The organism is Hymenobacter negativus, from assembly GCF_017571495.1.
Taxonomy (GTDB): Bacteria; Bacteroidota; Bacteroidia; order Cytophagales; family Hymenobacteraceae; genus Hymenobacter; species Hymenobacter negativus.
In genome coordinates this window covers 57,672-115,342 of record NZ_JAGETZ010000010.1, presented here as the reverse complement: position 1 = coordinate 115,342, position 57,671 = coordinate 57,672, and the positions used below count along the sequence as shown (strand labels likewise).

The 57,671-nt window shown below is 59.2% G+C and carries 42 protein-coding genes (2 of these 42 cut by a window edge); 14 read left to right on the top strand and 28 right to left on the bottom strand.

Features of this window, described 5'->3' with window-relative positions; genetic code table 11:
* The 17 genes from J4E00_RS19420 to uxuA form a co-directional block, all read right to left on the bottom strand.
* Positions 1 to 437 carry the 5' portion of a glycosyl hydrolase 115 family protein gene (locus tag J4E00_RS19420; RefSeq protein ID WP_208176927.1) on the bottom strand. The gene continues 2,446 nt to the left of window position 1, outside the view, so only the first 437 of its 2,883 coding nucleotides appear in the window; the start codon lies at positions 435 to 437; its stop codon lies off the left edge, out of view.
* Positions 438 to 481: 44 nt separating this feature from the next.
* Entirely contained in the window at positions 482 to 1,612 is a 1,131-nt protein-coding gene (locus tag J4E00_RS19415; protein WP_208176926.1) for a glycoside hydrolase family 43 protein, read from the bottom strand.
* Positions 1,613 to 1,709: 97 nt separating this feature from the next.
* Positions 1,710 to 2,687 carry a glycoside hydrolase family 43 protein gene (locus J4E00_RS19410; RefSeq protein WP_236049966.1) on the bottom strand — a complete coding sequence of 326 codons (978 nt, stop codon included), beginning with the start codon at positions 2,685 to 2,687 and terminating at the stop codon, positions 1,710 to 1,712.
* Between the two features lie 41 nt (positions 2,688 to 2,728).
* A complete protein-coding gene (locus J4E00_RS19405; protein WP_208176925.1) occupies positions 2,729 to 5,212 on the bottom strand; it encodes a glycosyl hydrolase family 95 catalytic domain-containing protein in 2,484 nt (827 codons plus the stop codon).
* 44 nt (positions 5,213 to 5,256) lie between these two features.
* Positions 5,257 to 7,185 carry a glycoside hydrolase family 97 protein gene (locus J4E00_RS19400; RefSeq protein WP_208176924.1) on the bottom strand — a complete coding sequence of 643 codons (1,929 nt, stop codon included), beginning with the start codon at positions 7,183 to 7,185 and terminating at the stop codon, positions 5,257 to 5,259.
* Between the two features lie 68 nt (positions 7,186 to 7,253).
* The gene (locus tag J4E00_RS19395; protein ID WP_208176923.1) at positions 7,254 to 8,939 is read right to left on the bottom strand and encodes a glycoside hydrolase family 43 protein; all 1,686 of its coding nucleotides are present in this window, start codon (positions 8,937 to 8,939) and stop codon (positions 7,254 to 7,256) included.
* Between the two features lie 109 nt (positions 8,940 to 9,048).
* A complete protein-coding gene (locus J4E00_RS19390) occupies positions 9,049 to 11,418 on the bottom strand; it encodes a glycoside hydrolase family 127 protein (RefSeq protein WP_208176922.1) in 2,370 nt (789 codons plus the stop codon).
* 33 nt (positions 11,419 to 11,451) lie between these two features.
* Positions 11,452 to 14,079: a glycosyl hydrolase 115 family protein gene (locus J4E00_RS19385; protein ID WP_208176921.1), complete on the bottom strand. Its 2,628-nt coding sequence runs from the start codon at positions 14,077 to 14,079 to the stop codon at positions 11,452 to 11,454.
* Positions 14,080 to 14,181: 102 nt separating this feature from the next.
* Positions 14,182 to 15,297, bottom strand: coding sequence for an endo-1,4-beta-xylanase (locus J4E00_RS19380; RefSeq protein WP_208176920.1), 1,116 nt, complete (start codon positions 15,295 to 15,297; stop codon positions 14,182 to 14,184).
* 450 nt (positions 15,298 to 15,747) lie between these two features.
* Positions 15,748 to 17,079, bottom strand: a complete 1,332-nt coding sequence (xylA, locus tag J4E00_RS19375; protein ID WP_208176919.1) for a xylose isomerase — start codon at positions 17,077 to 17,079, stop codon at positions 15,748 to 15,750.
* Positions 17,072 to 18,580: a xylulokinase gene (locus tag J4E00_RS19370; protein WP_208176918.1), complete on the bottom strand. Its 1,509-nt coding sequence runs from the start codon at positions 18,578 to 18,580 to the stop codon at positions 17,072 to 17,074. Before J4E00_RS19370 ends, xylA begins: the two co-directional genes overlap by 8 nt.
* Before the next feature lie 47 nt (positions 18,581 to 18,627).
* Complete coding sequence (locus J4E00_RS19365; RefSeq protein ID WP_208176917.1) at positions 18,628 to 20,577, bottom strand: sialate O-acetylesterase; 1,950 nt, start codon at positions 20,575 to 20,577, stop codon at positions 18,628 to 18,630.
* Positions 20,578 to 20,747: 170 nt separating this feature from the next.
* Positions 20,748 to 22,652: a RagB/SusD family nutrient uptake outer membrane protein gene (locus J4E00_RS19360; RefSeq protein WP_236049965.1), complete on the bottom strand. Its 1,905-nt coding sequence runs from the start codon at positions 22,650 to 22,652 to the stop codon at positions 20,748 to 20,750.
* A 60-nt stretch (positions 22,653 to 22,712) separates the two neighbouring features.
* The gene (locus J4E00_RS19355; protein ID WP_208176915.1) at positions 22,713 to 25,829 is read right to left on the bottom strand and encodes a SusC/RagA family TonB-linked outer membrane protein; all 3,117 of its coding nucleotides are present in this window, start codon (positions 25,827 to 25,829) and stop codon (positions 22,713 to 22,715) included.
* Positions 25,830 to 25,938: 109 nt separating this feature from the next.
* Positions 25,939 to 26,769, bottom strand: a complete 831-nt coding sequence (locus J4E00_RS19350; protein ID WP_208176914.1) for an SDR family NAD(P)-dependent oxidoreductase — start codon at positions 26,767 to 26,769, stop codon at positions 25,939 to 25,941.
* Between the two features lie 153 nt (positions 26,770 to 26,922).
* Entirely contained in the window at positions 26,923 to 29,043 is a 2,121-nt protein-coding gene (locus J4E00_RS19345) for an alpha-glucuronidase family glycosyl hydrolase (protein WP_208176913.1), read from the bottom strand.
* Positions 29,044 to 29,087: 44 nt separating this feature from the next.
* Entirely contained in the window at positions 29,088 to 30,314 is a 1,227-nt protein-coding gene (gene uxuA / locus J4E00_RS19340) for a mannonate dehydratase (protein ID WP_208176912.1), read from the bottom strand.
* Between the two features lie 377 nt (positions 30,315 to 30,691).
* On the opposite strand from uxuA, the gene J4E00_RS19335 reads away from it, so the two are divergent.
* Positions 30,692 to 31,831: a substrate-binding domain-containing protein gene (locus J4E00_RS19335; protein WP_236049963.1), complete on the top strand. Its 1,140-nt coding sequence runs from the start codon at positions 30,692 to 30,694 to the stop codon at positions 31,829 to 31,831.
* A 377-nt stretch (positions 31,832 to 32,208) separates the two neighbouring features.
* On the opposite strand, the gene hmpA is transcribed toward J4E00_RS19335, so the two are convergent.
* The gene (hmpA, locus tag J4E00_RS19330) at positions 32,209 to 33,441 is read right to left on the bottom strand and encodes an NO-inducible flavohemoprotein (RefSeq protein WP_208176910.1); all 1,233 of its coding nucleotides are present in this window, start codon (positions 33,439 to 33,441) and stop codon (positions 32,209 to 32,211) included.
* Positions 33,442 to 33,492: 51 nt separating this feature from the next.
* Positions 33,493 to 33,939, bottom strand: a complete 447-nt coding sequence (locus tag J4E00_RS19325) for an Rrf2 family transcriptional regulator (protein WP_317196646.1) — start codon at positions 33,937 to 33,939, stop codon at positions 33,493 to 33,495.
* Positions 33,940 to 34,131: 192 nt separating this feature from the next.
* Between J4E00_RS19325 and J4E00_RS19320 the strand changes: the two genes are divergently transcribed.
* The 6 genes from J4E00_RS19320 to J4E00_RS19295 all read left to right on the top strand — a co-directional run bounded on the left by J4E00_RS19320 (position 34,132) and on the right by J4E00_RS19295 (position 37,148).
* Positions 34,132 to 34,866, top strand: coding sequence for a hypothetical protein (locus J4E00_RS19320; protein WP_208176909.1), 735 nt, complete (start codon positions 34,132 to 34,134; stop codon positions 34,864 to 34,866).
* Positions 34,867 to 34,876: 10 nt separating this feature from the next.
* A complete protein-coding gene (locus tag J4E00_RS19315; RefSeq protein WP_208176908.1) occupies positions 34,877 to 35,131 on the top strand; it encodes a hexameric tyrosine-coordinated heme protein in 255 nt (84 codons plus the stop codon).
* 94 nt (positions 35,132 to 35,225) lie between these two features.
* Positions 35,226 to 35,807, top strand: coding sequence for a protoglobin domain-containing protein (locus J4E00_RS19310; protein WP_208176907.1), 582 nt, complete (start codon positions 35,226 to 35,228; stop codon positions 35,805 to 35,807).
* Positions 35,808 to 35,955: 148 nt separating this feature from the next.
* Entirely contained in the window at positions 35,956 to 36,219 is a 264-nt protein-coding gene (locus tag J4E00_RS19305) for a DUF2024 family protein (RefSeq protein ID WP_208176906.1), read from the top strand.
* A 25-nt stretch (positions 36,220 to 36,244) separates the two neighbouring features.
* Positions 36,245 to 36,532, top strand: coding sequence for a hypothetical protein (locus J4E00_RS19300; protein WP_208176905.1), 288 nt, complete (start codon positions 36,245 to 36,247; stop codon positions 36,530 to 36,532).
* Entirely contained in the window at positions 36,522 to 37,148 is a 627-nt protein-coding gene (locus J4E00_RS19295; RefSeq protein ID WP_208176904.1) for a MarR family winged helix-turn-helix transcriptional regulator, read from the top strand. Before J4E00_RS19300 ends, J4E00_RS19295 begins: the two co-directional genes overlap by 11 nt.
* A gap of 23 nt (positions 37,149 to 37,171) precedes the next feature.
* Here the strand turns inward: J4E00_RS19295 and J4E00_RS19290 are convergent, their stop codons facing one another.
* Positions 37,172 to 38,665, bottom strand: coding sequence for a PLP-dependent aminotransferase family protein (locus J4E00_RS19290; RefSeq protein WP_208176903.1), 1,494 nt, complete (start codon positions 38,663 to 38,665; stop codon positions 37,172 to 37,174).
* A gap of 159 nt (positions 38,666 to 38,824) precedes the next feature.
* On the opposite strand from J4E00_RS19290, the gene J4E00_RS19285 reads away from it, so the two are divergent.
* From J4E00_RS19285 to J4E00_RS19265, 5 genes are all read left to right on the top strand, one after another.
* Positions 38,825 to 39,316 (top strand): cupin domain-containing protein, encoded by a 492-nt coding sequence (locus J4E00_RS19285; RefSeq protein WP_208176902.1) that lies wholly within the window; start codon positions 38,825 to 38,827, stop codon positions 39,314 to 39,316.
* A gap of 23 nt (positions 39,317 to 39,339) precedes the next feature.
* Positions 39,340 to 40,242 (top strand): dihydrodipicolinate synthase family protein, encoded by a 903-nt coding sequence (locus J4E00_RS19280; protein ID WP_208176901.1) that lies wholly within the window; start codon positions 39,340 to 39,342, stop codon positions 40,240 to 40,242.
* 143 nt (positions 40,243 to 40,385) lie between these two features.
* Positions 40,386 to 40,541: a hypothetical protein gene (locus J4E00_RS30310; protein WP_208177028.1), complete on the top strand. Its 156-nt coding sequence runs from the start codon at positions 40,386 to 40,388 to the stop codon at positions 40,539 to 40,541.
* Entirely contained in the window at positions 40,522 to 41,013 is a 492-nt protein-coding gene (locus J4E00_RS19270) for a hypothetical protein (RefSeq protein WP_208176900.1), read from the top strand. Before J4E00_RS30310 ends, J4E00_RS19270 begins: the two co-directional genes overlap by 20 nt.
* A gap of 251 nt (positions 41,014 to 41,264) precedes the next feature.
* Positions 41,265 to 41,939, top strand: a complete 675-nt coding sequence (locus J4E00_RS19265; protein ID WP_208176899.1) for a DUF6882 domain-containing protein — start codon at positions 41,265 to 41,267, stop codon at positions 41,937 to 41,939.
* Between the two features lie 1,532 nt (positions 41,940 to 43,471).
* On the opposite strand, the gene J4E00_RS19260 is transcribed toward J4E00_RS19265, so the two are convergent.
* A complete protein-coding gene (locus J4E00_RS19260; RefSeq protein WP_208176898.1) occupies positions 43,472 to 43,924 on the bottom strand; it encodes a hypothetical protein in 453 nt (150 codons plus the stop codon).
* Positions 43,925 to 44,258: 334 nt separating this feature from the next.
* Here J4E00_RS19260 and J4E00_RS19255 point away from each other — a divergent pair, with 334 nt between their 5' ends.
* Positions 44,259 to 45,743, top strand: coding sequence for a 2OG-Fe(II) oxygenase (locus J4E00_RS19255; protein ID WP_208176897.1), 1,485 nt, complete (start codon positions 44,259 to 44,261; stop codon positions 45,741 to 45,743).
* A gap of 213 nt (positions 45,744 to 45,956) precedes the next feature.
* Here the strand turns inward: J4E00_RS19255 and J4E00_RS19250 are convergent, their stop codons facing one another.
* From J4E00_RS19250 to J4E00_RS19230, 5 genes are all read right to left on the bottom strand, one after another.
* Entirely contained in the window at positions 45,957 to 46,346 is a 390-nt protein-coding gene (locus tag J4E00_RS19250; protein ID WP_208176896.1) for a hypothetical protein, read from the bottom strand.
* Positions 46,347 to 46,384: 38 nt separating this feature from the next.
* Entirely contained in the window at positions 46,385 to 47,146 is a 762-nt protein-coding gene (locus J4E00_RS19245; RefSeq protein ID WP_208176895.1) for a ParA family protein, read from the bottom strand.
* A gap of 832 nt (positions 47,147 to 47,978) precedes the next feature.
* Positions 47,979 to 49,352, bottom strand: coding sequence for a RagB/SusD family nutrient uptake outer membrane protein (locus tag J4E00_RS19240; RefSeq protein WP_208176894.1), 1,374 nt, complete (start codon positions 49,350 to 49,352; stop codon positions 47,979 to 47,981).
* Positions 49,353 to 49,385: 33 nt separating this feature from the next.
* Positions 49,386 to 52,481 (bottom strand): SusC/RagA family TonB-linked outer membrane protein, encoded by a 3,096-nt coding sequence (locus tag J4E00_RS19235; RefSeq protein ID WP_208176893.1) that lies wholly within the window; start codon positions 52,479 to 52,481, stop codon positions 49,386 to 49,388.
* Positions 52,482 to 52,717: 236 nt separating this feature from the next.
* Positions 52,718 to 53,758 carry a T9SS type A sorting domain-containing protein gene (locus J4E00_RS19230; protein WP_208176892.1) on the bottom strand — a complete coding sequence of 347 codons (1,041 nt, stop codon included), beginning with the start codon at positions 53,756 to 53,758 and terminating at the stop codon, positions 52,718 to 52,720.
* 491 nt (positions 53,759 to 54,249) lie between these two features.
* On the opposite strand from J4E00_RS19230, the gene J4E00_RS19225 reads away from it, so the two are divergent.
* Positions 54,250 to 56,037, top strand: a complete 1,788-nt coding sequence (locus tag J4E00_RS19225; RefSeq protein WP_208176891.1) for a T9SS type A sorting domain-containing protein — start codon at positions 54,250 to 54,252, stop codon at positions 56,035 to 56,037.
* Between the two features lie 83 nt (positions 56,038 to 56,120).
* Here the strand turns inward: J4E00_RS19225 and J4E00_RS19220 are convergent, their stop codons facing one another.
* Both J4E00_RS19220 and J4E00_RS19215 read right to left on the bottom strand, forming a co-directional pair.
* Entirely contained in the window at positions 56,121 to 57,002 is an 882-nt protein-coding gene (locus tag J4E00_RS19220; protein ID WP_208176890.1) for an alpha/beta hydrolase, read from the bottom strand.
* 154 nt (positions 57,003 to 57,156) lie between these two features.
* Positions 57,157 to 57,671 carry the 3' end of a RagB/SusD family nutrient uptake outer membrane protein gene (locus tag J4E00_RS19215; RefSeq protein ID WP_208176889.1) on the bottom strand. 1,096 nt of this gene lie beyond the right edge of the window, so 515 of the gene's 1,611 nt are visible here — the last part of the coding sequence; the start codon falls outside the window, past its right edge — the gene reads right to left on this strand; its stop codon occupies positions 57,157 to 57,159.

Here is a 57,671-nt window from a genome sequence, read left to right as displayed (position 1 = left end):
TTGTCGCTGCCGGCAATGACTAGCGCCCTGGCAACACCCGGAAAAGGTTTGTCGATGGTTTGCGTCATCGAAGCCTCCCACTTGCCCCGCACCTGGCTCACGTCTAGCTTCTTGCTACGCACCAGCGCGTCGATGAGCGGGCTGTGGCCGATGGTACCGATGATGACTACCTCCTTCCCCTTGAGCTGCTTGCGCTGCTGCAACAGCTCCGGCTGAGTGCCCGTGACCAGTTGTATATCGTGCTGCAAATCGGTAGCCGCCCGAATCACGCCCTTGTGGTCTTCCGGGCTCACCAACAAAGGCAAGGTCTTGCCATTAGTGGCTAGCACTAGTCCCGCCGCTTTGTCCTCAAACGATAGATAAGACTGCGCCCAAGCGCTGCTGCTTCCAAGCAACAGCAGCAAAATGCTCAGTAAGATATTTCTAGAACGCGGCATATTAGAGTGAGAAGGGGATTGCCAGGCGGCGGGCGCAGCGTAGGTTAATAGCGCACGGTTTGCTCGGTCCAGGTAGGACCATCAATGGCAAAGATTCCGTTGCGGAAGTGCAGCGGCTCGATGCCCAGCTGCGGCACCTTTTGCCAGTCGGCCAGTGGGGTACTGCGCTGGTCGAAGAAGTAGTGGCAGGAGCTCCACAGCTGCCCATCTGGCCCCTCGAAAATGGCGTTGTGACCGGTTTCCTGGTACGGGTCGGGCGTGTCGGCAAACACCAAGTTGCTGTAGCCGCCATTGCGGGCCATTTCGGCGCGGTACTCCCGCTTGCGGGTGCCAAAAATGGGCTCGGGTGCAGCCAGTTCCCAGGGGCCCAGCGGGCTTTTCGAGCGCAGCAGCCCCACCTCGTAGCCCCGCGTCCAGGTCGAGAAAAACATGAAATAGGTACCGTCACGCTTCAGCACGAATGGGCCTTCAATGCCACCTACCATCCAGCCCGGATTGTTGGCATCCTTGGCGCCGCGAAACTGCTTAATCTCGCCCAACAGCTTACCCGTGGGCAGGTCGATTTTGGCTTGCCACAGCCCGTTGCCGCTGCAATACAGGTAGGTCTGCCCGTCCTCGTCTTCAAACAGGGTCGCGTCGTTGTTGTAGTGAGGCGTCAACGGGCCGTTCACCAGCTTGTAGGGCCCAGTCACTTTATCGGCCGAAAACAGCCAGATGCTGTGGGTTTTCATGCCCTTGGGGTCTTGCGCCGTCACCTGGCCGCTGTTCACGGTGAGCCAGTATTTCTTCTGGATGTAGTGGATTTCCGGGGCCCAGAACCGGCCGTTGTAGGGGCAGTTGGCGGGCAGTGTTTTGGCGTCAATCAGCCAGGAGTGCTGCCGCCAGTGAATCAAATCATCCGACACTAGCAGGCGCACGCCGGGGTTGGGCCCCGACCACACCGGCATGGAAGTGCCTGTGCAAAACCACTGCCGCCCCACTTTGATAATGAAATGGTCGCGCATCGAAACAGCCGTGTCGCGCGTGATGGGGTTGGTGTAGCGGAACTCGTGCCGTCCTCTGGCCGCATCCACCGAAGCCGCCGGTTTCTTACTCTGCGTGCAGGCTCCCAGGCTCATCAAGAAGAAAGCCAGCGCCAGCTGTGGCCGGAGAAGCAGGAAACGAAGCAAAACCATAGAAATGACTACTTAAAACCGATTGCCAACTGGACTTGAGAAAGGGCGGGCAGCACGAGCGTTGTGGACCGCGCTACTGCTCGCTGGCGGCAATGTCTTACTTCACTGGGGCCACGCCCTGGGTGGTTTGCACAATGGGCTTAATGGTACCGTCTGGGTTGTAGTACATATAGTCCACGCAGATGGAGCGCCGGAAATTGCCACCAGTGGGCAGCGAGCCGTTGTGGTAGAAGAAATAGCTCTTGCCCTTATAATCCACGATGCCGGGGTGCGTGGTGCCGCTGTTGGGCACGTTGCCTTGAATGATGCCCTGGTAGGTCCAGGGGCCGGTGGCGCTGGGGGCCGTGCAGTACTCAATCATCTCGGGCTTGGTGCCGGCACTGGCGTACACCAGGTAGTAGAGCTTTTTGCGCTTGTAAACCCAGGGGCCTTCGATGTAGTTTTTGGGCTTGAAAACGGTGATGGGACCGGCCAGCTCGGTCATGTTGTCCTTGAGCTTCACCCAACGGCAGCTGCCGTTGCCCCAGTACAGGTAGGCCTGCTTGTCGTCGTCGATGAAAACGGTGGGGTCGATGTCGTCCCAGCCGTGCTTCTGGTCGAGGGTCATGTCGTTCGTAATCAGCGCGTGGCCAATAGCGTCCTTGAACGGGCCGGTGGGCCGGTCCGACACAGCCACGCCAATAGCCGCACCCCGATTGCCGACCTTGTTATTCGGGTCGGCGTTCCGCTGAAACGTGGCCGCGAACCAGTAGAATTTGCCGTTGTGCTCGACGCACTGCGCGGCGTAGGCGTCGCCGGTGGCCCAGGCGAACGTCTTGACGGAGAGGCGCGTGCCGTAGTCCTTCCAGTGCTTCATGTCGGTGGTGGAGTACACGCGCCAGTCGGGCATCTTGTAATTGGTTTCCTTCACCGAAGCCGTGTCGTGGCCGGTGTAGAGAAACAGCGTGTCGTGGTAGACCAGCGGCGCCGGGTCGGCCGTGAATACGTCGCGGATGATGGGGTTTTGCGCCCGCAACTCGGTACCAGTCATTGACACGACAAGGGTGGCGAGCAGGGCGAAAAAGTTGTTTTTCATGGGTGGGAGTATGCTTGATGAAGGCGTTAGAAGCGGAAGGATTACCGGGCTTGCACGACGTAGGTCTTGCCGGCCTCAGTGGGGAAATCATACACCGACGAGGACGCCAGCGTGGGTTGCCTGGCCACGGTTTTGGCAGATACCAGCGGGGCTTTCACCGCCGGGGTCTGGTAGAACGGGTTGGCGTTTTCGCCCTTTGCGGCCAGCAGCTTGGTACCGCCGGTGGCCACCACAGGGCTGTGCACGCGCACGCGGCAGTTGCCCCCGAGCCGCGAGGTGATGCGGGCGCGCGTGATTTTACCCTGGCTCCAGGCCAGGTCTACCACGTAGCCGCCGCGAGCTACCAGGCCGGTTACCTCGCCGGTTGGCCAGGCGTCGGGCAGGGCCGGCAGTAGGTCGATGGCCCCGTCGTGGCTTTGCACCAACAGTTCGGCCAGGCCCGCCGTGCAGCCAAAGTTGCCGTCAATCTGAAACGGCGGGTGCGCATCCAGCAAGTTGGGGTAGGTGCCCCCGCCCTCACCCGAGTTGCCACCCGCCCCGGAGCGTAGGTGCAGCTGCTCGGTGAGCAGCTTATAGGCGTGGTTGCCGTCTTGCATGCGGGCCCAGAAGTTCACTTTCCAGCCCATCGACCAGCCCGTGGACACGTCGCCGCGCTCGGTGAGGGTGGTGCGGGCGGCTTCAAACAATGCGGGCGTGCGGTAAGGCGAAATCTGCCCGCTCGGGTACAGCCCGTACAGGTGCGAAATGTGTCGGTGCTGGTCTTTGGGGTCGTCAACATCTTGCAGCCACTCCTGCACCTGCCCATACTGCCCGATTTGCTTCGGGGCGAGCCGCTCGCGCAGGGTGCGCAGGGTATCAGCAAAGGGCTTGTCAAGCTGAAGAAGCTCGGCGGCGCGGATGGTTTTCGAGAACAGGTCGAACACCAACTGATTATCCATGGTGGTGCCCGCCACGACGGCAATGCGCTTACCGTTGAGCGCATAGGTGTTTTCGGGCGACACCGACGGGGCCACTACCAGCCACTGGTGAGTGGGCTCGGGCTGCAAGGCATCCACCAAATAAGTGGCGGCGCCCTTGAGCACAGGGTAGTACTCGCGCAAAAACTGCTCGTCGCCGGTAAACTGGTAATGGTCCCAGAGGTGCTGTGAAAGCCAGGCCCCGCCCATGGGCCAGAGACCGTACTGCGGCGGGTCTACCTGCCCGGTGATGCGCCAGATATCGGTGTTGTGGTGCAGCATCCAGCCACGGGCGCCGTACATCTGGCGAGCGCTCTGCTGGCCGGTCACGCTCAGGTCTTTGAGCATGCTGAACAGCGGCTGGTGCAGCTCGGTCAGGTTGGTCACCTCTGCTGGCCAGTAGTTCATTTCGGTGTTGATGTTCACCGTATACTTGCTATCCCAAGGGCCCTTGAGTTGGTCGTTCCAGATGCCTTGCAGGTTGGCTGGCTGCCCGCCCGGCTGTGAACTGGAAATCAACAGGTAGCGGCCGTACTGAAAGTACAGCGCCGCCAAGGCTGGGTCTTGGCCGTTGGCGAAGTTTTCGAGGCGCTTGTTGGTGGGCAGCTCGGCGGCGGGCGTCACACCTAGGTTCAGCGTCACGCGGTTGAAGTAGCGCTGATAAGCTGCCGTGTGCGCCGCCTTTGCTGGTTCGTACTTTTTGCCCACAGCTTGGGCTAAATAGGTTGTGGCCCGCGCCGCCGCGTTGCCGCTCACATCGTGGTAATTGACGAAGTTGGTACCAATCGAGAAGTAGAGGGTGGCACTGTTGGCGTTTTCAATGCGGATGCCGGCGTCGGTAGTTTGCGCGCTGCCGCCTTCGGCCACGGCCTGCGCCCGTAGCTGAAAACGAATCTGACCTTCCTGGCCTTCGTGCTCGCTGCCACGGCCATCGAGCAACAGCTGGTTGTTTTCGGCGTGCACGGTGTATTTCAGCAGACTTTCCGCACCCAGCTGGCAGCTAATATGGCCGGGCTTACTGGCCGTGAGGCGCACGATAATTACCTGGTCGGCCAAGGAGCTAAGCATCTCGCGGCGGTATGTGACGCCCCCCAGCTGGTAGCTGACCGATGCCACGGCACGGCCGATGTCTAGGTCGCGCTGGTAGTTGGTGGCTTTGTCATGGCTTGGAAAATCCAGGTACACGTTGGCGGCCATCTGGTAGGGCATGCCGCTGTTGCCGACGGGCTGCATTTGGGCCTGCGCCAGGGCCTGGGCCTCCACCAACTGCCCAGCCAGAAGCTGCGTCCGCAACTGCTTTACCACCGGTAGAGCGTCAGACTTCACGTTGTTGTTGGGGCCGCCGGCCCAGATGGTTTCCTCGTTTAGCTGGAGCCGCTCCCGCTCCGGCGCCCCGAATACCATGGCCCCCAGGCGGCCATTGCCGATGGGCAGGGCCTCGTTCCAGTTGGCCGCGGGCCGGTCGTACCACAGCCGCATGGGCGTCGGCGTGGGCTTGCCCACAACGTGGACCGCCGTGCCGGCCCAGCAAACCAGCAGGAAGAATGCCTTGACGAGAGTGTGACGCATGAGATAACGGGAGAGTGATTGGGTTGTATGGAAAGCGAAAACCGTTAAGGCTGCACCACGAAGCCGCCGCGGGCCGGCAGCGTCACGCTAAGGGCCTTGTCGCCCACCGCCCGGGTGCTGAAGCTGCGGTTGGTAGCGCCATCGGTGATGAGGGTGCCGCTGGCCAGGCCAAGCTTGCTGAGGTCGAGCTGCAGGGTTTTGGGCGCGTCGGTGGCGTTAATGCCGGACACGTACCACTTGCCGTCAGGCGCCTGGCGGGCCAGCACCGCGTAGTCGCCGGGGAAGCCGTCGAGCAGCTTCACGTCGGCCCAGCGGGGCGGCAACTTTTTCACGAAATCCTGCACGTAAGCGGGCTGCGCAGCCATGCCCTCGGGCACCTCGGCGTAATGCTGAATGCCCGACTGAAACAGCACTGATAAGGCCAGCTCGAAGGCATTGGAAGTGCGACGTTCCTTGCCTCTAATCTCCGAGAAGGCCATAGGCGTAAAGTCCATCGGCCCCACGGCGTTGCGGGTGAAGGGCAGCATGGCGCAGTGCGTAGCTTCCTGGTCGGTGTTGCGCTGGTCGAAAGTCAGGAACTCGAAGCCCTTCACGGCTTCCATCGTCATCAGGTTGGGGTAGGTACGGTTCCAGCCACGCGGAATGGTGGCACCGTGGAAATTAACGAGCAAGCCGGCCTGGGCCGCATCGGTCAGCAGGTCCTGGTAGTAGTTCATAAATGACTGCCCATCGCCGCCGAAAAAGTCGATTTTCACACCCGCCACGCCCATCTGTTTGATGCGGGCAAACTCCTTGCGCCGGCTTTCGGCGTCAAACAGCACCTTGGCGGGCGTTTGCGGGGCCTGGTTCCAGTTGCCGTTGGAGTTGTACCACACCAGCAGGCCCACGTTTTTGGAACGGGCATATTGGGCCAGCTCGGCCGTCTTATCGTAACCTATCTGCGTATCCCACAACGCATCGACCAGGCAGTAGCGCCAGCCCATGGCAGCCGAGTAGTCGATAAAGCGGCGTTGCACGTCGTAGGTCGTGTTTTTGTCACCCATCAGCACCCACGACCACGACGATTTGCCGGGCGCCTCGGTGAGCAGAGGCGTTTTAGCCGGTGCACTCAGGTCCGTCGTCAGCGTCGATTCTACGATGGGAGCCAGCGAATTGCCCACCACCACCACGCGCCAGGGCGAGCGCCAGGGCAGGCGGCTTTCGGGCAGCAGCGCCGCCTCGGGGGTCGTTTTCTCCGGGGCCTGCGGAAAGGCGATGCTGTAGTCAGCGTCTGGCGATTCGTGGGCCAGGTGGCTGCCGCAGTAGTTGCGACCCATGCCTGCCTCGGTGAGCAGCACCCAGTGGCCGCCCGTTTCAAACAGCGCCGGAAACGACCAGCCCTGCCCTATCGTGGACGGCGTGCCCGCCGCAATGCCGCGCTGGTAATTTTCCTCGTACGAGGGCTGCGTATTGGCAAAGCCGGTCTGGGCTTTGGCGTGCGGGTGCAGCCAGCCCTTGGCCCCAGCGGGCAGATGGAAACTGGTTTTTTCGACCGTAATGCGCTGCACATCGGCGCTTTTGCCTTCGATGAGGTACTGAAATGCCACCCCATCGTTCGACACCTGAAACACTACGCTCAACGTGGGCTCCCCTGCCCTGCCGACGAAATGCACCACCCGGCGGTTGGCCCGATAGTGGCAGTTGGCGCGCTTGTCGGTGGCCAGCTGGTAGTCGTCGGCCACGGCGGTTGCCTTGTCGGCACTGGTCAGTTTCAGGCCCTGCGTGAGGTCGGCGCTGGCCAGCTGCAGGCCCAGGCGCGAGGGGCGCAGCAGCTCGGCGGCGCGGTAGCGCACGGCGTAGGTGGGCTGGCCTTGGGCAGTTACGTCCACGGTCACCTGCACGGCCCCATCGGGGCTGCTGACGACAACGGGGCCGGCGGCTTGGGCAGTGGCGGCAGCAAGCATCAATACGCCAAAAAAGAGAGTCAAACGCATGGTAAGTAATTCAAAAGCGGGGCACTGGCTGCAGTGAACGGGGTGATCAATAGCCCGCACAGTGGGCATTATTTCTTGTACACTGGGTCGTTGCCCTCGTATTTCAGCCACTTGAAGGAAGCCGTGTTGGCAGTGGGCTGGCCCGACGAAGTGGCGTACATCCCGAACAGGCAGCCGATGAAGCCGCCCGCCACCTGCGTGCTCAGGAACTTGCCGTCCACCTTGTCTTTGAGGGTCGTCCAGGTTTTGCCGTTCTCCGAAAACTGGAAGTTGTAGGCATCAGCCTGGGCCTGGATGCGCAGCTGCACGCTGGCCGTAGCCGACTTGAGCGGCGCCTGGGCCAGCAGCTCCGGCTGCTTCACATCGGCGGTGCTTTTGAAGAGTTGCAGCATGGGCTTGCCCCCGTCCACCGACTTACAGAGGTAATAGAAATGCTTCTCATCCTGGAAGATGACCAAGCCTGCCTTTTCATTGGCGGCTTTCGGCGCGAACGTCAACTCGGTTTCGGCAGTACAGTACATGTGCTGCTGGCGCTTGCCAATGAAAGCTGGATTGCCGGTTTCGGCCACCGTTTCGGGCTTCAGCTTCAGGGTGAGCCCCTTGGCTTTGCTCAGCGAATAATTGGTGCTGTCCACCGTGCGCAGAAACAGCAGCGCCGGGTCAAGCTGCTTCTCGAATGTGAGGGTGTAGCCGAAATTGCCGCTCTGGGGCCGGGCGCCGGGCTGCTTCACCTCCGGGAAATTAGCTTTGTAGCTGTACTGAACCCCATTGGGGCCGGGCTCCATTACCGGCCACTCGTCTTTCCAGGTCACGGGCACGATGAAGGTTTCGCGGCCGGTGTTGTAGAAGTTGCCCTCATAAGGCCGTACAGCCAGGAAAATGGCGTAGGTCTTGCCATCCGGCCCCTCCACAAACTGCGCGTGGCCGGCCGACGTGATGGGGTCTTTGCGGTCCTTCGGCAGCTCGCGCTGCGAGAGAATGGGGTTTTTCTCGTAGGGCACAAACGGCCCTAGCGGCTCCTTGCTGCGGAACACGACCTCCGTATGGTTTACCGACGTGCCGCCCTCGGCCGCGTAGAGATAGTACCAGCTGTTGCGCTTCATCAGGTGCGGCCCCTCAATCCAGACGGGCTTTTTGCTGAGGTCCACGCCGCCATTCACCACAATTTTGGACTCGCCCACGGTTTGCAGCGTTTGCGGGTTTAGTTCGATAATCTTGATGGAGCGGTGACCGTCGTAGAGCGGCTTATTGTCGGGCGGGTCGCTGTTGTAGATGACGTAGGCCTTGTCGCCCTCGAAATACAGCGAGGGGTCGATGCCGCGCACCTGGGGCAGGAACGTGGGGTCGCTCCACGGGCCAGCCGGGTTTTTGGCCGTCACCACGAAGTTGCCCTTGTGGTCAATTAGCGTGCAGGTGACGTAGTACGTACCGTTGTGGTACTCAATGGCGGGCGCAAACAAGCCCCGGGTCATACGGTCGCCCAGGAAGTTCATCTGCGAAGGCCTGCTGATGACGTTACCCACCTGCTTCCAGTTCTTCAGGTCCTTGCTGTGCATCACCGGGATGCCCGGAAAGTAGGAAAACGTGGAGTTGACCAAGTAGTAATCTGGCCCAACCTTGACAATGCTAGGGTCTGGGTAAAAGCCAGTTAGAATCGGATTAATTAAGTCAATCGATTGTGCAAATAGGTCTGAAAAAGGCAGCAGTATGGTAGCTGTAGCAGCAACGAATGCCTTTAGGTGATTGATTTTCATGTTAATCGAGGGACGAAAGAGCTCGGAAGCAGGAGTGAAAGTTGAAAAATCTAGTACTCAACGTGGCTAGCGCCTGCCGGGGTGGGTCTGCGGGCCTATATACCCGGACCTACCGTAGCAGGCGCACATCGTACACGCCGCCCGCCGTGGATGCGGCTTCTGCTAGGAATTTTATGGTTAGCTCCGTGGGGGCATTTGGTTTGCGTAGTGTTTCCGGCAGCGCATATTCCATGTCATAGAAGTCGCCCTGTGAGTTGCCCTCTAGTCGGACTTTCGCCAGCGGCAGCCCATTCACCAAAATACTGAACTGCCGGTTCTTGTCGCCGCCCGCGTAGGTTACCCGTAGCGTGCGGGCACTACGCTGCGGGTTGCGCAGCTTGTAGCTGAACCAGCCAGTGGCGTGGCGCCAGTGGCGGTTGCGGAAGGTGCCGGTTTCGGTTTGCTCGCCCTGAAAGCCGTGGTCGGACTCCGGCTGCTGCTCGCCAGGAGTTATCTGGTCCACGGTGCGGGCTTCGAGCGCCCGCTTTTCCTCGTCTTTGCGCCGCAGCTCCTCCTTACGGGCCACCAGGCCAGCGGGCGTCGTCACGGGCCAGTACACCATGTAGCGGGCATCTTGAATCTGGTAAAACGGCACCAGCTGCACGTTGCGGTATTGCTCGGCATCAATCAGGCTGGCGGCCGTGAAGGTGAGCGGATGGCCTGCCACGGGCTTGATGCCCTCGGCCACATTTGGACCAGCCGAAACGAGCACGGGGGCTTCCTCAATTGGGTAGAGCTTGCCATTGGGCACGTGCGACATGCGCGCGCCATCGGCCCGCAGGCCCTTCAAATCGGTGGTATCCGTGACGGCCGCCAGCACTACCGGGCCGTGCACAAACGACACCCACGCGGAATGGTCTGGCAGGTACTCGGCCGTAGTGGTCATGGGCAGGGCCACGCTCACCACGTCGCCCGAGCGCCACTTGCGCGTCAGCGTGACGTAGCCCGGCAAGGCGGCGCTGGCCGTCACTGATTGGCCATTGACCTGCACCTGCAGTTGGCCCGCCGGCACCCAGCGCGGCTGCCGGATGCTGAGCGCAAAGGTGCGCGGCTTTTTCAGGTCCAGCTTCAGCTGTGTGCGTTCCTCCATGGGGAAAGTTGTCTGCTGGGTAAGGGTAAGCCCCTGCTCGGCCCAGGTGAGCGTGGAGGGAATGAACAGGTTCACCAGCAACTCGTTGGTGCCTTTATGCGCGTACACCAGCTCGCCGTATTTGCCGTGGTTTTCCAGGCCCGAGCCCACGCAGCACCAGAAGCCTTCTTGCGGCTGCGAGTACACGCGGTAGTGCCGGGGCCGCATGGGCGTGAAGTACACAAAGCCCCCCTGCCCCGGGTGCTGCGACGACAGAATATGATTGTAAGTCGCCCGCTCGTAATAATCCAGGTACTTGGTCGAGCCGCTGGTCAGGTACAGCTCCTTGCTCAGCTTGAGCATGTTGTAGGTATTGCACGTCTCCGGCCCTTCCGTGCTTTCCAGCATGGACGCAAAGCTGCTGGCCGGGTTGAAGTGCTCGCTCACGCTGTTGCCCCCAATGGAAACCGTCCGGTTTTCCACCACCGTTTTCCAGAAAAAGGCCGCCGCTCCCGCCCAAGCCGGGTCGCCCCCCACCTCTGCCACCCGCTCAAAGCCGATGACTTTCGGAATCTGAGTGTTGGCGTGCATGCCATTCAGCACGTCCTTACCAGCCAGCAGCGGCTCCAGCACCACCCGGTGCGAGAAGCGCTGGGCCAGCGTGAGGTACTTGCGGTCGTGGGTGAGGTCGGCTACGTCGGCGAATATCTCGTTCAGGCCGCCGTGCTCACTGCGCATCATTTCCTGCAACTGCGCATCCGTCAGGTTGGCAGTCAGGTCCAGAAACCAGTCGGTCAACTTGATTAGCATGCCGCGGGCTTTCTCGTTGCCGCCCACCATGTAGGCGTCGCGCAGGCCGGCGCAGGTTTTGTGCAGGTTGTAGAGCGGCACCCACTTATCGTTCAGCCCAAAGCTGTTGGCCTTGATGTTGCCGGCCTTCACCTGCGCCCACATGGCGGGGCCACCCGGCACGCCGCCCAGGTAGCCATTGCCGCTTTTCTGCTGGCAAACCTCCAGCTGGTCAATCATGTACGCGAGGCGCTGCTTCACTTGCTCATTGCCGGTAGCGGCGTACATGTAGGCCAGCGCCGAGAGGTAATGCCCACCCATGTGGCCATCCAGGCCCGTGTTTTCCCAGTTGCCGTAGCGCTCGGCTTTGGGCGGCAAGCCCGCCGAGGCCAGGTAGGGCGCCAGCAGCCGGTCGGGGTTGAGCAACAGCATATAAGCCTGGTCCGTCTGCTGGGCCTCCAAGAAGGGACTGTCCAGCAAGCGCACCGCCGATACGGAAAAGCTTTGAAGTTTCACCGTTTGCCCCGAGCCGAGTACAGGCGCCAGCCAAATAGCCAGAAGCAGGAATTTTCCTTTATTCATCACGCTTTTCTGAATGAAATACTCACCAGCAGCTTAGCGTCGGCCAAGGCTTCCTTTTTCGCTCTTTGGTTCGGCAGCTACCCCCTTTGCATTCGCCGGCGGCCCGAGGTAAGTAGCTGGCAGTGGGCTGGGGCTTACCACCAGCTTTTCGAGCACCACACCAGGGTCTACACGCCAGAACTTGAGCGTGTGAGCGCCGGCCGCAGCTACGTTGTGCTGCGAAGTTTTCAGGATGATGCTTTCGGCCACGGCCTGCTGCCAGGGCCGGTTGCCATTTTCGGGGGCGAGGCCGGTGTGCAGGTTCACCAGCTGCGGCGCTTCATCGTCGATGGACACAGCGTAGCGCAAGCCAGTGGTGTTGGTGAAATCAAGGGTCGGGGCTAAGTAGGCACTCACCGTCACGGGGCCAGCCTGCGCCAAGTTGATGCGGTACTCCAGGTGCGGGCTGCTGCCGCCCGGCGCGGCCGTGGGGACAGCCGTAACCGGGAAGGTGGTGACGGCGCCTGCCGTGCGGCCCAGGTCGGGCAGGCGCTGCCAGGTGATGGGGCCGGCGTTCACGGCCTGAGTATAGTGCTCGGCTTCGAGCGACACGTAGGCAGCGGAGGCGACCGCCGCAGACTTGGGCGTAGCATCCGAGGCCGTAGCACCTGCGGGCAGGGTCACGACATCGGGCATTTTATCAGCATTTGGCTGCTGCCAGTAGGTGTAGCCGATGTGCGTCTGGTCCATCATGTGGTTCCATTTGCCGCCGGCCAGGGCGTGGTACCGGTCCTTTATTTCCGTGTCTTTGGCATACAGCGCTTTGGCTTTTTCGGCCAGCGCATTGGTGGTAGGCTGATTGGTTTTAGCGGCCTCCCGGTTCTGGGCCACGGTGTAGTACAGCTCGTTGAGGTTGGCGCAGGCCAGCACGGGGTGCAATACCAGCTCGAAGTAGGCGTCGCGGTCGGCAGTGGGCAGCTTTTGGTTGATAGCCTCAGCCCGGGCCAGCAGCGCGTTGTAGTCGGCCACTACCGTGGCCCATTCGCCGGTGGCGAGGCTGTAGGTGTTGGCGTCCAGCAGTTCGGGCTTGCGGCGGGCGTTGTACTTGGCGTACTTGGCCAAGATGTCGGCGATGTCGGCCGCGTACTTCGGCCCAAACTGCTGGGCGGCCCAGCGCTGGGTATAGTCGCCCACTTGCCCGGCCGAGATGCGGTCGGGGTTCCAGGCGTACTCCAGGAAGAAGCTGATGGGCAATTCCATGGGCTTGAGGTCACCCACGTTCACAATCCAAATCTGGTTGGCGCCATACTCGTGCGCCAGGTGCATCTGCTCCCAAATGCGCGGCAGCGGATTGGTGTTAAGCCACTTGTAGTTGCGCGGCCCGCCCACGTAGTCGAAGTGGTAGTAGATGCCGTAGCCACCTTTGCGGGGCTTTTCGGAGAGCTTGGGCAGCTTGCGCAGGTTGCCCCAGTTGTCGTCGCAGAGCAACAGGGTGATGTCGTCGGGCACGCGCATGCCCTTGTCGTAGTAGTCCTGCACCTCCTTGTAGAGCGCCCACAGCTGGGGCGTCTGGTCGGCGGGCTTGTGGGTTTCTTCAGCAAGGATTTTACGCTGGTCAGCCACTATTTTTTCGAGCAGGGCAATGTTGCTGCCCTCGCTCATGGGCTCGTCGCCGTCGCCGCGCATGGCCATGGTCACGATGCTTTCGTGGGTGCCCATGTTGCGGATGCCTTGGCGCCAGAAGCGGCGCAGGGTGGTGTCGTTGGTCTGGTAGTTCCAGGGGCCGTGGCCGTAGCGCTTCCACTCCTGCTGGGCGCGTTGCATGGGCTCGTGGTGCGAGGTGCCCATCACCACGCCGTACTCATCGGCCATCACCGGGCTCAGCTTGTCGTCGTCGTTGAAGGCATTGCCCCACATGGCGGGCCACAGGTAATTGCCTTTCAGCCGCAGAATCAGCTCAAACACATGCGCGTACATCTTCGAGTTGATGCCCCCGAATTTCTCCTTCGCCCAGCCCGACAGCGCCGGCGCTTCGTCGTTGAGAAAAATGCCCCGGTACTTCACCTTCGGCTCGCCCAGCGTGTGGCGAACGGCAGGGATGTGTAGGGCCGTTTGTGGCTTTACCGGCACATCGGCCCACCAGTACCAGGGCGACACCCCAATCTGCTGCGAGAGGTCATAAATGCCGTAGATAGTGCCGCGCTTGTCGCTGCCCGCAATAACCAGCGCTTGCTTTACTCCTGGCATGGGGTTCAGCACCACCTGCCGCACAAACACTTCCCACTTACCGGTTATGGCCGAAGCGTCGAGCTTCTTCTGCTTCACCAGCGCATCAATCAGGGGGCTTTTGCCAATGGTGCCGATGAGCACCACTGCCTGCTCCGCCGGCTGGCTGGTGCTGAAGCTGGGCTCAATTTTGGTCACGCGCTGCACATCGGCCTGCAGGTCTTTGGCGGCGCGCAGCACGCCCGGCCAGTCAGTCGCACTGGCGTAGATGGCGGCGGCTTTGCCATTGGCGGCCAAGGTGAAATCGGTGGCCGCTTTGGTCGCGGACTTGGCAGCGGCCGACTTGGCTTGGGCCTGAGCGGCGGGGCTGCTGAACAGTAACAGCAGCACCAGCCACAGCGAATGGCGCGTGGCAGCCGGTCGGATTAGCGAGCGAATGATGGGTGGGACAATCATCGAAGTTTGCTTTATAGATAGAGTAGCGTGCTGCTGCCAAAGAGTCTGGGAAAGGCCACCATACCGAGCGCAGCCGAGCATGATGGCCTTTCCCAGAATCTCCTACTTAGCGGCTTGCACCACCGCCTGGAAAGCGGGTTTGGGCTGGTACTTGCGGTCGAACAGCAAGGGGTAGCTGGTGCGGCCCCGGATGGGCCAGTTGTTTAGCCAGGAGTCGGCATCTGTCACGCCCCAGAGGGTGATGCGGTCAATCACGTCGCGGTGCTTGTGAAACAGGGCAAACAGGTCGGCGTAGCGCTTGGTCAGTTGCTGCTGCACCGAATCGGGCAGGCCGGTGGTGTACACGTTGTATTTGGCATCGGCCCCAAAGGTTTCGGCGATGTCGGCGCCTTGGCGGCGGCTTGGGTTTGGCAGCACGTCAATGTCAAGTTCCGTGAAATTGACGTGTACGCCCAACTGCGAAAAAGCCACAATGCTGGCCTCTACCTGCTCAATGCTGGGCTTCGTGAGGCCGTAGTGGCCCTGCATCCCGATGGCGGCCACCTTGATGCCTTTGGCCTGCAGGCTTTTCACCAGCTTGATGACGCCCGCACGTTTCTCAGGACGGTAGAGGCTGTAGTCGTTGTAATAGAGTTCAGCTTTCGGGTCGGCTTTGTGGGCGTATTCAAAAGCTTTGGCGGCGAAATCCTCACCGAGGATTTCCAGCCACTTGGTCTTGCGCAAATCGCCTAGCTGGTCGTCGATGGCTTCGTTCAGCACATCCCAGCCCGCGATTTTGCCTTTGTAGCGACCCACTACAGTGTTGATGTGCTCTTCTAGTCGCTTCAGCAGCATTTCGCGGCTGGCAGGCTTGCCGTCGGCGTCCTCAAATACCCACTTGGGCGTTTGCTGGTGCCACATCAGCGTGTGGCCGATGGTGAACATCTTATTTGCTTGCCCAAAGGCCACGTAGTCGTCGGCGGGCTTGAAGTTGTACTTGTCGGGCTGCGGGTGCACGGCCTCCCACTTTAGCAGGTTCTCGGGGCTGATGGTGTTGAACTGCTGCTTAACCAAGGCGATGGAGTTGGCATCTTGGCCGCTTATCTGGCGGTTGTTGAGGGCAGCGCCTACATAAAAATCCTTTTTGAATGCTTCTTTCAGGCTCAGGTCTGCTTTTGGCCCGAACCCCAGGCCAATGCCAGCCAGCGCAAAGCACTTAATCAAATATTTAATTTTCATTATCCTATATAATTTAAAAGGCCGACGTATACCGCCGCCTCTGGAATTTCAGCGTTGAAGTTGAGCACCACGATGTCGTTGCGCTGGCATGGCCACTAGCGGGCAGCATGCGGGGAGATGGGAGTAGGAGCCGAAACCTTTTTAAGGTCACGCATTGCGCTTTAAGCAAGTGGAGAGGCATTCCGGGGTGTGGGTAACTACCCACACAGTGCCAGCGCCCGCTCACCTTCGGGCACTAGCACCAACCGAAACGCCTCTCAAGCCTAGCTACTTTTTGCAGAAAGCACCAGGCCCTTCCACCTACTTTGTAAACCAAAAACTTCCCCGGCCAGCCGCGTCACTGTTCCCACCATTCCACAGCCGGCCGGTTCCGTTTTTTCAGTCACTTATTTTCGATTATTCAGAGAAGTCCGTCAGGCTTTGCAGCGCGTTGCCTGACGGGCTAGGTTCTTAGATGTACTGGTTGATAATGGCTTCCAGCCACTCTTGCTTGCCGCTTTTCGGCAGGGGCTCGCCCGATTTGTGGGCGATGGTACGCAAATCCTCCAGGGTCAGCTGGCCTTTCTCAAAAGCCGCGCCTTCACCCGAATCGAACGAAGCGTAGCGCTCCGTGCGGAACTTCTTGTAAGCCGATTTTTCCAGAATAGCATCGGCCGTGACGAGGGCGCGGGCGAAGGTGTCCATGCCCGCGATGTGGGCGATGAAAATATCTTCCAAATCCGTCGAGTTGCGGCGGGTTTTGGCGTCGAAGTTGATGCCTCCCTGGGTGATGCCACCGGCCTCGAGGATAATGAGCATCGACTCGGTCAGCTCGTTCAGGTTGTTGGGGAACTGGTCAGTATCCCAGCCGTTCTGGTAGTCGCCGCGGTTGGCGTCCATGCTGCCCAGCATGCCGGCATCGGCCGCCACCTGTAGCTCGTGCTGGAAGGTGTGACCCGCCAGCGTGGCGTGGTTCACTTCCAGGTTCAATTGGAAATCATCCTGCAGGCCGTGCTCCTTCAGGAAGCCAATGACGGTAGCGGCGTCGAAGTCGTACTGGTGCTTGGTGGGCTCGGCCGGCTTGGGCTCGATGAAGAACTTACCGGTAAAGCCTTGCTTACGAGCATAGTCGCGGGCCATAGTCAGGAATTTGGCCATGTGTTCCTGCTCGCGCTTCATGTCGGTATTCAGCAGGGTCATGTAGCCCTCGCGGCCACCCCAGAACACGTAGTTCTCGCCGCCCAGCGCGATGGTCGCGTCAATAGCGTTGAGGACCTGCGTGCCGGCGTGCGCCACCACCTGGAAGTCGGGGTTGGTGCTGGCGCCGTTCATGTAGCGCGGGTTCGAAAACACGTTGGCCGTGCCCCAGAGCAGCTTCACGCCACTTTCCTGCTGGTGCTGCTTCACATAATCCACAATGGTGGACAGGTTGCGCTCGTACTCAGCCAGGGAGTTGCCTTCGTCCACCAAATCGATGTCGTGGAAGCAGTAGTAGGGCGTACCGAGCTTGGTGAAGAATTCAAACGCCGCATCGGCTTTGTCCTTGGCGCGGCCCACGATTTCATGGTGCGAGTCCCAGGCAAAGTTCTTGGTACCAGGGCCAAACGGGTCGCCGCCGGTGCCCACAAACGTGTGCCAGTAGGCCGTAGCAAAGCGCAGGTACTCTTTCATGGTCTTGCCAGCGACCACGCGGTTCTCATCGTACCACTTAAAGGCCAGCGGATTATCCGACTCGCGCCCTTCGTACTTAATGGTGTCGATACCGGTAAAAAATTCAGTCTTCGAAAGCGTGTTGCTAGACATGAGATAAGGAAATTGGTTGGGGAACTAGTTGGTTTAATGCTTCTTGCCAGCGGCTGTAGGCGGCTTGGTATTGGTCGTGGAGCGCCGCGGTAGGCTCCACGGTTAGGATGCGTTCGAGACCACCGAAGGCTTCGGCCGCACTCGCGTATACGCCGGTGCCGATGCCGGCGCCGCGGGCAGCGCCCTGCGCCGCGTCGGTATTGTAGAGCTCCAGTGTCACGTTGCCGGCGTTCACAAATGCCTCGCGGAACACCGGGCTGAGGAACATATTGGCATTACCGGCACGCACGGTGCGGACTTGCACGCCCATCTGGCGCATGATGTTCATGCCATAAATCAGGGCAAACACAATGCCCTCCTGGGCGGCGCGCAGCAGGTGTGCCTGGCTGTGGATGTTGAAGTTGAGGCCGTGCAGCTCAGCGTCAGTGGGCTGGTTTTCGAGGATGCGCTCGGCTCCATTACCAAAGGGTAGGAAAACCAAGCCCTCCGCTCCTACCGGCGCCTGTGCGGCGCGGCGGTTCATCTCGTCATAGGGCATTTCGCCCACGATTTTGCGCAGCCAGCTATTAAGAATGCCGGTACCGTTCATGCACATCAGTACTCCATTGCGCGGTGCGGCAGCCGTATGGTTGACATGCACAAAGGCGTTCACCCGCGAAGCGGGGTCGGAAGCGGGTGCGTCGGTGATGCCGTACACAACTCCCGACGTACCGGCCGTGGCCGCGATTTCGCCGGGGTTCAGCACGTTGAGGGAGAAGGCGTTGTTGGGCTGGTCGCCGGCCCGGTAGCTGATGGGCGTGCCAGCCGTGAGGCCCAGCTCGTGCGCAGCCTCGTCGCTCAGCTGGCCCTGCACCGAGAAAGTGTCCACCACTTCGGGCAGCAGGTCGGCGCTGATGCCGTAGTAATCCAGTAGCTCCTGGGCAATGGCCTGGTTTTTGAAATTCCAGAATACACCTTCCGACAAGCCCGACACGGTGGTCTGCAGCTGGCCGCTCATCTTAAAGGCGATGTAGTCGCCGGGCAGCTGAATCTTGTGAATCTGCGCGTAAATCTCCGGCTCGTTTTCGCGCACCCACTTCAGCTTGGAGGCGGTGAAGTTGCCGGGCGAGTTCAGGAAATTTTCGAGGCAATACTCCTCTCCTAGCTCAGCAAAAGCCTGATTGCCGAGGTCCACGGCGCGGCTGTCGCACCAGATAATGGCTGGACGCAGCACCTTGCCATCCTTATTGACCAGCACGAGGCCGTGCATCTGGTACGTGATGCCGATGCCAGCTACTAGGTCGGTATCGAAGCCATAGGCGGCTTTGAGCTCAGCGGTGGCGTTCACGCACTCCTGCCACCAGCGCTCGGGGCGCTGCTCGGCCCAGTCGGCCTGGGGCACGCTGATTTCCATCTCCTGCTTGGGAGACGTAACAGCCGCAACGGCCTTGCCGGTGGCAATGTCGAGCAGCGAAACTTTGATAGAAGAGCTACCGATGTCGTAGCCGAGGAGGTATTTCATAGTCAGTTCATAAGTAGGAAGGTGCCCCGGCCGAACGATGTAACAGCCTAAAGCACATCAGCTGCCGTAGTAAATGGCGAAGCCGGCAGCCCCTCCTTGTTGTAAAGATTTGCACCTTCGGGATTGTCGGCCCAGGCGTAGCACACCACCGTAGGGTTCAGCACTTGGTCATTCCAAACTACCACCTTATTGCCTTCTATTCGTGCCTGCGCCCACACAAATTTCTTATCCGGCCCGGCGACGGCAAAGCCTTTTAGTGGGCCTCCACCCTTCGCTACCAAGCCGCCGCCGATGCTGGTGAAGCTGAGTGTGACTTTGTTGCCAGCAGTTTGCATGCCTTGATAGAGCGGGCCGGAAGCCACCACTTTTTTATCGCCATACGCCACTTTTTGGGCGGCTAAGGCCAGACGGTGGCCCACTGTCTGCTTGTCGAGGGGATGAATGTCGTTCCACTCACCCACATCCGAAATCACGGCCATGCCGGTGTTGGGCACGGCCAGCGTACGGCGCTGGGCATCGCGCACGCCCGCCCAGCCGCTTTCGCCGGGCTCGGGTTTCACGGCCATAAAATTGGCCAACTGCACATACAGGAAGGGTAGGTCGGGACGCTGCAGGTGGGCGCGCCAGTCGGCAATCAGGCTGGTCATCAGGGCTTGGTAGTCCTGAGGGTGGCCAGTGTTGCTCTCGCCCTGGTACCACAGCACGCCTTTGATGGCGTAAGGCAGCACCGGCGCAATCATGCCGTTGTAGAGGCCGCCGGGCTGGTACTGAAACGTGGTGGTACCTGGCGTAGGAGTCGAAGTAGCGCCCAGCTTGTACTGCCAAGGACCGCGCAGGTCAATGGTCTGGCCGCCGGCACTGAGCTGGTAGTTCTTCTCCGGTGTGAAGCCGCCCCGCCCACCGTTGCTGATGAGGCGCACCGTTACCACGTTTTTACCGGGCTTCAGGACGCCTGCCTTCACCTCGTACTTGCGGGGCGGATACTGGTAGCCGGTGCTGCCCACCAGCTGGCCGTTGATGTAGGTAGAGTCGGCATCGACCAGCGTGCCCAGCTCCAGCCGTGCGGGTTGGCCCACCATAGCGGCAGGCACCTCCACTTCTTTGCGGAACCACACCACGCCATTTACCATGCCCAACGGCGTCTGGTTGGCCCAGTAGCCGGGCACGTTCATGCTGGCCCAGCTGCTGGCATCGTAGCCGGGGGCCGACCATTTCTGCTGGCCTCGCGCTTCGCCCTGGTCTGCTTGATATAGCTGCTTGTACCAGTCCGACACGGCCGCGCCTTCGCGCTGCCGGATGCCCGCTACCATCGCGCTGTCCTTGTATTTAGCACCTTGCTCCTCGTATTTCGGGAATTGCTTCAGCGCCTCAGCACTCAGCCAGGCTTCGGCCGGCGAACCGCCCACGGCGTCTTTGATGATGCCAACCGGTACCTGGTATTTGGCGTTAATTTCCTTAGCGAAGAAGTAAGCCACGCCCGAGAATTGCAGTACAGTTTGCGGGTCGGCGGCAATCCACTTGCCGCCGGTGATGTCGGGGCGCGGGCCTTTGAAGGCATAGGTCAGGGGCACTTCGTATTGCCGGATGCGCGGGTTAGCAGCTTGGGCGATGACATCGGGGAATTTGTCGCGCAGGCGAAGCATGGGCGTTTCCATGTTCGACTGGCCCGAGCACAGCCATACGTCGCCCACCATAATGTCTTTTACGCTCAACTCATTGCTGGCTTTGATATTCAACTCATACGGCCCACCAGCCTTCATTGCCGGCAGGGCCACGCGCCACTGGCCGTCCGAGCCAGTGGTAGCGGCGTAGGTTTTGCCCTGGAACGCCACCGTCAGCTTCTCGCCTGGCTTGGCCCAGCCCCAGATGGTCACCGGCCGGTCGCGCTGCAGCACCATGCCGTTGCTCACCAGGCGCGGCAGGCGCACCTGGGCGGTAGCATCGTGGGCAAAGGGGACACTCAGCAGCAGTGCAAGGGCAAACGTATTAACTTTCATACACATAGCAACGAAACGGTAGCTGAAAGGACCAAAACCAGTACCCTCTCATAAATAAGCCCCGGTTTCGAGGAGAAACCGGGGCTTGTTTTCTTAAGCTGACAAGGCAAAAAAAGAGTAAAAAGATTGGCGAATCGCATGACGCCCGCCAACCTTCTCTCCCTTCCTGGCTAGTTATAGCCAGGGTTCTGGTAAGTAGCCTTCACGTCTGCCGATACGTCCAGACGGTCGAGCTGAGTCTGCGGAATAGGCCGCAGGTAGTTGAAGGGCTGGATGGTACGGGTAACGGTGGCAGGTGTATGGTCGCCGTAGTTGGTTCCGCTGATGCGGTAGGTAGAGGCCAGCTCATTCCACTTCTGCGTGCGCACTAGGTCGAACCAACGGTAGCCTTCGGCGTAGTACTCGCGCGAACGTTCTGCCAGGATGTAATTGATGGTGATAGTGGTCGGGGTGGCCGCCACCATTGCCGCGCTGTTGTCCTGCACTCTGCTCGTGTTGTTGTTGTTGTCGAAACGCCACTTGCCGGCCCGAGCCCGAATCACGTTAATCAACTCCCGGGCGCTTTGGCCCGATTTAGTAGTTGCTCCCTTCACAGCGGCCTCAGCCGCTACGAAGTATAGTTCCGAGAATTTGGCAATGTTGAACGGACGGGTGCTGCCCGCGTTGGGCTGGCCCAGTCCCGAGCCGCCGTCGGTGCGGTAGGGGCCGAGCTTCCACAGGCCGGGATACACAATCCGGCTGATGCCACGCGGTGAAATCACGTAATCGGCCCGACCAGGCAGCACGCCAGCGCCCACGTTGTTTGCGCCTGTGCCGCTGGGGTACGTAATGGGCGTAGCAGGCTCGGTATCCAGGAACGTCAGGATGGCACCGCCCGGGCTCACGGGCTGGTTGTTGGCGTTGTACAGCACCGAGTTTGTCACGCCGGCTTTGGGCCAGTTGCCCCTGTACACCGTAGTAAAGGTGCCATCGTAGCGCGAATCGTTCGTTTTGTCAGCAAAGGTGTTCTCGACGACGTCTACGGTGGGCGCCATGCGGTTCCAGGGGCGACCCAGATGCTGTTCAGCTTCCCGCTGCACAGAAGATACTGCACCTGAGCCGTCGGGATTCGTCGCACTGCGCAGGTTGGTGTAGTTCCAGGTCATCATCCAGCCGGCAAAGTTGTCGGGGGCCCCGCCGCTGCCGAAGGTCAGGCTACCGGCATTGTAGATTTCGCTGCTTTCGGTGTGGTCCGCGTACAGCATCATCTCCGTGTTGCGGTCGTTGGTGCCCACGTGCACGTCATAATACGTAGGCTGCAAGCGGAACAGCCCCGGGTTATCGATGCCGGCCGTAGCAATGTCATACGCCTGCTGGTAGTAATACTGGGCGGTGCGGCCGGCCGGGTCGGTACGCTGCGCTGCGGGGTAGGTGGGAATGTTGTTGGGGTTTTCAAGCCACCAAGCGTAGGTCAAGTACGCCTTGGCCAAGTAGAGACGGGCCAGCGTTTTGGTGACGCCGCCAACAACCCGCGGCGTCGCCGGCAAGTCATTGACGGCTTGCAGCAAATCCGGGAAAACGGCTTTGGTATACACCTCGGGCACCGTGTTGCGCACCGAGGTTCTAACGGGGTTGGTATTGAACGCCAGCTCTCCCGAGCCCAAGTCTAGGGGCACCCCGCCAAACGTTTGCACCAGCATAAAGTAATCGAAAGCCCGGAAGAACCGTGCCTCAGCCACTAACGCGGGCGAAATGGTACCCACGGCGGTGGCATTTTTGATGATGCCACTGGCTGTGTTGATGTTGGGAAAAGCCGTCGTCCATAAGGCATCGGCCCGGCTGTTGTTGGCGTTCAGCGTCGCGCGGCCCGAGAAGTCCATGGCCAGGAAGTTCTCGTCGGCGTCCCGGCCGTAGGTGGCTTCGTCGGTTCCGGTCAGGGTGGCGTTGTAGTAGTAGGCATTGCCGTAGATGTAGCGCAAGTGCGCGTACATAGAGGTTAGGCCGCCGCTCACGCCTCGTTCGGTTTGGAAGAAGCCCGGCTCGTAAATGCTGCGGGGCTCTTCGTCCAGCAGTTTTGAGCAGCTGGTTGAAGCCATAGAGAGAACGGCAGCACCTGTCAACAGTTTTATATTCAGAGATTTCATCGGTTGAGTTGCTTAAAAAGTGAGGTTGAGGCCCACGATGTAGGAGCGGGTGGCCGGGGCGTTGGTACCTATTGTCAGGATGCGGCGCAGGTTCTGGGCCAGGGGTACGGCCGCGTTTTCATCGCCAAAGGAGTTGGTTTCCGGGTCCATGCCCGATTCTTTTTTGTAAGGCGAGAAAAACACGAAGGGATTCTGGGCCGTTGCGTAGAGGCGCAGGCGGCTAACGCCGGCATTCTTCAGCCACGCCATGTTATCGAAGTTATAGCCCAGCGAGATGGTGCGAACCTTCAGGTAAGAAGCGTCGAAGTAGCCCAGCGTCGAGCCGTATTTGGGGTTGTCGCCGCTCGTGACGCCGCCCGGCTTGGGGTATTTGGCGCCGGTGTTGGTGGGCGTCCAGTAATCCACTTCCACGTTGCCGCGCCGGCCGTTTAGCAGGTTCAGGTAGCCCGACGAGCCGTAGATGGTGCTGTTGAGCAGGCCGCCGTTCTGGAAGGCGCCCACCACCGACAAGTCGAAGCCTTTGTAGGCCAAGCGGGTGTTGAAGCCGCCCTGGAAGTTGGGGTTCACGTCCAGCACCTGACGGTCCAGCACGCCAATGGGGCGGCTTGGGGTTCCGTCGGGGTTGTAGCCACCGGTGTATTTCACCTTAATCATGCCCACGTTGCCGCCGGGCTCCAGCACATTTAGGTAGGGGTCGTCTTGCTGCCACAGGCCCACTTTTTCGTAGTCGTAGATGACGTTGATGGGCTTGCCCACGAACCACCAGTTGCCTTCATCGCTCTGCTGCGCCCCAGCCAGCGAGGTAATCCGGTTGCGGTTGACATACACGTTGACGCCTGCTTCCCAGGTCAAGCCGTTGGGGTTTTGCAGAATCAACCCGTTCAGCGCCAACTCGACGCCTTTGTTCTGGGTAGAGCCAATGTTAGCTGTGTAGCTGCTCACGCCTGAGGTAGGCGGCAGCCCCAATCCGAGCAGCAGGTTTTCGGTGTTGGTGATATAGTATTCCACTGTACCCGAAAGCCGGTTTTTCAGGAGCGAGAAATCCACGGCGTAGTTCCACGTCTTCGAGTATTCCCAACCCAGGGTAGGGTTGGGCAGGTCGGTCACGAACAGGCCCGTCTGGTAGTTGGTGGGACCAAAGTTGTAGGGGCGGGTGGTCAGACGGCCCAGGGTAGCGTAGGGCGCAATGGACTGGTTCGACGTAACACCGTAGCCGGCCCGCAGTTTCAGCATGTTGATGGCCGTCACGTTCTGCATGAAGCCTTCTTTGGCCATGTTCCAGCCCAGCGATACGGCCGGATAGGTGTTCCACTTGTGGCCGGCGGCTAAGCGCGAGGAGCCATCCGAACGCACCGTGGCCGACAGCAAATACCGGTCGTCGTAGGAATACATCACCCGGCCCATGTACGACAGCAGCCCGTATTTTTGATACTGCTGTTCATTATTAGCAGTGGGTACGGTGATTTCGCCGGCGGCCAGCCCCAGGTTGTAGAACTGGAAGGCGTCGGAAGGAATATCCCGGGCGTTAACCTGCGCCCGGTTGTAAATATTGCTGGAGGCAGAATACAAGGCTAACGCATTGATATTATGCTTCCCGCCAAAGGTGCGGTCGTAAGATAAAATGTTTTCAACGGTGTAGTCTGTGGTAACCGCGTTGCTGACGGATGCAGTCGAAACAGTAGTCGGGTTGACCGCGTTGACGCCCTGGCCGGTGTAGCTCCCGCCCTGGCTCTGCCGGTAGTTCACGCCCAGGTTGACGCGGTATTTCAACCCTTCCACACCTGGCATCCTGAATTCGCCGAAGAGGGCGTTGTAGGTGGCAAAGTTTCTCGTTTGGTTCAGCCACTTGTCTTTGTTGGCTTCAATTACGTCCTTGGTGGTCGTCCACTGGTCGTCCAACGGCATTTTAAACACTCTTTTCAGCGACCCATCCGCGTTGTACGGATTGGCGATGGGCGACGAAGTCAAGGAACTGTACACTCCCACGTTGGCGCCTTCCGTTAAGTTGTAGCTGTTGTTGGTAGTGAAACCCAACCGAACGTATTTGCCCACGCTCTGGTCCAGCGTGCCGCGTACGGAATAACGCGTGTACTGCTGGGTCGGAACGACGCCTTGTTCCTGGTAGTAGCCCGCGTTGAAATTGTAGCGCCCGTTTTCCGTGCCGCCATTCAGGCCCACGTTTTGGTTGGTTTGAAGGCCGGTTCGGTACAACAGCTTCTGCCAATCGGTATTGACGTCATCGGATTCGTCCAGGGTATTTTTGTAGATGCCGGCGTCCTTGCGCAGCTGCGCAAATTCTTGTCCGTTCATCATAGGGTATCTGGAGAACAAGGTTTTCACGCCTACGAACCCGTCGTACACTACTTGAGCCTTCTGTCCTTTCTTGCCCCCCTTGGTGGTGACGAGCACCACGCCGTTGGCCCCACGTGACCCGTAGATGGCTGTGGCCGAGGCATCCTTCAGAATATCAACCGAGGCAATATCGTTGGGGTTGATGTCGCCGATGGAGCCAGGGAAAGGAATACCGTCCAGTACAATCAGGGGGTCGTTGGTAGCCGTCAGGGAACGGGTGCCGCGGATGCGGATTTGCGTGCTGGCCCCGGGCTGGGAGGAGGTTTGGGAAATTTGCACGCCCGGCAGGCGGCCTTGCAGGGCCTGCGAGATGTTGGCTGCGGGGACCTCACGCAGGGCTTCGCCGTTGATGGAAGCAACAGAACCCGTTACCGCTTCTGCTCGCTGCGTACCGTAACCCACTACTACTACCTCTTCCAAGGCCTTGGTGTCGGTGGTTAGTATCACCGGGCTGATGGTGGCTTCACGGCCCACGGGCACTTCTTGTGCCAAGAAGCCGACGAACGAAAACACCAACGTGGTGCCCGGCGCGGCGGCCAGCGAGTAGTTACCGGCGGCATCGGTTACGGTGCCCGTAGAGGTACCTTTCACTACTACGTTCACGCCGGGAATTCCAGTCCTGTCGGCGCCGAGTACGCTGCCCGATACGGTTTGGGTTGTTTGGGCCTGCGCCGTGAGTGGCGTTAGCAGTCCGCTGGCTACGGGAAGTCCCGAGGCCATCAGGAAAGGCCAGCTTAGTTGCAGGGCCTTCTTCTGAAAGAGTAAGGATTTATGCATGTTGGTGGGAATTTTATTTGGGGGTTTAGTTGAAAATATTTGGGAGACAGGCTTTTAGTTGCTGGTTTTTATTCGTTGTGCATTAGGCAGTTAGTTTGAAAACCGACAATCAAAATCCGATGGAATTGCCGCCGTCTACTGGCAGCGAGGCGCCGGTGATGTAACGAGCCGCGTCGGAAGCCAGGAAAACGGCCGCGTTGCCGATGTCTTCGGGCTGGCCAAACTTGCCCATGGGCGTGCGGCGCATAGCGCGGTCGCGGCGGTCGGGGTCAGAGTTCATAGCCGTGCGGCTCATAGCTGTTTCGATAAAGCCCGGCGCAATGGCATTCACCCGCACGCCGCGGCCCGAAAACTCAGAGGCCAGCACCTTCACCATGCCTTCCACCGCCGATTTGGAGGCGGCATAGGCTACCACCCGGTCGATGCCGTAGTAGGCTGCCATCGAAGAAATCATCAGAATGACGCCTTTTTGGCGGGCCACCATGCGGCTGGCGCAAGCCCGTGTGAGGGCAAAAACGGAGTGCAGATTGGTGTGCAGAATGCGGTCAAAATCCTCGTCGGTTACTTCCAGTGCTGGCTTTTTGAGGTTAATGCCAGCATTGTTCACCAGAATGTCGAGTGGACCATAAGTAGCTTCCACCTCGGCCACCATACCGTCGATGGCCGACAAATCGGTCACGTCGTTCACCATGTACTGCACCGACTCGCCGATGGACTCCGCGGCCTCGCGCAGTACCGCCTCACGCCGCCCCGTGATGATTACCGTGGCCCCAGCCGCGGCCATGCACTGCGCAATGGCTAGTCCGATGCCTGTGCCGCCGCCCGTAATCAGCGCCAGCTTGCCATCCAGCGAAAACGCGTCGGCGTGTTGCTGCTGCGCCTCGGTACCGGTGGCATCGGCGGGGCGATGATGGACATTGGAAGAGGATGTATTATTCATATAAAGGGCGTATTTTCAGAATTTATTTATTTGATAATTTGATAGATGCAACAAATCGGCCAGTGTGCTGACCTCAAAAAAGCTGTGTAACACAATCGTTTGACTTTTTAAGCTTTACAATCCTCACAGGCTGTGCATTTATCACATCATCAATTATTTGAGCTGGTACAAATCAACCAGGTTTTTAACTTCGGCCAGGGTGCGCGTAGGTGGCGTGAAAGGTGCTGGAATCGGCTGCTTGGCGTAGGTCTGGAAATAGAGCACGCAGGCATCCCGCCACCACAGCGCCTCACGTCGCTGAATAGCAAGCCGCGCCGTTATGTCGGCGTGCAGGGTAGGGTCTACAGCGGCCTTGGCACTGGCCCATTGCTGTTGCATCCAGGTCACGGAGTCGGCCCCGGTGTAGTAGCGCGTTACCAGCTCGCTCCAGAGGGTGCGGCCGGTGGGTAGCGGCTGCTTCCAGCCCACGTGGTGGAACCAGAGCAGGTAATCGAGTGGGCACGTTTTGGTATCGCCCCACTGCTTTTGCACGCCCGGCGAGTACAGTGCCAGGGCGTTGGAGCCAGTCGCGGTGCGGTTGAAGCCCAGGCCTGCAGAGTCGGCCTTGTGGTAATACACAGCAGTCCAGTCGGGCCGGCCGGCTTCGGCCAGCCAGGGCTCGGGGCCGTAGTGAATGTTCTGGCCCATGATGTGGTGCAGTCCCATTGGTGTGGTGTAGCGCACGTAGATGTCGCGCGACTTGTCCATCATGCTCACGATGGTGGCCACGGCTTTGGGCTCGCGAGTCAACGTCATTTTAGTCCATTCGGTGGCAATGGCGGCGGCGGTCAGGTTGTAATCCCAGGCCAAGCGGCCGAAAGCGTACCAGTTGGCCTGGCCCATGGGGTGGCCGGTCCAGTTGCGGTCGGAACCGATGTTGGCCACGCCTGCAATGCCGCTGATGCGGTGTTGGTCGAGGCTGCCGTCCACCACTTTCGCCACTGTCGAGCCGGGGCCCTTGGTCTGCGTGTCAGCATCCAGGCATTCCTTAAAGAGCGGTGCCAGATACACTAAGTGCGAGGCAAAGCCGAGGTACTCCTGCGTAATCTGCACTTCCAGCACCAGCGGCGTTTTGGGCATGGCGCCAAACAGCGGGTGGAAGGGCTCACGGGCCTGAAAATCAATCGGGCCGTTTTTCACCTGCACCAAAACTTTGGGCGAAAACTGGCCATCGAGCGGCTTAAATTCTTCATAGGCCTGCTTGAATCGGTCGCTGCTGCCGGCCTTGTACACAAAGGCGCGCCACATCACGATGCCATCATGCGTGCCCAGGGCCGTGGCCAGCATATTGGCACCATCGGCGTGGTTACGGCCGTAATCCTGCGGGCCGGGCTCGCCCTCCGAATTGGCCTTCACCAGGAAGCCGCCGAAATTGGGAATTTCCTTGTAAATCTCATCGGCTTTGGCAGCCCACCACTGCTTCACTTGCGCGTCGAGCGGGTCAGATGTTTTCAGCCCACCAATCACCTTGGGCGCGGCCCAAAACACCGACAAATACACCCGAATGCCATAGGGCCGCATCACGCCCGCCAGCGCCTTCACCTTCTGAATATATTCGGCCGTGAGGTAACGCGCACTAGCATTCACATTGTTGATAGCCACGCCATTGACGCCAATGGAGGCATTGGCGCGGGCATAGTCGGTGTAGCGCGGGTCGAGCTGTTGGGGCAGCTCGTACCATTTCCAGATGCTGGAGCCCGCGTAGCCGCGCTCCACAGTACCGTTTGGGTTGTCCCAATGATTAAGCAACCGGTACTGAATGCGCGGGCTGCTGCTCAGGCTCAGGGCCGAGATGGACTGCCCGGTTTGCAGCTGCCGCAGCAATGCAAACACACCATAAAGCACGCCGGACCCGCTCTTGCCCGTCACCACTAGGTTCTTGCCCTCGGCAGCAATCCGGTAGCCGTCCTTGCTGGTAGAACTACCGGAAACGTTTGCAGATGGGTCTACGGAAAGTAGGATGCCGCGCTTGGTACCTGCAGGTGCCTTGGCCACTACTGGTATAGGCTGGCCCAGTAGACCCTGCAAGCCGCGCTGTAGTTCGGCAACGGCTGTTTTCACGACCACATCATTGGTGGTACTCGCGATAAACTGCGTAGCGGCGCGGTACTGGGTACGCTGGCCAGCATCACCTATCAGGTCGTACTTCAGCCACAGCCGATAGCCATCATCGGCCCGGCAGAGGGGCGCGGCGCCAACAAGGACTAATAAAAGCAGCAGGGACCGGAGCAACATTTAGGTGGGATTTTGGAGCGGAGTAGTGAGGTGTGCAGGTAGCTTTAGGCGTAGAATGGAGCTTCGCGGCGGGCCGGGCCTGCATCAGCCTTCAGGCCTCTTCGGATACCGTATTCCAGCCCGCGCAACTCAGCTAAGCCGCGCAAGCGACCAATGGCTGAGTAGCCGGGATAAGTCTTTTTCTTGAGGTCATCCAGCATCTGGTGGCCGTGGTCGGGGCGCATGGGAATGGCTGCTGCGCCTTCGCCGCTGGCGGCGCGGCGCTGTTCTTCCAGCACCAACTCACGCACCACAGCGTACATGTCTACATCGCCTTCCAGGTGGTCGGCTTCGTGGAAGTTGCGTGGGTTTTCCTCGCGCTTCGTGGCCCGGAGGTGAATGAAGTGAATGCGGGAAGCAAACTGGCGGGCAATCGTCGGCAAGTCATTATCGGCCCGCACGCCCAACGAGCCCGTGCAAAACGTGAGGCCATTGGCCGGCACATCGCAGGCAGCAAACAGCGCGGCCAGGTCCTCGGCGGTGCTTACCACACGGGGCAGGCCCAGCAGCGGGTAAGGCGGGTCGTCGGGGTGAATGCAGAGGTCGATGCCCAGCTCCTGCGCCACTGGTGCCACTTGCTGAATGAAGTAGTGCAGGTTACCCCGCAGCGTGGCCGCATCAATTGCTGCGTACTCGTTTAGCAACTGCTGAAAGCCAGCCAGCTCAAACGCCTCTTCCGAGCCGGGCAAGCCCAGCAATACGGTATTGGTGAGGGTGGCAATTTCCTCGGCGCTCATTTGCACAAACTGCGCCTCTGCGGCCTGCACCACAGCCGCTTCATAGTCGGCCACCGCGCCGGGACGCTTTAGAATGAAAAGGTCGAAAACGGCGAAGTCCTGCCACACAAAGCGTAATGCCCGCGAGCCGTCTGGCATTTCGTAGTTGATGTTGGTGCGCGACCAGTCCAGCACTGGCATAAAGTTGTAGCACACCGTGCGGATGCCGCACGCTGCCAAGTTGCGCAACGACGTTATGTAATTCGCTATATACAGTTCGCGCGTGGGCAGGCCTTTTTTAATAGCCTCGTGCACTGGTAGGCTTTCTACCACGGCCCAATGCATCGGCGCGTGGGTAGCGTTGTCGGCCGCAATCAACTGCTGGCGGACCTCAATCTCGCTCGTGGACCACACGGCTCCGACCGGCAACTGGTGCAATGCGGTTACCACTCCCACGCACCCGGCCTGCCGAATATCGAAGAGGGAAACCGGGTCGTTTGGACCGAACCAGCGCATGGTGTGAAGCATAAAATGAGTCTTTCTAAAAGTACAATTTCTAGCAGTAGCTAATCTGCTATTTCTATAAACTACCGAAAAACCGGCATAGAGGTAGTTTATCTATATCGGTTTCGAAGGTAAATAAAAATCCATGAGTTGCATCGAGGAAAAAGTGCCTCATTTTGATTATTTCTCAATTTTTCTATCGGCATCGTTTCCGGAAACGATGCCGATAGAAAAATATCTATTTCGGCAAAGTTTTTTTTTAATTAAGTATTACATTTGAGTGAGCACTCACATGAGAATTTTTCAAGCAACGCCACTGTTGCCATGTTCTCAATTTAATTCAATTAGCCATGGTTACCTGTATAAAGTGTAATCTTTCTGAATCGGTATTGAAAGCCGGTTTTGTGCGCGGCCGTCAACGCTACCTATGCAAGAGTTGTGAGTACCACTTTACGCAGCCCAAAACCGGTGTAGTACAAGACCGGCGACGCACCCAAACCACCATTGGTGATGTTGCAAAAGCAGTAGGCGTGGCTTCCTCTACAGTATCGCGGGCGCTGAATGGCCATACCGATATTAGCTCAACGACCCGTCAGGCTATTCTTGAAGCGGCTCATTTAATGGACTACAGGCCCAATGTCATGGCTCAAAGCCTTAAAAGCCGCGAGACCCACACCTTGGGCGTGTTGATTCCGGACTTGGAACGGCCATTTTTCGCCACGGCCGTAAGCGGCATCCAGGCGGTGGCCACAGAAGCGGGTTACCGGGTTATGATTTGCCAGTCCAAAGAGTCGTATGAAACGGAGGTGAGCAACGTACGGGCCCTGGTGGCCAGCCAGGTAGATGGGCTTCTCATTTGTCATTCCCGCGAAACCGAGAATTTTGACCATGTCAAGCCCAAGGCTTGCCGGGGCATTCCGGTGGTGCATTTCGACCGCGTCAGCAACGAAGTAGAAAGCGCGAAAGTCATCCTTGACGACTGGAATGGGGCATACAACATCACCGAGCACCTCATCCAGCAGGGAGCAAAACGCATTGCCATTTTAGCGGGGCCGGAGTCACTACTTATCAGCCGCAACCGGCTAGCTGGCTATCAGCACGCCTTGAAGCGCTATGAATTACCCTTGCGACCTGAATACGAAGTACATATCGAATTCAAGACCGAAGAGGTAGAAAGGGCACTCAGTAAATGGCTGGCAATGGCTGAGCCGCCCGATGCCATTTTTGCTATTAATTATGTGAATGCTTTCGACCTGCTGGTCTCGCTAAAAAGGCGCGGGGTAAGGGTACCGCATGATGTAGCCGTGGTTGGCTTCGGCGATGATGTGATGGCCGGCATGATTGAGCCAGGACTCACCACCGTCGACCTGCACCCCTATCGCATTGGCCAGCAGGCCGCACGGCTCTTTTTGGAGCAGATGCAACAGCGGGAGTTGTTTCGGCCGCACACCTTCATTGTCTCGGGAGACTTAATCATTCGCCAATCATCACTAAAAGGTACTGGCGAACTGTTCCGCCTGGGCATTTGATTAGCATCCTGTAGGTCTCATAAGCAAGTTGAAAGGCCTGCGTTGTCTTCATAAAGCAAGCTATTTTGGCAAGGCTATCCAATGCATAAGAGTAGTGGTTGAATCTAAGATGATTTTGCTGTAATGCTGGTCAATAGCAATAGAATAGACTAATGCGGTTGCACTGGTTCGTTCAATAAATGTTGAACGAACCAGTGCAACCGCATTAGTCTATTGAAGCGGTAGCGCAGCTTATAACGCAAGGGCTTTTACGGAGCATTGTGACGACTCCCGTACACGTCGTATTTTCTATTGAGTTCCGCTACCCAGAAAGCCATAACAACGTCCTTTTCCAACATTCGGTGTAGCTGTAGGTACTACCACCTACTTATGCAAGACTATACAATGCTATAAAAGCAACTTGCTTGTACGCTTAATGTTGCGGGCCCAAATTCCTCGAAGTGAATGGCTTCGCGTGGTACACCTAGCGCCGCGAGGTCCTGGACTTGCTTACGGATAAAGGGTGCCGGGCCGCATACATAGTAGTCAGCTTCTGGCAGCAGCGACACGCCGTTGAGCTTTTGCAGGTCTACGATGCCTTCGTAATAGTCCTTTCTTTCCTGGTCAGGAGGAAGAATATTATAGAAAATGTGTTGCTGCACGTTTTTGTATCGAGCGGCCAATTGCGCCACCCGCTCCCCAAAGGCGTGCACCTCTGGGTTGCGGCTGCCGTGCACCCAGACCACCTGGCGGGGGCTACCGATTCGGGTGAGGTAGTCCAGCATACTTAACAACGGGGTTTGGCCTACCCCACCGCTCACCAGCACTACGGGGGTTTGCTTGGTTGTTTCCAGCATGAAATCGCCGGCTGGAGCCGCCAGTTCGATAATGGCACCTTCCTGCACAAAGTCGTGGAGGCGATTGCTAATCATGCCGTCAGGGTGCTGGCTGCCGGCTTCCTTCTTCACCGAAATGCGGTAGTGCTCGCCATTGGGGGCGCTGGAGAGGCTGTACTGGCGGGGCTGAAACAGGTTCAGCTCGGGCAGAAACAGGCGCACACTCACGTACTGCCCGGGCTGGAAGTCGGCTACCTTGCCTCCATCGGCGGGGTAAAGGTAGAAAGAGGTAATTTCGGCTGACTCGGCTACCTTTTGCTTCACGGTGAAGGGGCGCCAACCCGTCCAGCCACCCTCCTGGCTAACGGCCTTTTGGTACAGGCCGCTTTCCAAGCCACTCATCAGGGCGGCCAGTTGGCCGTACGCCACGGTCCAAGCTTCGAGCAGCGCGGGCGTAACGGCCTCCCCGAGCACTTCGCCGATGGAGGCAATCAGGTGCCGACCCACAATGGCGTAGTGCTCGGGCCGGATATCGAGGCTGACGTGCTTGTGGCTGATTTTGGTGACGGCTTGTACTAGCACTGAGGGGTCTTCGATATTCTCGGCGTAGGCTAGCACAGCCATGGCAAGCGCCATTTGCTGCTTGCCGGTCTGCTGGTTGCCCATGTTGAAAACGTTCTTCAACTCGGGGTTGTGCTCGAACATGCGGTGGTAGAAGTGCGTGGTGAGGGCTACGCCGTGCGCTCTGAGGGTGCTGACGGTGGCCGTGACGAGGGCTATCTGCTCGGGAGTCATAAGATGTGAAATTAAAGGACAAATTTGTCCGGTATGTAAGCAAAAAAAAGGTTAACTGAATTGCTTTAAGAAGCCCAGGCCTTCCTGCACCTTGCTAGCTAGCTCGCCGATGGTGTGGGCGCGCAGCAGCTCATTGAGTTGGTCGCGGATGGGTAGGAACTGATAGTGCATGGGGCAAGGCTGCTTGGCTGAGCACTGCGGCAGACCTAGGGCGCAGCCTTGTAGCATGGCGCCCCCGTCGATGGCCACCACTAACTGGCGGAGCGTGACGGTGCGCAACTGCTCAGGCGTAAGCTCAAAGCCGCCAGTAGGGCCTTTCACCGAGGTTACCAGCTGCTCGCGCACGAGCTGCTGCAGAATCTTGGCCGTGAAAGCTTCTGGCGAGTCAATTTCGGCCGCAATGTCTTTCAGACCGACGCGGCGGCCGCTGGCCGACTGCTGCCCGATATAAATCGCAGCCCGAATCCCATACTCACACGCCTTAGAGAACATTGCCATGATGGGACAAAGGTATAGCTGCGATTTATACCGGACAAATTTATCCTGTATTTATTTTTGCCGACTTCTTATTCACCTGTTGCGATGCTGGACCAGTATTTATATGCTGCCTGGTCCACTGCTCAAAGTATATAAACTGGTTAGGAGTGCCAACTACTTTTGTCGAGTAATCAACCAACAGTTATACACTCCATGAAAAAGCCATTGCTTACCTTAACGCTACTGGGCGCCTTGACAACCAGCAGCTTTGCGCAGTCGTCGGGCGCGGATTACAAGAACGCTGACTACACCCCAAAAAAGGCTGCCATCAAGTACTTGCCCGAGCTGGAAACGCTGGTCTTCGAGTTTCAGGTAGCGGGCAGTGCCGGCAAGACCCAGCCTAAGCCTGCGGGTAAAACGGACGGTGCGCCGGTACTCGGCTACGTCTTCCCGACCACCCTCAAATCGACTGACATCGGCATGGGTGCCACCGAAGGGATTGTGGCCATGGCCCTGACCTCCCACCCCGACTTCGAGGACACGCCGCTGTGGGATGAGAACGGCGACGGCAACTACACCAACGACGGGCTGGTGTGGCACGCTCACTGGGTGGTGCTCATCAAAGACAGCCGCGTAGCCGGGGGCTTTTCGGTGAAGGAATTTGACCACATGGGCGCCGCGCCCAAGTTGCCACCCACCAGCGCTCCCGGCATGCACATGTACATGGATTCGCCCGGTTTTACCGTCACGATGCAGGGCAACACCGGCCGTGTGGTGGTGCCGCTCGACCGCATCAACCGCCGGCGGGACTTCAAATTTGACCTTGTGACCTGCTATATGGAGGTCAACGCATCCGACAATAAGCGGCCCATGCTCGGCGTGTATCAGGTGTACGGGGTGCTGTCGGGTAATCTATCGCTGCCCTACACGGTGGCCGCCACCAACTAGCCTTCGCGCCATGTCCGACTTGCAACTCGTACCCGGTAACAGCCTGCTCGCGGCTACTCCGGAAGAAGGCCGCCAGCTTGCCGTCAAGCTTGCCCGCCTGGTCATCAAACTCACCCAGCCCGACGACGAAAAGCGCCGCCAGCAGCGCGCCATCTACGCGGATAACCCCATGATGCTCATCAGCATCGGCCAGACGGTCGCCGCTGAATTCGCGACCATTGCCGCCGCCAACAACTATTGGCGCGAGCGGCCGGAATCCCGCTAACCCTCTCTCTTTTGGAAACAAACGGTAGCCAGCTTTTCTGCCTGGTCAGCTACCGCTTTGCCTTCACTTAATCTCTTTTCACTGTTCTTACCCCATGGAAAATTCTCTTATCCCCGGCTACGCCTACGGGCAGGTCAGCCGCTCCCCCGTCACGCTTGAGGAGCTGGAATTGCTCAAGCAAACGGTCCTCTTTTCCGACGCTGATGTAGCGGCCCTGGCGCAGGCCGGGCAGGTGCTGGCTCCCCAAACCAATGCCATCCTCGACGTGTGGTACGGCTTCGTGGGGGCGCATCCACACCTGCTGCGCTACTTCTCGCTGCACGGACAACCCGATGGCGACTACCTAGCCCGCGTCCGGGCCCGCTTTGGGCAGTGGATTTTGGATGTGTGCATCAAGCCCTACGACCAGGCTTGGCTTGATTATCAGCACGAAATCGGCTTGCGGCACACCAGCGCCAAGAAGAACGTGACCGATGGGGCTATGGCCGAGCCGCTTATTCACCTGCGCTACCTCACCGCGTTTATCGTGCCGCTCACGGCCACCATCAAGCCGTTTTTGCAACGCGGCGGACATGCTGAGACCGAGGTAGAAGCCATGCACGCGGCTTGGTTTAAGGCCGTCACGCTCACGGCCACACTCTGGTCCTATCCCTACGTCAAGGAAGGACAATTTTAATTTCTATCAAGCTGAGTTGGTCGTAGCCTTTCTCCCACTTCGGGCGGTCAGTTCGATGAGGTAAGAGATGCCTCGACCAGTTCAGCCTGACCCGAAACCTAGGCTTTTCAATACCAATAAATTTTTCAACCCTCAACTTATTACACTCATGGAAGTCGCCGTTTATGATACCTACGTTCCGAAGAAGGACGGTTCGCTTATGCACTTCGATATTCTGGTGTCGGATGAAGCAGCCAGCAAAGAGCAGGTCTACCAATTTGGCCGCCAGTACCTAGCTACGAAAGGCCAGGAAGGCCAACCGCTGGCGGCTAAGGAGTGCCGGTTTTGCCATATCGAAGAGCCTACCCAGGAAGTGGTAGATGTTATCAACGCCCAGGGCTATTACATCATCGAAATGCAGGGGTGCCAGTAGGCGCTCCTATTTCCCTACCCCCATCATGGAGTCAATTACCTATAAACCCATCAATTGCGGCTTTCACGATGTGCTGGAAGCCACCATTACGCGGCGTACGTACTCGCACCTGCAATACTTCACCGACCTTTGGGAGTTCACCACCGTGACTACCCTGCTCAAAGACCTGGTTAGCGAGCGGGGGCCGGATGGCCTCGCCGAATACCTGGTTATCGATACCGGCGAACGTATTCGGCTCGACCGGGTGGTGAACGTGAACGGCACTTTTGCGCCGCCTTTTCGCCACTACCACGATTTCACCTGTGACTGCTGATTCCGCCGCCAGCCCGTTCGACCCCAACCGGCAAAACCATCCGCCGGACCTCGACCACAAGATTGTGGCCTCGCTCGAACGGCTGGCCGGCGTGTTTCGCCACTTACTCTGGCAGGAAGCCACCCACAGCGGCCTGAGCCCGCTGCAGCTGCAAGTGGTCGTGTTTCTGCGTTTCCATTCCGTGGGCCAGTGCACGGTGAGCGACCTAGCCCGCGAGTACCACGTGAGCCGCGCCACCATTAGCGATGCCGTTAAAACCCTTGCGCAGAAAGGCTTAGTGAGCCGACACACCGACCCGGCCGACCTACGGAGTCATTCGCTCCGGCTCACCCTCGCTGGTGAGCAGCTAGCCGACCAGAGCAGCCGCTTTGCCGCGCCACTCAGTCCGCCCGTAGCCGCCCTACCCCCTCGCCAAAAGCTGAGCTTGTATGTGAACTTGCTAACGCTGCTGCACCAGCTGCAGCAGGCGGGTACCATTCCGGTGCAGCGCATGTGCTTTTCCTGCCGCCACTATGGGCGGCGGCCCGGCCAGCACTTCTGCCACCTGCTCAACATTCCCCTCGAAGGCTCCCAGCTCCGCATCGATTGCCCGGAGCACGACGCCGCGCTCTGGTAGCGCGGCGTACGCGTTTACTGCTCCTAGGTAGTGCTTTTCGCGCCGCTTGTGTGCTGGCGCAACACGGCACCCAGCTGCTCTACGGCATGAGCTAGCTCGGCAGGCGTGAGTGCGGCGTAGCCCATCCGTACGGAATTGGCGGCTGGTCCTTCAAGGTAATAGCGGCTACCGGGCGTGATTACTACTTTGCGGCGCGCTAGCTCCTCGGTTACTAGCTCTAGGTCCACGTCTTCCCGGAAGGTCACCCACAGGGCCATGCCGCCGGCGGGTAGCACAAACTCCACGAAGTTGCCTGCTAGCTGGCGCAGGGCATCGGCTAGGGCATCGCGGCGGGTGTGGTACTCGGCGTGGGCCCGGCGCGTATGCCGCTTAATTTCGCCTTCGTCAATCAGGTCAGCTACGGCCTGTTCCAGCACGGTGTCGCCTTGGCGGTCAATGAGGGCGCGCAGGCGACCTAGGGCCGCTACGAAGGCCGCGGGACCGGTTACGTAACCCACCCGTAGCGCCGGCGCAATTAGCTTGGAAAGCGAGCTGATGTAGATGACCACGCCGTGCGGGTCGGCCGAGGCTAGCGGCAGCATGGGCTGGTAGTGAAAGTGAAACTCGTGGTCGTAGTCGTCTTCGATGATGGCTACGCCGTAGCGGGCGGCCAGCGCCAGGAGCTGCACGCGGCGCGCGGCGCGTAGCGTCACGGTGGTTGGGAACTGGTGGTGCGGCGTCAGGTACAGGGCGCGCACCGGGCGGCGCTGGCACAGCGCTTCCAACTCGTCTACGCACAGGCCTTCTTCGTCTACCCGCACTGGGGCAAGCTCGGCCCCTAGTAGACGGAAGGTTTGCCAGGCGGGGGGGTAGCCAGGGTTTTCCACGGCCACTACGTCGCCGGGCTGTAGCAGCAGGCGGGCCGTTAGGTACAAGGCCATTTGGGTGCCTCGCGTCAGGCAGATGCTAGCGGGTGTTGTGCTCAGGCCGCGGTCTTGGTTGAGCATGCGCGACAAGGCTTCGCGCAGCGGCAGGCTACCTAAGGGGTTATCGTAACCTAGTTGGTTGCGACGGCCGCGGCCCTGCATCACGCGCCGGTAAGCGCTGGCTAGGGTGGCCACGGGCGCGAGCCGGGCATCAGGGGTGCCATCGTTGAACACCAGCGCCCCAGGTATGGCAACGGGTGGTTGCTCTGGCTCGGAAGGGTCCTGCCACCGAAAACCAGGCGCTTCTACCGGCCTGCCTGCGGCGGGCGCAAAGGCCGTTGGGGTGCTCTCGGGCAGCTGGCTCGACACAAAGGTACCGCGGGTAGTTTGCGCCTCTAGCCAGCCCTGGGCCAACAACTCTTCATAGGCTAATACTGCCGTTTTCCGATTCACCCCTAGCTGCTTAGCTATCTCCCGCGTGCCAGGTAAGGCCGTACCGGGCTGCAATCGCCCGCGGCGGATTTCGGTGGCAATCAGCTCACTGATTTGCAAGTACACGGCACGGCCCGCCGCGAAGGTTGGATGAAAGTTGGTATCCCAGGCACGTAGCATACTGGACCCGCTCGTTTAGATAAACTGGATGAATTGACGGGGCCAAACTACGAACACTTTTGCAGAGTCAAACGCTGGCACCCGCCCTGACCCGGGACTCAAAACAGGAGGTCGCCAGCGCCGCCCAATGATTTCACCCTCTCCCACCCCTCCTTTTTTATGAATACTACTGCCATTGACAGCCCTGCCGAGACTACGGCCAAGGACAAATTCCAATCCGCAGATTTCCACCGCACCTACGCCCGGCCCGAAGTGCGGATGCCCGAAAAGCTGCACCATGCTAATGTAGAGCAAGCCGGCGCCCACGACCATTTCTCGACCGAGCGCAAGCACCCTGTCTTCTTCGTGGACCTGCCCACGGTGGCCCTGAGCATGACCATTGGCGGGCTCCTGCCGGGCCAAGTCACCAACCAGCACCGCCACACCTACGAAACCGTGATTTACGTCATCGAAGGCGAGGGCTACACCCAGATTGAAGACCGCCTGGTGGAGTGGAAGGCCGGCGATGCCATTTATATCCCCATCTGGGCCTGGCACAACCATGGCAACCGCAGCGAAACAGTAGGCGCCCGCTACATCGCCTGCGAGAATGCCCCCCTGCTGCAGAACCTAGGGGTAGCCCTACGCGAAGAGCGCGGCCGTGACCTGTAATCTAACTAATTATCCCTTCTATAATGAACTCGAACATCTCTTTTCACGGCATCATTGCCTACCCCATCACCCCGTTTACCGTCGACAATGCGGTGGACCTGCCCACTTACCGCCACCTCGTCGAGCGCCTCGTGGCTAATGGCTCGCACGGCATTGCCCCACTCGGCAGCACCGGCGTGCTACCCTACCTCACCGATGAGGAGCGCGACGCCGTAACCGAGGCCACGCTGCAGCAAGTGGATGGCCGCGTACCGGTGCTGGTCGGCGTATCGCACCTTACTACGGCCGGGGTAATACGCCACGCCCGCTTTGCCGAGCAGGCCGGCGCGGCCGCGGTGATGGTCATTCCGATGAGCTACTGGAAACTCACTGACGACGAAATTTTTCAGCATTTTGACCGGGTAGCTAGCGCTATATCTGTGCCCATCATGGCTTATAATAACCCGGCCACGGGCGGCCTCGATATGTCACCCGCGCTGCTCAAGCGTCTGCTGGAAATCCCCAATGTGACCATGATTAAGGAAAGCACCGGCGACGTGCAGCGCATGCAGGCCTTGCGCCAACTGCTAGGCGAAGACGTGGCTTTCTACAACGGCTCCAACCCGCTTGCTCTAGCTGCTTTCGCGGCCGGCGCTACGGGCTGGTGCACGGCGGCCCCCAATCTCATTTCAGAACTCAACCTAGGCTTGTACGAAGCCGTGCAGCGCCAGGACTTGGCCGAAGCGCGCCAGCTTTTCTACCAGCAATTTGAGCTACTACAGTTCATTGTAGTCAAAGGCCTGCCCCGCGCCATTAAGGCTGGGTTGGAAATATTAGGCCAGGAAGCGGGACAGCTACGTGCCCCACTACAGCCCTTATCGGCTATTGACCAACAAGAGCTACGTCGTATTCTCGACCGGGTACACCTACCATTTAGCGTTGGCTGACCACTTATCAGCACAACTTACCACGCCTGCTCCTCAGGTGGTGCATTGAGCCTATCTTAATAATATTGAGCCTGTTGCTGTGGGGGCTGGCAGGCCCGGCTGGGGCAGGCCGCTTGGCGGCTAGTCCCAGCCACTAGGTTAGCATTAACGCCTACGGCACGCTCTGGGCTTGGGGCAACAACCAATACAGCCAACTGGGTCAGTTTGCCGGCACGCCCCCGCCGCTGGCCGTCAACCCTGAATTAGCCCCGCTGCCGGTCAGCGCCTTGCTCCGCGCACATGACTTGGACAACGGCTAGTGAGGTGCGCAACGCGGGTTTCTGGGTGGAGCGGAGTCTGAATGGGATTGCTTTTGAGGCGCTGAGCTTTGTGGCCGGGGCCGGCAGCAGCGTATGGGCCCGTAGCTATGGCTACGACGATGTGGTTACATGCGGGGCCATTAGTGCTTACCACCGGCTGCGGCAGGTAGATACCAATGGCTCCGCTCAGCACTCGCCGGTACGCCTCGTAGCCTTCGAGGTAGAATGGCCAATACCCAGCCAATTGTTGGCTGCGCCAGTACCTCTGCAAGAAGGACTGCTGCTCCTGTACTTCTTGCTGGCCACGCCCCTCACTGCGGCCGACCTGACCCTGGCCGAAACTACGGGACGGCAGTTACGGCAGCGGCCCGTGAGCGCCCCCGCCAGCCCCGGCACCCTTGCCGTGCCCGAGCTGACTAGTCTACCCGCTGGGCTGCACTTGCTACGCCTGACGGCCAGCCTTGCCAGGTGAAGCTGCTCAAGCAGTAGCGACGGCGGGAGGGGCTCTCCAGCCCCCCCTTGGGTACAGGTAGCCACAAGGCATCTACTTAAGCAGGGCGGCCGGTCCGGAAGCGTCCCCGACCCAACCCCGGCACACTCTCTACCTCGCCTACGTTGGCGAGCCAGTAACCTTACCAAAAGTTACCTGGTAAAGCCTGAAAGAAATACTGGTCATTTCCCACAGAATTTCTGAAATCTTCATTCTTAGCTTTCCCCATCTATATGCCGCCCCAACCCCGCACCGAGCAAAAGCTACTGGAACGCTACGCTGCCTTGGCCTACGACCGGCAAACCAACCTGTACGAGGTTATCGGCGACAAGGACTGGAATGCCGACATGGACGCTGGCACTATCTCCTTCGGCCCCGGATTGGTGTTTCCGCTACAAGCGCTGGGCACGTTTTCGCACGTCTCCGAAACGTGGCGGTGGGCCTGGGTCAAGGCAGAATCTGACTGGCCTGTCCAGCTGCTAAGCCAAGCCGAGCAGCTTCGAGCTTACGGCGAGCAACACGGCATCGAGTTGCTCACGACCGATGAATTTGACGCAACCACACAAGACCTGCACGCTATTGGGGCCATTGCTTCGGGGATGTTTGGGGCCAGCGGCTATTACCTGGCCGATTATGGCCAGGGCACGCTGGTGCTTACCATCAAAAGCGAGCAAGTTGACCAAGTACCTAAAAATGACTTCGCCCGCATTCCATCCACTTTTTCTCAGGTCATCTCCGTGTTCGAGTTGCGCCACCGGCCGGCCTTTATCCACTACCTCACCCAGAAAGGATACGCGGTAACCAAAACCTCCGACTCGGTAAGCGCAGCCGTGGATTCCGGCATACTCACCGCTACCTTCGACCATTTGGACCGGTTAGCTTCCCTTAAAGGCAACAGCGGTAGCTAAGTGTACACAGACCCGGCTTTTAATAGAATCCGCAGCAGCACTTACTACAGCTCATTGGTCCCTTTTGGCCAGACCAGCCCACTGCGTTGAACCGCGCCCTTACCTCGGTCAATCGCTCCATTCCTCTCCCAGCCAGTCCGGAGGCCGCTTATTCCATTTCCACCTGGCCGCGCGCCGCAATACACGCAGCCGGTGCAGCAACTCGCGTACCCTAAACCCCAACACGCAGAGCACCAGTAAGGCAACGAACGGGCTAGTGAGCGCTACTACCCAAACGAGTCCATAGCCAAGCTGGGCCCCGCCGGGCAGCGGCAGCATTTGCGTGAGCAGCAAGGCCCCTAGCAGTAGCAGCCAGGCAAGTAACAATTTGTGAATTATCCGCTCCATCCTTGCTAAGTACGTGCGCCGAGAACTGTAAGGCCAGCCACCCGCACGTTATCCAGAGAGAATAATCGCAAGACAGCAAAATGCAACACGCTTGTTACCCACCAACTTCTTCGCGCCTCAGGCAATCCTATTCTTTTCGGGTCTGCAACAGATAAAAGTCTTCGGCCGGGGCACCGCCCTGTTGGCCCGCTAACCAATGGCTCATTAACCGGCCCATCTTGTTAAGCAACTTCCCTATTTCAGAACCACTGGCGGCGTTTATCAGCCGATTGAGCAGCCAAACCGTTGTGAAAGTTGGCCGGTAGTCCAGTGAGGCCACCAGTTGTTCTTCGTAGTGGCCACGGTAGCGCTCGACGGCGTACACAAGCTGCCCGGGCGTGCCAAAATCCACCTACGGATGACGCTCCAACACGTTGAGCAGCGCGCCGCAAGCCACGTTCGCGGATTGGAACCAGGCAGATAGCCGGGTTACTTTGCTCGCCATCCCGTATTTACCAGTAGCTGCTCGTGTTACAACATCCATTATTTAGTTGCCATATGATTTCCCCAGCCCAACCACGGCCCCTCCCCGGCCAAATTGACCCCAATCTGGTCCCTTGTGCCTTCTGCCGCCGCCGGCTATACATAGGTGGCAAACCGGTATTCACCAGCTGTTCGTGCAAAGCCTTCGGCCCTCCAGTAACCGTGGCAGCGCTGGTGGCCGGCGCACTATTAGCGTTGGGTGGCGGAATATGGTGGATGAGCCGGCGAAATAAGTAATCGGGATTAACGGTAAGGCCGTGAATCAGCAGATTATGCGCCACAATTGCACCCAGTTTTTTGGTAGCTTGCGTCGATGTTTCTGCTACCGATTCTCTTACTGTGGGTTTTGGCTTTGGGGTTGGCAGGAAGTGCCTTGCTAGCGCGCGGTACGTTCCTGCCCATTGGATTGTGGCGCCAGACCCTACGGCATGCTCTACTGACAGTAGCACTTGTACTGGTGAGCGTGGTGGTGTGGTCCGGCACCATAATCTGCTCAGTCGACAGCTTGTGGTAGTCCCTTATTCAAGCATGCCACGAGCTGAACTTGCTTGGCAATCCGGCCCTAGCGAGTGGGGCTGAACAGCAAAGGGAACATCTTCTAACAAGCCACGCCGGACGAGTGCTCACCCCAATAACCAGTCCTCGGTATGCCGGCGCTGGCCGAAGCCCGCAGTATCAAACTCGTCATGGTCTGAAGAAGCTGGCTGGATGCCAAGCCGTGCCAATACCGCGTTAATGGCGCCATACTGTGGCCCCCGCACCATCTCCCGATGCCCCTCGTTCCAGAGCACGGCAGCCTGCTCGCCAACGCCCCCGAAATATTCCGCTTCAAGGTATCCGATGCAGGCCTTGCCAATGTAGTGCAATAGCCGCGCCTCCAACTGGGGTGTTAAAAAGTAGAAGGGAGCGAAGTCCTCAGAAGGTTCGCCCGGCATTAGCGTATCGAACAAGTCATCGGTGAGGGGAATGAGTGACAACCCCGACCCCAGTGCGACGCACACTGCCTGCGGATAAGCACTAGTGAAAGGAAGGAGGTCCGTTGCCGAGCCGACAAGTGCACGAATGGTGTAGCCCATGAATAATAGAAAGCTGAGGCTGTGAAGATAGTGAGATGTATACTGAAACGGCCTAGGTTCACTATGCTCCCTTGCTACGTCTGTCTGTAGCCTGAGCTTAGCCAAAGGATATGGCTGCAGAAAGTCCTGAATAGCTCGACAACAACATTCCTCACATGCAAAACGCGTATTAAAGCTGCCATATGGCAGGGCAATAACCTTAATTTCAAAACTCCGACTACTTGGCCTTGCAAGTCGCCAAAGTAGCAGGCCATTGTGCCCGACCACTACAGCAGCATAATAACGGATAATGCTGTTATGCGGTGGAACTGACCTTTAATTCCTTTTTTTGCGAATGCTTCCAAGCCCGGTTGTTCATCTGTTACCCGACAGCGACCTGCGTTGTTTTGTGGTGCCCGGTGCGTTCTCTCCTGCCAAGTGCGCAGAGCTGCTGGAAAGTGCTGTTAAAGTTGGTTTTCAGGGGGCTGGCACCCACTATCCCACCTACTACCGCAACAACGAGCGACTGGTTGTAGACGATGAGCAGCTGGCCGAACAGCTGTTCGCAGCCATTCGGCCGGTGCTGCCCCTGGAGCTGCCCGCCGACGAGCCCGCCGCCGCTCCGTGGTACCTCCGCATGCTCAATTCCCGGCTCCGTTTCTGTCGCTATGCGGCGGGCCAATACTTTCACCGCCACCTCGATGGCGTGCACCACCAGTCGGCCACGGTGCAGTCGCGGCTTACGTTCATGATTTACCTGAACGATGCCCGCGAGTTCAGCGGCGGGCGCACATTGTTTTACCGCACCAAGGACGACCCCACTGTTTGGGCCGAGTATCAGCCCGCCCGCGGCGACCTCATTGTCTTCGACCACCGCATCTGGCACGAGGGCGAGCAGTTGGGCAGCGGCGAGAAATTTGTGCTGCGCAGCGATATTCTGTACGAAACCGCACCGGCTCACCAGCCAGCAGACGCTGAACCTTTTGCGCCGGGACACCTGGGCTACATCTGGCAGGTGGTGCCATTTGGAACGGCTGTGGTAAGTGCCGGCCGTGATAAAGTCATCAAAGTCTGGGACCGAAACGGGCAGTTGCAGCAGCAGCTACACGGCCACCAGAACTCCGTGCTGAGCCTCTGCCCGCTTTCCGCCACCATCTTGTTATCGGGCTCGCGCGACACAACCATCAAGGTATGGGAGCAGCAAAGGGGCGCACTAGCGCTGGTGCGGACGCTAACCATTCACGCCGCCACCGTGTTGGCCGTGGTCGCCCTGACCGATAATTTATTTGCCAGCAGTGCGGCGGATAAAACCATAAAGGTGAGCGACGTGTACGGCAACGTGCAACACACGCTAACCGGCCATACCGATTGGGTGTGGCAGGTGACGCCCCTGCCGCACGGGCGCCTACTGTCATCTTCCGAGGACGGGACGCTTCGGCTCTGGGACTGGCACCAAGGATTGGCATTGGGAATTATTTCCCGCAACCAGCCCCCAGTGCATGCACTGCTATTCGAGCCAACGCAACGGCTGTTGATTAGCGGCGATTGTGCCGGCTGCATTGAGGTACGACAAGCCAGCGCCGACTACGCGCACTGGACGTTGCAACAACGATTTACCGCACACCGAGGAATTGTGCGCACCCTGGCATGGCTTGGCAACGGCCGGTTGGCCAGCGGCGGAGAAGACAGCAAGGTTAAGATTTGGCAACTATCCTCTGGTCATTGCGAGCAGGAAATGCACCATAACGATTTTGTGCAGGCGCTTTCCTGGGTGCCCGCCAGCAGCCAGCTATTCAGTGCTTCCTATGATGGCAAGCTGCGGGTCTGGAAGCTGGCGTAGCCACATGGTTCATCATCGCGCGCAGCCCCACATCTGCCCAGATTCTCTTTGGAGAATAGCGCATCAGATATCGCCTAGGAGCTTCTCAAACTGGCCCCTTTGATGGCGGAGTACGCTTGAGCAACTCACCTCCGAATACGCTAGGAAGTTCATTAGCAGCAAGCCACAGGCTCCAACCTCCCCTACCCTATTTGGGCGCATGACCGACGGATGTTACAGGAATGGATACTTCTTCCGCAATACGGCCAGCACTTTGGGCGGTAAAGGCCGGGAGGCCTCTTCCTTGCCCACAAAATACGCCGTCAGAGCCGCTTCGAGAATCTCCTGAATGTTCTCTCCTCCATATGTGGCCAGCTGCTGAAGCTTCAGATAGGTAGAGGCTTCCAGCTTGTTGGAAAAGATAATCTTTTCGGGCTTTACATCTTTATCTTCAAGACGGTCTTTAACATAAATACCGTCTTTATTATTGGCAGTCGGCTTCTCCGCATTGCCTGCCTGCCCGGCCGCATTCGTTTGGTTAGATGAACGAATAGTGCCAGCATTGGGCCATAATGCCTGGTCAGGGTCGATGGACTGCGGAGGAATACCGGTGATGTCGGCCACAGCCGTAGCTGCGAAACTGGGGCGGGGTTGCTTGCTCATTAGGCAATCCGGGTTAGTAATTCTTCGGTAAGGGCCAAGTAATCCTGTGCGCTGTTGGATTCCGGCGCATGAGCATGAATGCTCTTCTTCAATGCTACGGCTTCCACCAGCTTGGCGTTAATGCGAATGGAGGTATCCGTGAGCAGGCCCTGAACGCGCGGCTGTTGGGCAAGCTCTGTCGCAAAATCGTGGTATACCTGCCCCCGGTAGTTGGGGTGATACTGCGTCAGAAACACGCCCTTCAGCTCGAGCGCCGGGTTGAAGTTGTCACGGACGGCTTCCAACATATCCAGCAACTTATAAAAGCCGGCGAAAGCAAATGGGTCTGGACGCATAGGTGCCAGCACATAGTTGGCGGCCGTTAGGCTCATCACTGTCATCGGCCCCATAGAGGGCGGTGTATCGATAACTATGTAGTCGTACTGATTTTGCAAACCCGCCAGTTGCCGTCGGAGCAGGTTGGGATGAGTAGCATCGGCCCCAATCATCCGTTCCAGCGGGCTCAACTCGGGCCGGGAAGCAACTAGGCTTAGTTTCTCTCCGACAGGCTGTACGACTTCGGCCAGCGTGGCCTCGCCACGTAAAACCATGCACAGGTTAGCAGCTTGCAAACCACCAAATGTGGAAGTAAGGTTGCTTTGGGGGTCGCAGTCAATTAGTAATACCCGGTATCCGAGCAGCACCAGGGAGTGACCTATGCCGAGAGCAGATGTCGTTTTCCCGACTCCACCCTTGTGCTGGGCAATTGCAATAACTTTCATCTAGATTGAGATTGACATACAGATTGGCTGGACACAAAGATGATAAAGACAATCTGTACTAGAAATAAGTATTTTCCATCTTTAAATAAATATCATCTTTACAAAAACCATAAAATACTTATTATATGGTTTTTGTAAAAACAAAGAGACTATTGAAAACTTATAATAAAGATAAATATTTTGTCTTTCTAGCTTTTCATCTTTATCACTTTACAATAAATATAAGGCGAGCAGATATAAGAATATTCGTACCGGCTGCGGTGGTACAAAAGCTGTCTGGGCCGGTAGCTGGTTATGTAAACGCTGACATAATATTTCCTGAATTTGGCTTATCGTCTCAGGAATCTTTTAGCTAACCAACACTAATTGGCCTTCAATACCTGCTTTGAGTAAATAATTTCGTCCTGAAAGGGGAGGGGCTCTAGCCAATAGAAGTAGCTCTACATCTGGTCATCATTAGCATACCCAAGGCATATTAGCAGCTTAGCGGTACTCATTGGCAGCTCTGTTGGAGTAAACCTTGTACTTGGGCCGGGGTAGGGGTGGGACTGAGCAGGTTTATGCGTGTGCCAGTGGTTTTCTTCTTGACGGGCGAGCGTGGACGTTACTACGTTGGCGGTGCGTGGCGAGCCGTCGGCGGCCTGTGTTTGCATCTCCCGCACGTCGCTCGGCTTGGAATACGGTATTGGTCCAGCGTACAGGGGAATGACCGGTTGCACTTGTGCCAGCAGCAACTGCAAACCGCTGCCGAGCACCAGCACAGTCGTTAAAGAATGTCTTCTCACTGTTTCGATAAGCAAAAACTGAAAGGAAATGCTTGTCGACCGCACGCCTAGTTATATCCCTGGTTTTGGGTAATAATGCCTTTGCTGAGGTCAATTTCACGCTGCGGAATGGGGTAGAGCAGACGGTAAGTGGGCACGGTCAGGGTAGTGCGGCCGATGGCCTGGAAGTGCGCGTTCATGGCGGCCTGGGCCCGGCCGGTGCGCAGTAAATCGTACCAGCGGTGGTCTTCGAAAACCAGTTCCAGCCGGCGCTCCAGCTCAATGTTGGCTTGCATGGTGGCCTTGCTGGGTGTGGTAGCGTAGGCGGGCGCGCCAGACCGCGTGCGCACGGTGTTCAGGCGGGTGAGGGCACCGGGCGTATCGCCCAGCTCGTTCAGCACCTCGGCGTACATGAGCAGTACGTCGGCGTAGCGCAGCACTATCCAGTCGGTGCCCGAGTCGCGGCGGCTGCCGGTGTTGGCGGCGTCGGCAAACTTGTTGACGTACATGTTGCTGCCGGTGCCGGTGGTGGAAGCTGTCAGGCGGGTGTCGCCGGCTACGTACAAGCCCTGCAGGTCCACCTGGGGCTTACCGCGCAGATTGCCGTCCTTCGATAAGTCGTAGGAAAAGCCCTGTCCTTCGCCATTGGAAGCCGTTTTGTAGCGGATGGCGAAGATGATTTCACGGTTCATCTCGTTGCTGGCCGCAAACACGCTGGCGTAGCTCGGCAGCAGCTGGTAGGTGCCGGCGGTGATGACGCTTTCGAGCAGCGGGCGGGCCGCGGCGTAATTGCCCTGCGTGAGGTACACCTTGGCCAGCAGCGTTTGGGCAGCGCCTTTGGTGGCGCGGCCCACGTTCACGGCGTCCCAGGTGGTGGGCAGCGTGGCCACGGCCGTTTGCAAGTCGCTAATGATGCTGGCGTACACCTCGGCCGTGGGCCGGCGGCGCAGCTCCTCAGTGGCCGTAGACGTGAGCGTGGTGGTAGCCAGCGGCACGTCGCCGTAGAGGCGCACCAAGTCGAAGTGCATCAGCGCCCGCGCGAACTTGGCCTCGCCCTCGAAGCGGGCTTTTTTGTCGGCATCGGTCACATTGCCCAGGTATTTGAGCACGATGTTGGCCTGCGCGATGGTGGCGTAGGCCGTGCGCCAGAACGTGCCTACAAAGTCGTTGCTGGGCGTTTCAGCGAAGGTTTCGATGGTGCCCCAGTCGCCTTCCAGCAGGTTGGGGGCCATGTTGTCGGAGCGCAATTCGCTGAGCACAATCTCGGCCGGCACCACGTTTTGCAGGGCGCTGTAGATGTTGATGACGCCGGTTTCTACCTCGCCCGTGTTGGTGTAGTAGCTGTCCTCCACCAACGTCGACTTGGGCGTAATGTTGAGGTAGTCTTTGCAGCCGCTGAGCAGGAAAAGGGCGCAAGCGGCGGTGAGTAGGGTCTTTTTCATGACGATAAGGCGGTTGGGTGGGAAATGGCGCGCTTAAAACTCCGCGTTGATGCCAATGGCCACAGTGCGCGCAACGGGGTAAGCTCCCTTCTGCCAGCCCTTTTTCAGCGGGTCGTCAGCGAAATCCGGGGCAATGCCTTCGGGGTTGAGGCTGGTGTAGTTCTTGGCCATGTGGTAGAAGAGGTTGGATGTGGTGATGTACACCCGGAGGTTGCTCATGCCCAGCTTGCTGCCTAGGGTTTTCGGCACGGCATAGCCCACGTTCAGGCTGCGCAGTGCGATGTAGGAAGCGTCCTGCAGCTCGTAGGTGGTCTCCGATTTCAGGCGCATGAAGGCCTGCTCGGCGGGCGTATAGGCCAGGTAGGCGCTGGCGCCCGTCACCGAGAATTGCTCCTCGTAGTAGTGCGGGTCAATGTTGAACACCTTAGCCCCATGCGAGCCCTGAATCACGGCGCTCAGGTCGAAGGCGCCGTAACGGAACGTATTGGTGAGACCCCAGGTGAAGGTGGGGTAGGGCGTGCCCAGCACCTTGCGGTCGTCGTTGGTAATCTTGCCGTCGCCGTTCAAATCCTTCACGAAAATGCGCTCGGCGGCCACGCTCATGGGCCAGTAGTTGCTGCCCTTGAGCGACAATTCCCGGTCGGCTTCGTAGCCGTAGAACTGCACCAGCGGCTGGCCCACCTGCGCCAGGAAGTAGTTCACGCGCTTGGGGTCGCCGGTGCTGATGAGCGACTGCGTGCCACCGAAATCCACCAGCTCGTTGCGCACGAAGGCGCCCACGCCGGTCAGGCTCCACGCCACCTTATCGGTCTGGATGAGGCGGCCCGTCACTTCCAGCTCCAGGCCGCGGTTGCGGATTTTGCCGCGGTTGGCCAGGTAGCTGTCGTAGCCCGTCACGCTCGAAATGGGCACGTTGAGCAGCAGCTGGTCAGTGGTGGCCTCGTAGGCATCCACCGACAAACGCAGGCGGTCCTTGAACAAGCCCAGGTCGGCGCCCACGTTCAGCGACAGCGTGCGTTCCCAGCCCAGGTCGGGGTTGCCGTAGGTGCTCACGTTGAAGGCGGGCGTGGCGGCTTCGGCGCTGCCCAGCACCGCGGCGGCCGGCGACACCGTGGCCCGGGCGCTGTAGTTGCCGATGTTGTTGTTGCCGGTGGCGCCGAAGCTGGCGCGCAGCTTCAGCTCGCTCACCGTTTCGCTCTTTTTCAGGAAGGCCATCTCCGTCAGACGTACGCCCACCGAGGCCGAGGGGAAGTAGCCCCAGCGGTTATTCGCCCCGAACCGCGACGAACCATCCCAGCGCGAGCCCAGCGAAAACAAGTAGGTGTCGCGGAATGAGTAGTTGACCCGAAACAGGTACGATTGCAGGCGGTTTTGCTCCGCGGACGACGATACCGCCGTCACCGTGCCCGCGTTGAGCGTCTGAATGTTATCGGTGGCGAAGTTGCTGGCCGTGCCGCTGCTGTTGTAGTAGTTGGTGTTCTGAACGGTGTAGCCGGCGATGGCGTCGAAGCTGTGCTGCCCGATTTCGTGCCGGTAGTTGAAGATGTTCTCATTCAGCACGTCCAGCGTCCGGTTTTCGGCAAACGTGGCGCGCGTAGCGGCCCGGGCGGCGGCAATGCCCTGGGTATAGAAGTCGTTGTTGGCGTAGGAGGTCTGGAAGGAAGTGCGGTCGAAGTTGCGGCTGAAAAAGCCCAACGACGAGCGTAAGGACAAGCCTTCCAGGATGTTGTACTTTACAAACGCATTGGTGATGGTGCGCAGCTCGCGGTTGCTGCGCGGCTGGCCCTCAATCTGGGCCACGCCGTTGTTGTTGCCCGAGCCCGAAATCAGCGGCAGGCCGGTGGCCAAGTAGGCGGGGTTGCGGGTGGGGTCGAAGTCGCGCTGGTGCTGGTAGGAGCCGATGGGCTTGCCGGTGGCCGCCGCCGTGGCCTCGTTGGTGTAGATGGGCAGCCAGCCCGGAATGCTCCGAATAGCGTCGTGCAGCGACACCGCCAGCTCGCCCTGCTCGGCGTACGACGGGTTCAAGCTCACGCCGGCGCTAAAGTGCTTGCTCAGCGTGAAATCCACGTTGGCCCGCAGGTTGTACTTGGTGTAGTCATTGGAAATCACCACGCCCTTGTCCTTCAAATAGCTACCTGACACGAAGAACTTGGCCGCCTCGCCGCCACCCTGTACGCTGGCCTGGTAGCTCTGCATACTGCCCGTACGAAACACTTGGTCCTGGGCATCGGTGTGGCCGTTGAAGCGCTGCGCCGTCTGAATTTCCGGCGACAGCACGTCGCCGTTCTGCGCCTTCACGTAGGCCGCCCAGCCGTCGAGGTCGTAGAGGTTCATGCGCTTCACCGTTTCCTTCAGGCCGGCGTAGGAGTTGAAGCTGAACTTGGTCTTGCCCGACTTTCCGCTCTTCGTGGTCACGATAATCACGCCGTTGGCCCCGCGCGAGCCATAGATGGCCGCCGAAGCAGCATCTTTCAGCACCTCAATGCTTTCCACGTCGTTCATGTCGATGGCCGACAAGTCCGTGGGCACTGGGTAGCCGTCCACCACAATCAGCGGCGAGCTGCCCGCCGTGATGGACGCCGAGCCCCGCACCTGAATGGTGGGCGCCGAGCCGGCCTGCGCGTTGGGCGTCGAAATCTGCACACCCGCCAGCTTGCCAATGAGCGCCTGGTCGGGCCGCGCCACCGGAATCTGGTTCAGGCTTTCGTTGGTCACCTTGGCCACCGCGCCGGTCAGGTGCGACTTGCGCTGGGTGCCGTAGCCTACCACTACTACGTCGTCGAGCGCCTGCACATCGTCCTGCAAAGCCACTGCCAGCTGGCTCCGGCCATTTAGCGCAATTTCCTGGGCCTTGAACCCCACCGCGCTGACAACCAGCGTGGCCGATTCCGGCACGTTGTCCAGCTTGAAGGAGCCGTCCGGGTCGGTGTTGGTGCCCATGGTGGTGCCCTTCACGACGACCGTGACGCCGGGCACGCCCGCGCCGTCGGGGCCGGTCACCTTGCCCGTAACCGGGCGGCCTTGGGAGGCGGGGCTGACGGCGGGCTGGGCCTGGGCGGCCACGGGCTCCGGCACCGCCATGGCCAACCCTAAGCCCAGCAGACCCAGGAATTTGTACGCGTTATTCATGATGAAAAAAGGTTGGTGGGTTTTGAAACAGACAATCGCAGCCCGCAACAGCAGGCCGGGGGAAGGCTGGTAGAAGAGGCGTGGGAGAGGTAGCGCAAGACAGGCACCGGGCCTGAATCACCCTGTTGCTAAGCTGGCCGAAGCACCTCTGCCGCGTCGTTGCAGCGACGAGATTGGCTCCAATGGCAGAAATGTTTCGGCCAGCTCAGTAGGTTGCTATTGACTAATAGCCAGCACTATTGCTTCACGAATTTGGCGGTGATGCGCTGCTGGTCATCGACGTATTCGGCCAGGTAGAGGCCGCTGGCCAGCTGGCTTAGCGGCAACGCGGTGTTCACCGTGCCCGGCTGCGCCAGAGCTGTAGCTACCAGCTGACCAGTCAATGAGTAGATGGTGACGCGCCCACCAATTGTAGCGGCCGGGTGTTGCACCAGCAGGCGGTCGGCCACAGGGTTGGGGTAGGCAACCAGGTTGGTTTGCGCACGGCTGGCCTTGGTAGCGGTGGTAGTGCCGGCCTGGCCTTTCAGCGTCACGTCCTTCAGCAGGATGTAGCGGCCGGTGGCGGAGTTGTTGATGGTGAAATACAGGCGCACGGTGAGCGTGCGGCCGGCGGGCAGCACCACACCCGTTGCCCCGTTCATTGCGAAGCGGAAAGTGCCCGTGTTACCCGTGGCGCTCACGAACTGCGGCACAATAGCCGATGTAGTAGCAACCGTGCCGGTAGCCGGAAAAGAGCCGTCAGCCGTGGCAGGCAGCACCCCGCCGCTCGACGCCGGCACCGTGGTAGAGCCCGAGGTGTAGCCCGCGTAAGCTGGCCCCTTGCCACCGCTGAAATTCGAGGAATCGGCCGTGAAGTTGCTGAGTGAGTACATCACCGCCACCCGGCCGCCGGGCGAGCTGGTGGCCACCGTGGTGAACAGCAGCGAATCGAGCCGCGTGGGAGCAGTGACCGTCACGGCAAACTGCTCGTAGTGGCTGCGCCGTGGGTTGGAGCCCGGCCCGGCCGATGGCGCGGCTGAGGGCCAGCCGCTGCCGTCGGCGTTCGGGGCGAAGGCTTGCCCGCGCGTGGCTGAGTAGGGCACGGTGGTGGTGCCGCTGGCTGGCGTCGAGCCGTCGGATACCACGAGCCGCGAGAAGCTGGCCACCGCCGTGAGTCCGGCCGAGCGCAGGGCCACGCTGTCCTGGTTGCTGCGCTTCATCGACCACACCGCCCGGCCGGCCGTTTGAGCATTGGCCTGACCTACTAAGCCAACGCTAACGATTGCGGGTAGTAGCAAAGACTTGAAAATTGAATTTAATTCAGAAAGGCTATTCGGATTATCTTGAATAAAAGCGATGCGTAAAAGGTTAGTCATGGCGATGGGGAATTCTGTTGAGTGAAAAAATGGGGATGAACGGCTGAAGCAACTTCGCTGCTTTCGTGAAAGTGGCTTGAACAATTATCAACCATAAAATCCACAATTCCTCGCATTTTGAGGGCTTATTTCACGCACTCGTTGCCGGTAGCGTTACCGGTAACGTTATTTTATATGAAATTTTTTTCGCCACTTTTACCCAAGTCAGCCTCGGCCCATCGTTTTTTATGACTTGCGGAATCGGCAGTTTATTAGTTCTCGTATGCTGATAAGAAATTGCACTATGTTTAATGACGGCAATGCGCTGTCATTGCGTTGCTCCAGTCATTAAGCTCGCCTGATAAGCCACTCCGAGTGGCGCAGAAAACGCGGTGCACGCATTGCAATTTTCCACTTCCCACCCACCGATTTTAATGAGAATTTTTACCTATCTGTCAGGGGCAATACTCGCCTTTGGCGCCTTAGCCAGCCGGCCGGCTTTTGCTCAGAATTCCAGCGCGCTGATTCAGATTTCGGCGCAGGGGCGCCTGCAATACGTGCCGGACAACCGGGGCAATACCGTGCCCGATTTCAGCGCCGTGGGTTACCGCAACGGGGAGGCGGCCATCCCTACGGTGCCGGTGGCCGTGATGCTGGCGCCAGCTACCGGCGACAACCGCGCTCGCATTCAAGCGGCCATCGACCAGGTATCGGCCCTGCCGCTCAATGCCAGCGGCTTTCGCGGGGCGGTGCTGCTCACGGCCGGCGCCTACCCGGTGAACGGCAGCTTGGTGGTGCGAGCCAGCGGGGTGGTGTTGCGTGGGCAGGGCGCCGGGCCCACGGGTACCAAACTGCTGGCGACGCTGCGGCAGCAGCACACGCTGGTGGAATTCATGGGCGCCGGTCGCGCATCGGTGCAAGGCAGTTCCAGCAAGGCCATCACCAATTCTTACCTGCCCATTGGGGCGCGCACCTGCACGGTGGCCAACGGCCACACCTTCGCGGTGGGCGACCTGGTGGTGCTGCGCCGGGCGCCCAACCAGGCGTGGATTAGCCTGCTCGGTATGGACACCCTGCACGCCCAGGACTCGACCTGCGTGGACTGGACGCCCAGCAGCTACACCATCGACTTCAAGCGCAAAGTAACGGCCGTGAGCGGCAACACCATCACGCTCGATGCGCCCGTGGTGGACCCCATCGACCAAACTTACGCCACCGGCTACTTGCTGAAATACACCTGGACCGGCAAGATTGAAAACGTAGGCATCGAAAACCTGCAGCTTGATTCCGAATACAGCAGCCCCACCGATGAGCAGCACGGCTGGGACGGCGTGGACTTCACCAACGCTCAAAACGGCTGGGTGCGCGATGTGGAGGTGTACCACTTCGGCTTCGCGGCGGTGCGGGTGCTCACGAGCAGCGCCTTCATCAGCGTACTGAACTCGAAGTGCTTCGACGCCATTGCCCTCACGATGGGCGAGCGCAAGTATTCGTTCTGCATTGAGGGGCAGCGCAACCTAGTGATGGACTGCTTCACGCGGCTGGGCCGGCACGATTTTATGACCGGGGCGCGGGTAGCGGGGCCTAATGCCTTCGTGCGCTCCACCGCTACCCAGCAGCTCAACATTGCCGGGCCGCACGGTCGCTGGGCCACCGGCACGCTCTACGACAACCTGGTGGGCGATGGCCCCCTGAACCTGGAAAACCGCCTCACTTCCGGCACCGGCCACGGCTGGGCCGGTGCCCAAAACATGCTCTGGAACTGCACTGCCGCCACCGCCACCGTGCAGAGCCCGCCGGGCCACGTCAACTGGTCGGTAGGCACTCATGCGGTGGTGACGGGCGCGGGCATCTTCTTCACCGGCCCGGGCTACGTAGAATCGACGGGCACTTTTGTGGCTCCGCAGAGCCTGTATGACCGGCAGCTGTGCGAGCGGCTGGGCGGCACTGGCTGCGCCACCGTCACGGCCAACCAGTCCGCGGTGGCTGAGGAACAGGTTATTGTGTACCCAAATCCCGTGAGCAGCAAGGTGACAGTCTATTTTTCCGGCAGCAAAGGTCAGCTCATGCTCACCGACACCATTGGCCGCGTGGTGCGAGAGCAAGCCGATTTTGAGCCGGGCATCTGGTCGTTGGGCAAGCTCGCCGCAGGCACCTACCTATTGCGCGTGACCACGGCGGAGGGCAAGGTGTTTACCCGAAAGCTGGTTCGCCTGGAGTAGGCGGTTGTATTGCAACGACCCGGCATAAAAAAGGCGGCTTCCTGAACAGGGAGCCGCCTTTTCGTTTCATTATCAGTCTCAATTCATATTCCCACTTCAGTCAGGAACTTCATGATGGCATCGTTCACGCGCTTGTTTTCCTCGGCCGGAAACTTGCCGTGCAAACCGCCGGATACGGTGATAAACTCGGTTTTCACGCCCATCGCCATCAGCTTCTTGTGCAGGTCGACCGACTGCGAATAGGCCACCGTGGGGTCAGCGTCGCCGTGCACGATGAAGGTGGGCGGGCTGGTTTTCTTCACCAGGTACAGCGGCGAAACCGACTGGATAAAGGCCTCGTCGCCGAAGTGCGGGCCCAGCCACTGCTTGCCCGATTTGCTGGGCCAGGTGCCCACGCTGGTGATGCCGTATTTGTCCACGATGGCCAGCACCTTCACCGTTGACTTGGTCGGGCAGTTAGTGTCGAAGCGGTGGTCGTTTTCGAGCAAGCCGCCCACCAAAGCCAGGTGCGCGCCGGCCGAAGCGCCCATAATCACGATTTTGTTGGGGTCAATATTCAGCTTTTTAGCGTTGTTAATCAGGTAGATTAAGGCGCAGCGCGTGTCTTCCACGGCCGCCGGCGCCGGCGCCTGCTGCGAGAGACGGTACTCCATATTCGCTACCGCATAGCCTTTCTTGAAAAAGCCGTTGAAGCCCGACTGTGATTCCTTGGTGCCCTTGTTCCAGCCGCCACCGTGGATGTTGATGATGATGGGCGAAGGCGCCCCGCCCGCTGGCGGCAGGTACAAGTCCATGCGGCCGTCCCAGCCATCCACGCGGGTATACACCACGTCAATTTGCTTGGTGAAGCCTTTGGGCACCGGAATCACCTTCACGGTCGAATCGGTGGGAATGGGCGGGCCGGCTTGAGCGTGAGCCAATTGAATGGATGCTAACAGGCTGATAGCGAGGAAGAGGGACTTCATTTGAAAGGAGTAAGCATTAGGTAGTGTGCGAAGCGGCGCAGCCGGGTAACCTCACCCCCTGACCACCTCTTCAAAAAAGAGGGGGCACCGGTTAAGAATCGTCAGGCTCCCCCCTCCACGGGAGAGGGGGCCAGGGGGTAAGGTTACCCGGTAATTACCAACCCGGGTTTTGCACAATCGACTTGTTCAAAGACACTTCCGTGCTCGGAATCGGCCAGAGCAAGTCACGTTGCGACACGTTGTTGTAGGGCACCAGCGTGGCGGCGCGGCCGTAGTAGCCGATGCTGCTGTTAGCGGCATTGGGGGCCTGGGTGGTGATGATGGGCACCATGCCCTTCATCACCGTGAGGAAGGTACCCCAGCGCAGCAGGTCGAGCTTGCGGTGGCCTTCGAAGGCCAGCTCGCGGGCGCGCTCGTCTTTGAGGGTGGTCAGGAAATCGGCTTTGCTTTGGCCGGCGCGGGTATCGGCCACCGTGGAGGCGGTGTTGAGGGGCAGGCCGTAGCCGCGGCGGCGCACCTGGTTGAGGGCCAGGTAGGCGTCGGTGGTGGGGCCGCCATTCACCTCGTTATCCGCCTCGGCAAACATCAGCAGCACATCAGAATAGCGGAGTAGGGGCCAGTTGGTGGGGCCGAAGTTTTTGGCGAAAGCAATGGTCTGGTACTGGCGGC

Bases quoted from the DNA above. Each gene is read 5' to 3' on its own strand.
- J4E00_RS19415 (WP_208176926.1), bottom strand. From the start codon at position 1,612: ATGGTTTTGCTTCGTTTCCTGCTTCTCCGGCCACAGCTGGCGCTGGCT.
- J4E00_RS19410 (WP_236049966.1), bottom strand. From the start codon at position 2,687: ATGAAAAACAACTTTTTCGCCCTGCTCGCCACCCTTGTCGTGTCAATG.
- J4E00_RS19405 (WP_208176925.1), bottom strand. From the start codon at position 5,212: ATGCGTCACACTCTCGTCAAGGCATTCTTCCTGCTGGTTTGCTGGGCC.
- J4E00_RS19400 (WP_208176924.1), bottom strand. From the start codon at position 7,185: ATGCGTTTGACTCTCTTTTTTGGCGTATTGATGCTTGCTGCCGCCACT.
- J4E00_RS19395 (WP_208176923.1), bottom strand. From the start codon at position 8,939: ATGAAAATCAATCACCTAAAGGCATTCGTTGCTGCTACAGCTACCATA.
- J4E00_RS19390 (WP_208176922.1), bottom strand. From the start codon at position 11,418: ATGAATAAAGGAAAATTCCTGCTTCTGGCTATTTGGCTGGCGCCTGTA.
- J4E00_RS19385 (WP_208176921.1), bottom strand. From the start codon at position 14,079: ATGATTGTCCCACCCATCATTCGCTCGCTAATCCGACCGGCTGCCACG.
- J4E00_RS19380 (WP_208176920.1), bottom strand. From the start codon at position 15,297: ATGAAAATTAAATATTTGATTAAGTGCTTTGCGCTGGCTGGCATTGGC.
- xylA (WP_208176919.1), bottom strand. From the start codon at position 17,079: ATGTCTAGCAACACGCTTTCGAAGACTGAATTTTTTACCGGTATCGAC.
- J4E00_RS19370 (WP_208176918.1), bottom strand. From the start codon at position 18,580: ATGAAATACCTCCTCGGCTACGACATCGGTAGCTCTTCTATCAAAGTT.
- J4E00_RS19365 (WP_208176917.1), bottom strand. From the start codon at position 20,577: ATGAAAGTTAATACGTTTGCCCTTGCACTGCTGCTGAGTGTCCCCTTT.
- J4E00_RS19360 (WP_236049965.1), bottom strand. From the start codon at position 22,652: ATGGCTTCAACCAGCTGCTCAAAACTGCTGGACGAAGAGCCCCGCAGC.
- J4E00_RS19355 (WP_208176915.1), bottom strand. From the start codon at position 25,829: ATGCATAAATCCTTACTCTTTCAGAAGAAGGCCCTGCAACTAAGCTGG.
- J4E00_RS19350 (WP_208176914.1), bottom strand. From the start codon at position 26,769: ATGAATAATACATCCTCTTCCAATGTCCATCATCGCCCCGCCGATGCC.
- J4E00_RS19345 (WP_208176913.1), bottom strand. From the start codon at position 29,043: ATGTTGCTCCGGTCCCTGCTGCTTTTATTAGTCCTTGTTGGCGCCGCG.
- uxuA (WP_208176912.1), bottom strand. From the start codon at position 30,314: ATGCGCTGGTTCGGTCCAAACGACCCGGTTTCCCTCTTCGATATTCGG.
- hmpA (WP_208176910.1), bottom strand. From the start codon at position 33,441: ATGACTCCCGAGCAGATAGCCCTCGTCACGGCCACCGTCAGCACCCTC.
- J4E00_RS19325 (WP_317196646.1), bottom strand. From the start codon at position 33,939: ATGGCAATGTTCTCTAAGGCGTGTGAGTATGGGATTCGGGCTGCGATT.
- J4E00_RS19320 (WP_208176909.1), top strand. From the start codon at position 34,132: ATGAAAAAGCCATTGCTTACCTTAACGCTACTGGGCGCCTTGACAACC.
- J4E00_RS19315 (WP_208176908.1), top strand. From the start codon at position 34,877: ATGTCCGACTTGCAACTCGTACCCGGTAACAGCCTGCTCGCGGCTACT.
- J4E00_RS19310 (WP_208176907.1), top strand. From the start codon at position 35,226: ATGGAAAATTCTCTTATCCCCGGCTACGCCTACGGGCAGGTCAGCCGC.
- J4E00_RS19305 (WP_208176906.1), top strand. From the start codon at position 35,956: ATGGAAGTCGCCGTTTATGATACCTACGTTCCGAAGAAGGACGGTTCG.
- J4E00_RS19300 (WP_208176905.1), top strand. From the start codon at position 36,245: ATGGAGTCAATTACCTATAAACCCATCAATTGCGGCTTTCACGATGTG.
- J4E00_RS19290 (WP_208176903.1), bottom strand. From the start codon at position 38,665: ATGCTACGTGCCTGGGATACCAACTTTCATCCAACCTTCGCGGCGGGC.
- J4E00_RS19285 (WP_208176902.1), top strand. From the start codon at position 38,825: ATGAATACTACTGCCATTGACAGCCCTGCCGAGACTACGGCCAAGGAC.
- J4E00_RS19280 (WP_208176901.1), top strand. From the start codon at position 39,340: ATGAACTCGAACATCTCTTTTCACGGCATCATTGCCTACCCCATCACC.
- J4E00_RS19270 (WP_208176900.1), top strand. From the start codon at position 40,522: ATGACTTGGACAACGGCTAGTGAGGTGCGCAACGCGGGTTTCTGGGTG.
- J4E00_RS19265 (WP_208176899.1), top strand. From the start codon at position 41,265: ATGCCGCCCCAACCCCGCACCGAGCAAAAGCTACTGGAACGCTACGCT.
- J4E00_RS19260 (WP_208176898.1), bottom strand. From the start codon at position 43,924: ATGGGCTACACCATTCGTGCACTTGTCGGCTCGGCAACGGACCTCCTT.
- J4E00_RS19255 (WP_208176897.1), top strand. From the start codon at position 44,259: ATGCTTCCAAGCCCGGTTGTTCATCTGTTACCCGACAGCGACCTGCGT.
- J4E00_RS19245 (WP_208176895.1), bottom strand. From the start codon at position 47,146: ATGAAAGTTATTGCAATTGCCCAGCACAAGGGTGGAGTCGGGAAAACG.
- J4E00_RS19240 (WP_208176894.1), bottom strand. From the start codon at position 49,352: ATGAAAAAGACCCTACTCACCGCCGCTTGCGCCCTTTTCCTGCTCAGC.
- J4E00_RS19235 (WP_208176893.1), bottom strand. From the start codon at position 52,481: ATGAATAACGCGTACAAATTCCTGGGTCTGCTGGGCTTAGGGTTGGCC.
- J4E00_RS19225 (WP_208176891.1), top strand. From the start codon at position 54,250: ATGAGAATTTTTACCTATCTGTCAGGGGCAATACTCGCCTTTGGCGCC.
- J4E00_RS19220 (WP_208176890.1), bottom strand. From the start codon at position 57,002: ATGAAGTCCCTCTTCCTCGCTATCAGCCTGTTAGCATCCATTCAATTG.